Source organism: Cognatundibacterium luofuense (genome assembly GCF_018139685.1).
GTDB lineage: Bacteria > Pseudomonadota > Gammaproteobacteria > Burkholderiales > Burkholderiaceae_D > Undibacterium > Undibacterium luofuense.
Map to the genome: position 1 here is coordinate 57,672 of NZ_JAGSPN010000010.1, position 57,671 is coordinate 115,342.

Here is a 57,671-nt window from a genome sequence, read left to right on the forward strand (position 1 = left end):
GGCGTTATCGATGATGATTCCGGGCTTGTTCAGTGGCTGGCTGCAAACGCAACTCGGCTACACCGGATTTTTTCTCTGGATTTGTATTGCGGCGTTAGCCACGTTTATCGTGTGCGCGATGATCAGGATTGATCCGCAGTTCGGTAAAAAAGAAACGCCGCAGAATCCGGCATAATCAGCACGAGCAGGTATCACGATGACACGACAACAGGTTCAGAAATCTTATCCGGAGCAGGCATTGCATTTTGTCAGCCACCGCTATCAGGCGATGCGTCCGGGAACGGCGCTGATGATTACCGGTGCTGTGCATGGAAATGAAACTTGCGGTACTCAGGCAATTCGCCGCCTGATTGCCGCACTGGACAGCGGTGAGATTGTTTTGAGCAGCGGTTCACTGACACTGGTTCCGGTTTGCAATCCGCTGGCATACGCCCGCAAAGAACGGCATGGCGACCGTAATCTGAACCGTCGCCTGATTCCGACCGAGCAAGCGCAGGAATTTGAAGATCATGTTGCCAACTGGTTGTGCCCCTTGATGGCGCAGCACGATGTGTTGCTGGATTTGCATTCATTCCGAGGAGACGGGCAGCCATTTGTTCTGGTCGGTCCTGAAAACAATCTGGGAAAACTCGAACCTTTCCGGCATGCGACGCCGGAACTGGCATTGGCGATGCGGCTCGGTGTTCGCCGACTTGTCGATGGCTGGCTCAGTACTTATGACAAAGGCATGGCTCGCCGCCGTGCTGCGCTGCCGCCTGATGCCAGCGCTTTGCAAATTGCGGATGCGGATACCAGCTTTGGTATAGGCACGACAGAATACATGCGTTCTGTTGGTGGCTATGCGATGACGCTGGAGTGCGGCAGTCACGATGATCCTGCGGCACCGGAAGTGGCATGGAATGCGATACGCCGTACGCTTGACTGGCTCGGGCTGACATCAGGGGAACCTGTGCCTGCAGACACCGGGATGGAAGCACTGCATCTGGAAGAAGTCATTGATAAGCGAAATAAGGCAGACCGTTTTGTACGCACATGGGCCAGTTTTGACATGGTCAGCGCGGGCGAGCTGATTGGTATTCATGCCGATGGTACCGAGGTTCGCGCGCCTTTTGACGGGAGGATTGTATTTCCGGATCCCGGGGCAGAGGCTGGTGAAGAATGGTTTTATCTGGCGCGTTACTCATCGCGCCTGCAGGGAGTTTGCTGATGCCTATGCGCTCGTTTATAGCTGTGCTGTTGTTGTTTTCACTGATGCTCAGTACCGGTGCGCATGCAGCCAAAGTGCTCAATGTGCTGATCACTAACCCGGAAAGTAGTTTTGATCCAGCACTGGCGTCGGATATAGCCACCATGAGCATCAACGAAAATATGTTCGAACCGATGCTGCGCTATGACTATCTGGCACGTCCTGTCAGCCTGAGGCCCAATACGCTGAGTGCGATGCCCGATGTTTCTCCCGATGGCCTGACTTACACCTTCCGGTTGCAGAAGGGCATACGTTTTACCCCCGACCCCGCTTTTGCTGGCAAAGACCGTGAACTGACGGCCGACGATTACGCGTATTCGTTGCGCCGTTTATATGATCCTCTGCTGAAATCTCCGTGGCTGTTTTTGCTGGAAGGGAAATTGCAGGGTGATGAGCGCTTACTGACTGCTGTGCGCAGCAATCCGGATGCTGCATATCAGCTGGTGTTTCCGGGGATAGAGGTGACAGATCGTTATACGCTGAAGCTACGCCTGCGTCAGTCTGATCCCGGATTCTTGTTTGCACTGGCGACACCCGCAACAGCAGCAGTAGCGCGTGAAGTCATCGAAATGTATGGTAATCAGGCCGGAAATCATCCTGTCGGAACCGGCCCGTTCAAACTTGGTTCGTGGAAGCGCAGTTTCCGTATTGAGCTGGTGGCCAGCCCTTCTTTCCGCCGTCCGCAGTTTTCTGATTCAGGTGCAACAGATGATGATGGTCGTCGTGTGCAACAGATTCTGAAAGCGAAGTCTTATCCGCTGGTGGACGCGGTGAATGTTCTTGTTATGGAGGAACAGCAGGCCCGTGTGCTGGCGTTTCTGAACAAAGAACTGGATATTCTTGAGCAAGTCCCGCCACCATTGTCGGAAATGGTACTGGATCAGGGAAAACTGAAACCTGCTCTGGCGCAGCAAGGGATACGCCTTTACTGGTTCACACCTTTGCAGACGTATTACGTCTGGATGAATATGGAAGATCCGGTCATCGGCGGATATACCAAAGAAAAAATCGCGCTGCGCCGGGCGATTGCTCTCAGTTACGACGCGGACAGTGATATTCGTCTGATCGAAAAAGGTCTTGCGATTCCTGCGCAAACTCCTTTGCCACCGAATGTACTTGGATATGATCCGCAATGGAAAAGCCCGCTCAGACATCATCTTGCATTAGCCAATGCATTGCTGGATCGCTACGGCTACCGGCGCGGGCAGGATGGGTACCGCAGCCTGCCGGACGGGAATCCGCTAGAGTTAGTGATGCACAGTCTGGCGAATGCTACCGGTAAATTGCGTGAAGAAGTCTGGCGCAGGCATATGGAAACAATCGGTGTGCGTATCCGTTTTGTCTCAGACAAGCACGGCGAAATTCTGAAAGCAGCGCGGCTCGGCAAAGTGCAAATGACTGAAGCGAACTGGGTTGGTGATTTTCCGGACGGCGAGAATTTTTATCAGTTGCTGTACGGGCCAAATGCCGGTAAAGCCAATTATTCGCGCTTTAACCTGCCGGAATTTAATCAATTATTTGAGCAGTCCAGACGACTGGCAGACGGGCCGGAGCGCAAAAAGTTATACAGCCGTATGGTATTTCTGATGCATGCCTATAATCCGTGGATATTGCGTACACATCCCTTGTCTGCTGACCTTGTGCAGCCGCGTGTGCAGAACTATCTGCGTCATCCGGTTGAGTTCACGAACTGGCGCTATCTGGATGTTCAGGATCAGAGCGGGAATCGCTGATATGAAGGCAGATCAGTACACAGGCATTTGCCCGCATCCCGATTTTTTGCCGCTGTCCGGTTTGCGCGGCGTAGTCACCGATTTGCGCTATGCATGCGACGATAATTTCACCGGACGCAATTTGTATGCAGGGCGTGACTGCGTATGGCTGCATCGTGAGGCAGCCATTGCTTTACAAACTGCGGCCAACGCATTGCAGCGCTTGCAGCCGGGTTATCACATCATTGTTTACGATGCATTGCGCCCGCATCAGATACAGATTGCGCTTTGGGATTTTCTGGCCGGAACGCCGCTGCAAATGTATGTGGCTGATCCAGCCCGTGGCTCCATTCACTCATTCGGTATGGCGGTTGATGTCAGTATTCTGGATGAGTACGGAAGGGCGCTGGATATGGGTACCGCGTTTGATGCTTTTGATCCCCGTTCACAACCGCGTCTTGAACAGCAGTTTCTGGCAAGCGGCGAACTGACAACTCAGCAGGTGGCTAACCGTCAGTTATTGAACAGGCTCATGCAGGAAGCCGGATTTCACGGCATTCCTACAGAATGGTGGCATTTCAATATGGGTGATCCTGCGCAGGTACGTGCCACTTATCCGCGCATTGACTGAGCTTGTGCCGAAGCGCGTGCAATGTGATCATTCGCAGTCTGGCGCACAGCGTCCACAAATGCATGTGCGCTGCGGGACAAAGGCGTTGCCTTGCGTGACAGCAAATACAAATCAACACCGACCGCAGGAAAGACCGGACGGCAGGCTGTTTTACTGCGGTCTGCAATAGCAGCGGTAAAAGGATCAACTACCGCAGCGCCTGCGCCAAGCTCCACCAGCGTTTTTGCCTGCAGATAGGTTTGCACCATCGTGCTTGATTCAAACACGGTACCTTCATCTTCGCACGCGTCCAAAAGGCGGCTGACCAGATGATCATCCAGATCAATCCCGATCAGATTTTTCGGCAGGCCACACAGTTTCAGCGGTTGCCCGTGCAAATCTTCTGGCCAGGTATCAGCGGGTGCAATGACCGTCATATTGCCGCGGATAATCGCTTCACTGTGTATGCCCGGATGACAGGGGTCATATAAAGAAAATGCCAGATCGGTATCTCCAACCAGTAAGCTGTTGACCAGTCCGGCGGTATGAAAAGTTGCGAGCGTACAGTGGACTTTTTCAAAACGCCGGCGCCAGCGTGCCAGCGCTTCCGGAATGAGCGTGATGGACAGCGTCGGCGTAGACGCCAGACGCACCGCTTCGGCCGGATTGGTTTTCAGATTCGCCGCCAGTCGCCTCACTGCCTGCAGATCACGTTGCAATTTATCTACTTCTCCGAACAGACGGTGCGCTTCCGGCGTCGGATGCAGTTTGCCGCGTATACGTTCAAACAGTTTCAATCCCAGTTGCAGTTCGCAATGCTGCAACACTTTGGTTGCAGCAGGCTGGGAAATGTTTAATAACTGAGCAGCACCGCTGATGGTGCCGGTTTGCATCACAGCGTGAAAAATTTCTATATGGCGCAATCGCATGTCGTATTTGGCGGATATATCAGCGGTCGATTGTACTCTGTTAGCTGCGCTGGCTGCCTCCGTATTTCTACGGAGACACAAAAAGGCCTTTGCAGCACTTTTGAACATCTTTCACAGTTACGACTTTCTGTTTTGCTCAAAAATGATTATCTTGAAATACCACTTTTATTCATCATGCAAATAATTGCCGGTAAAGGATGAATCAGGAAAGTGATTTGCTAAACTGGCATCAGACCACTTGTTGGTGTCCGCTGTCACCAGTCGGATCGGATATACGGAAAAACGGTTATGACAGAACATCTGAATCTGAATGAAATGGCGGGCGAAGGCTTGCTGGAAAATCCGTATTTGCTGGTTTCGCTGTTTGATCAGCACGATATTCTGCGCGCTGCCAATCCGCCTTTTTGTGAAGCTTACGGTGCACGCACGGATGGCAGTATGAGCTGGGAGCAGCTTATTCGTGAGAATTACGAGCAACAGCGCGGCGTCCGGATTCGCGCAGATGATATCGAAGCATGGATACGGTCAGCCTATTCACGTCGTGGCAAGCAGCCATTTCGCGGTTTTGAAGCCGACTTAACCGATGGCCGCTGGGTCTGGATGACGGAAACTATTTTGCCTAACCGGTGGATGTTGTGTGTCGGTATGGATATCACGCATCAGCGACAGGAGGGAAGGGAGTTGCGCTATGCACGTGATCTTGCATTGCGCGAAGCCAGTACGGATGTTCTGACAGGTATCAGTAACCGCAGGGCGATGATGCGTAATTTACAGCAGCAGGTTCGCAGCGCTGCAGAGCAGAAGAGGCAGTTGCATATTGCTCTGATTGATATCGATCACTTCAAAGCAGTCAACGATACCTACGGACATGCAACCGGTGATCAGGTACTGATACATTTTGCCCGTACGCTGCAAGCTTGTATACGCCGTGAAGATGCGTGCGGACGGGTCGGTGGCGAGGAATTTTTACTGCTGCTGCCGGATGTCGGGCAGCAGCAGGCATTGCAAATCTGTGAGCGCTTGCTTGAGCGATTGCGCAAGTCTCATCCGCTGGCTCAACTGCCCGCATTTCGCTACAGCGCATCCGTCGGCATGACATCATTGCAGGACGATACCGACACTGCGCGACTGCTGGCGCTGGCTGATGGTGCTTTGTATGAAGCAAAACGCAGCGGACGCGATCGCATCGTGTTTCGTTCTGCTGCGGAAATCAGTAACTGACGCCGGTTCAGAAGTTCAGACTCGCCGGCAGACTCTCCTGGCCGGAACGGTTAACGGCGATAACAGTAATCTGACGCAGAGGACCAGGGCTGTAAAGGCTGACCTCGGTTTGCGTCGCGGGCTGATAACTGAACAGCCATTGCTGATCGGTTTTTTTCCAGACTGCTAACCAGCGTGTGTTGGCCGGATCAGGCAACTGAACGCGGATTTTGCCGGCAGGTGACAAACTAAGCTGCGGCGGCGCAATATTGGTATTTTCCAGCCACGGGGTCGCCGGAACCAGCGCCGGTGTCAGATACTTTTCCTGTTCCAGTCGCTGGCGGATCTGCTTACGATTCTGTGCCAGACTGACCATGCTGAAATGAATATGTCCGCCAGCCTGCATACTGCGCGCAGCATCTACCTGATTCAGAATTTCATCCGCTGGCCAGGACTTTTCGCTGTGATCGATTTTACTGGTGAATAAACCCGGCCAGATATGGCGCTGCTGAGTATTCTGACGCTGCCAGTAATCCAGCAATACCTTGAATGCCTGCGGGGTTTGCTGTATCGGCCAGTAAAGCTGTGGTGCCAGATAGTCCAGCCAGCCGTTAGCCAGCCATGTCTCAACATCAGCGTACAGCTTATCGTACTGACTGAAACCGGCAATGCCGGGTGGCAGCCGGTCAGGGCGACCAATCCCGAACGGACTGATACCAAACTTCACCCAGGATTTTTCCTGATGCACCATTTCTGCAATCGCACGCACCAGCTGGTTCACATTGTCCCGCCGCCAGTCGGCGCGGCTTAAGTTGCCGCCGGATTGCAGATAGCGGTTCCACGCAGCGTCATCCGGAAATTCCACTTCTGTGCCTTGCGCATTCTTTACCGGATACGGGTAAAAGTAATCATCGATATGCACGCCATCCACATCGTAACGACGCAGTACATCAGCGATCACATTCAGTGTGTGCTGACGTGCCAGTGGCTCACCGGGGTCCATCCATTGCTGATCGCCGTAATTACGTACAACCTGTGCTGCAGCGCGGCTGATGTGGTTGCGTGCCTGCGTTGCTTTCGGGGATGCGGTGCGCGCGCGGAAAGGGTTAAACCACGCATGTAATTCCATGCCGCGTTCATGCGCCTGCTCAATCCAGAATTGCAGCGGATCATAGGCAGGACTCGGTGCGCGCCCCTGTTCACCAGTCAGAAATTCAGACCACGGTTCCAGTGCTGAAGGATAGATCGCATCGGCAGCGGGACGGACTTGCAAAACGATAGCATTCATCCGCATTTGCGCGGCCTGATCCAGAATCTGCAGAATTTCCTGTTTCTGGCGTTCACTGCTCAGATCACGGCGGCTGGGCCAGTCGATGTTGGCAACGGTCGATACCCAGACCGCACGGAATTCACGTGGCAGCGGCGGAACTTGCTGACTGACAGCCTGACCCGGCAGTGGTGCATTGACAGGCTGTGCAGCCGGAACGGAGGTATCTGTTACAGGAGCAGGTGGTTTAACCGGCGTGCCGCAGGCACTCAGTAGCAATGCAATACATCCTGATCGCAGCAGGTTTTTAATACGTGCACGGGGTGAAAACGACGCTGAACTGAACATTCCGGCGCATCCAAATCGAAATTCAAAGTTCCGCATCGTACTGGATCATCGTCCGTATGCCAATGTCTATGCAAGTAATTGAAAAAGCGGATTCCGCTCGATGCAACATTTATGACAAAAAAATAATAAATGCAAAATGGCAATACGAAAGAGACTGTTTCCCTGCGTAAATTATTTGTCATTCGATTAAAGAAATCATTTTGTTACGATGCCGCTCCGGATGATGGTGAAAAGTGTTTTTACTGCATTCAAAAATTATTAAGGAGAAATTTGAGATGAAGAAATTGTTAATCAGCACGTACTTTTTTACGGGTTTGCTGACTTGTGCTGCGGCATCTGCACAGGTCTATATAGGTGGAAGTGTAGGGCGCTACAACTGGGATGCCGCCTGTGTCGGCATAAGTTGTAAAACGAGTGACACCGGATTCTCAGTTTTTGGCGGATATCAGATTAATTCCACAATCGCTGCTGAGCTTAGTTACAAAGACACAGGTACACTGCATACAACAGGGTCTTCGGCGGGTAACTTGCCGACCGATGTTAAAGGAAAGAGTCTGGCAATCAGTGCGTTAGCAAATGCACCGATTTATCAGGATCTGAGTGCTTTTGCGAAGTTCGGTATCGGCTATATGCGTGCAGAAATCCGTAACGGGGCACTCGGTAATTTCGATCACTCCTCATGGCAGCCGGTTTTAGGTGTCGGTTTGAACTATAAGCTGAACAAGAATTTGACACTGCGCGGCGAGGTGGAAAGTCAGAAATTTGATATGTCGTACAGCAAAAAATCGATGCTGGGTTACTCAGCTGGATTGCAGTACGCGTTCTGACCGGTGGCAGAGTCGCAAGTGTAAAGTACAGTCCTCACTGTTCTTTAGCGTTTTTGTGAGTGATGAAGGCTGTAAAAAAAACGGGCGCCAGGGCGCCCGTGAAAGTATCCTCACTATCTTGGGGGATAGCAGAGATGGGTCTGACCAATCCATCAGACTGCGGCATCATAGGCAAATTTCTGTGTGGCAACGAGTGATTTTTTGGACGCTGCCTATAATTGCAGGTTATGTACTTGCTTCAACGGAAATGTTTTTGCTGATATTACGTCCCGATACGCGGTGAATTTTTTTCACAGTATTAATGGCAAAAGTAGCGGGAAAAAATCAGCAGGGAAATGAGTGAGATGGCAGCAATGCTGCTACTGGTGATGAAGCTGCCATACTGAACCGGAATGCCGCGTTTTTTATTTTCTGCAAACCGGATTAATTCACCGACACTGACCAGCCCGCTGAGTGCGGTGATCAGCATATTCATCAGCATCACAAAGGCTTCTTTGTCAGTCAGGTTGCGGCAGGACTCCGAAGCCAGATGCGCGCCCTTAAACACGTGATCATAGCTGAGCAGATCCATCAGAATTGCGAGCATCAGCAGGCTCATCACAGCAAGTGGTATGAACCACAGCAGAAAAAACTTATCGGTGAATGCTTCGCGGATAATCCGCTTCCACTCGAGCACACCGCTGACATACTCTTTCCACATGATTGCCTGATCTCCCTGGTTGCTGCTGCGCTGCATCCGGTCACAAAGATGTGCCTGCAGTCTGCTTATGCCGCTATCCGCGGTTGTCCAAACAGTATGCCAAAGCGATACGTTTGACCAGTATCAAATGTATGGTGCAGGTGGAAAGTCAGTAGCGCGGGATTTTTTGATGACGGAAAGCAACAACTTTGTTTTTTTAAGCCGTTGGCATGCAGCTTTTTTAATCAATATTCATTCCGTCTTCGTTCAAACAGGTGCACCTAATCCTGAGAGCCTGTCCCATTCCGGTACCGGTGAAAATTCACTGACCAGCACATCGATCAGTGTGCGGACTGCGGGGGAAAGCCTGCGCGTGGCCGGGTACAGTGCGGTCAGATGGTTCAGTGGCACTTGCCAGTCAGGCAATACGACTTGCAGATGCCCCGCTGCAATATCGCGGGCGGCCAGAAAACTGGTGTGATACACAATGCCGGCGCCGGCCAGCGCCGCCTGATGTAATGCACGACCATTATTTGCGCTGAAGACCGGACTGACCGTGACTTCGCAGTGTTCGTCACCACGCTGAAACTGCCAGCGCGCACCCTGCGTCAGATGACTGAAATGCAGGCAGCGGTGCTGCGTCAATTCTGCAGGATGCGCAGGAATACCGGCACGGGCCAGATAAGCCGGGCTGGCGCACAGCAAGCCACGGCAGGGCGCCAGCGTCCGCATTTGCAGGCCGAACTGATCCGGAATGCCGCCGACCCGTATGCTCAGATCAAAACCGTGGCGCACCGGATCGAGCAAGGCATCGTCCGCATGTAATTCAATCTGCAGTTCCGGATGATCCAGTCCGAAACGGGCGAGAATGTCCGCCAGCCATTCAGAGGCAAAACTGGCCGGTGCCTGTAAGCGCAGAATGCCGCGCAACTGGTCGCTGCTGTGTGCTGCCAGCGCCAGTGCCGCGCGTGCCTGTTGTACTGCTTCCTCGCACGGCGTCAGAAAGGCCAGCCCCTGACCGGTCAGGCTGACTTCGCGGGTGGAGCGGTGCAGCAGTCGTATCTGCAGATGCTGTTCCAGTGCGGCGATATGTTTGCTGACCAGTGCGCGGCTGATGCCCAGCCTGCGTCCCGCTTCACTGAAGCTGCGCTGACGTGCTACCTCGCAAAAAACTTCCATCGCTTTCAGCGTATCCATAGCTTGACGGGTTCAGGGGATAAACGCTGATTGTCAAAGAAACGGAAACAAACTGTCAACCGTTGTAGCCATTGTCGGGCAGGTGCTGCGCTGATTACACTTGCGCTATCGCAAAACAAGGAGGCAGCAATGCTGAATCAGGAACAGTTAGACCGCTATCAGCAGGATGGCTTTATCGTTATCCCGGATTTCAAAACTCCGGCACAAATCGCCGCATTGCGTCAGCGCGCTGCCGAGATTGTGGATGCTTTCGATCCTGCACAGTCACGTTCGATTTTCACTACCCGCGAACAGGATAAACACATCGATCATTACTTTCTCGATTCGGCAACCCGTATGCATTGCTTCTTTGAAGAGGAAGCATTTGGTGAGGATGGTCAGTTGCGTCAGGCTAAAGCACTGTCGATCAATAAAATCGGTCATGCGATGCATGATCTGGATCCGGTGTTCAGTGCGTTTTCACGCGGACCGGAACTGGCTGCCGTGGCGCGTCAGTTAGGTTTGCAACAGCCGGAAATCTGGCAATCGATGTATATCTTTAAACAGCCGGGCATAGGCGGTGAAGTGCGCTGGCATCAGGACGCCACATACTTTGACACCGATCCGGTGACAGTCACCACGTTCTGGTTTGCGCTGGAAGATGCCAGTCTGGAAAACGGTTGTCTGTGGGCGGAGCCCGGTGGTCACCGCACGCCGCTGCGTGAACGCTTTGTGCGTGAAGGCGACCATGTACGTACTGAAAAATTGTCCGATTTGCCGTGGCCGGATGACAGTACCGCCGTGCCGCTGGAAGTGCGTGCAGGCAGTCTGGTGTGCTTCCACGGCTTGCTGCCACATTACAGCGCACCGAACCGGTCTCCGGTATCACGCCATGCTTACACACTGCACGTGACCGATGGCGCCAGCCGGTATTCGCCGGCAAACTGGATACAGCGCGGCGCGGAATTTCCGGTGCGGGGTTTTGAATGAGTCAGGCGGTGAAACTGCATGTTTTTGCGGCGCACTGGGGACATGCGGGTAAACCGGCGCAGCAGTTTATTGATGAAGTCAAAGCCGCTGGTTTTGATGGCATTGAAATGTCCTTGCCTGCGGATGAAGCCGAATGGGCGCACTGGCTGGAGCGCATCCGCGATGCCGGTTTGCTGCTGATTACCCAGCAGTGGGAAACCGTGTTTCATAGCGATTTCGCGCAGCATAAATCGGCGCTGGAAAATCTGTTGCGCCGTGCCTGCGCGGCACAGCCGCTGATGGTCAACAGCCACACCGGCAAAGACTGGTACAGCGTCGCGCAGAATCAGGAACTGATTGCGCTGACGACAGCGATCAGCCAGCAAACCGGTGTGCGTATCGTGCATGAAATTCACCGCAGCCGTTTCAGCGGCCATCCGGCGCTGATGGCACCGTATCTGGCACACAATCCGGACTTACCGCTGAATGCGGATTTGTCGCACTGGTGCTGTGCCTGCGAATCGCTGCTGCAGGATCAGCAAGCGATGCTGGAAGGAATTTTCCCGTTGGTGAAGCATATTCATGCGCGGGTTGGTCATGCGCAGGGGCCGCAGGTCAGCGATTTCCGTGCACCGGAATTTGCTGCAGAACTGCAGGCGCATTTGGCATGGTGGGATCAGATTCTGCAGGCACGTGTCGCTGCCGGTGAAACCTGCCTGACCATCACTCCGGAATTCGGCCCCGTGCCTTACACGGCCACGCTGCCGTACAGCCAGCAGGAAGTCAGCAATGCGTGGGAATTAAATGTCGCCATGATGCATTTGTTGCGTGCGCGCTATGCAGCGCATGGCTGGTGCTGAATCCTTCACCGTCACACCAATTCAGCAAGAATGGTCAGGTAAGATGGGCGCGCTGTCTGCATACTGTGCAGACAGGAGAGCAGGCGGGTAGGCAATATTGATATCCGCCGCTCAGGTTTTTTTCGCACACTTCTCTGACACTATGGATCCTCTTTCAGAAAACACGTCGTCTGCCGGTAGCCGTCAGCGCCGCCTGCAACCGGTGCTGGACTGGATTGATGCCCATCCGGATGGTGATTTGCGTCTGGAAACCCTGAGCGCGCTGGTTGCCGTTTCACCGTTTCATTTTCATCGCTTGTTTAAGGCATGGACCGGCATTGCGCTGCATCGTTACATCCGCTTAAGCCGTTTGCGGCGTGCTTCGTATCAGCTGGCATACCGCCCGCTGAGTGTGATGCAGGTGGCGCTGGATAACGGTTATCAGAGTCCGGAAGCGTTTGCACGCGAATTCCGGCGCGATACCGGACAAAGCCCGAGCGCATTCCGCCATGCACCGGACTGGCTCTCCTGGAACCGGAGTTTCCGTTTATTTTCTGAAAGGAGTCTGCATATGTCCGCTGTATTCGCTGAACCGCAACTAATCGCTTTTCCCGCCACCCGTATTGCCTGCATGTCGCATCTGGGCGATCCTGCGCTGATCGGGCAAACCATACAACGCTTTATTGCATGGCGCAAAAAACACCATCTGCATCCCTCACGCTATGCCACGCTGAATATTCTGTACAACGATCCTGATACGGTTGCTGCACAGGATTTCCGGCTTGATCTGGCGATCCCGCTGGATGCTGATCCGGGTGAGGGTGCTGACGGCATCCATCTGCAAACCATCCCTGCCGGACGCTGCGCGAAATTGCTGATTACCGGTCGGGAACAGGATTTATACGCCGGACTGGACTGGCTGTACCGCACATGGCTGCCTGCCAGCGGTCAGCAGCTACGGGATTTTCCGCTGTTTGTGGAACGTATCCGCTTCTTCCCCGATGTGCCTGAGCATCAGTCGGAATTCGCGGTGTATCTGCCTCTGCAGGACTGAGTTTTTCTTGTTTGTCGGAGCGCTGCACGGTCGCACGCTGTGCAGCTATCCGCATCACCCGTTTACGGAGAGCTGGACTTTCTGCCGACGACCGCCGGACCGCTATGCTGAACTCCGCATTTAGGTCAGTTTTGGGCAATTTCGGGTAGTTTCAAACCGTGCTGACCGGCTTCCGGCGGGTAGTGCAGCAGCATATTGCCGGCTTGTCACCGCAAAGTCCTGACATTTGTCACTGTTGCCGCCGCCGCGCCACGGGCACACTGTGAACACCTTAACGCGAACTTTCGGAGAAACAACATGGAACCAGCACAAATGATTCAGTGGGCAGTCGGCGCAGGTGTGGCATGGCTGATTTTCAGCAGCATGACCGGGTTGGGTAACCGCTGGATTAAGCATGCCGATGCGGACGATGTGGAACGTTTAGAGCGCCGCATCGCCAGTCTGGAACAGCAACTGGCGGCACTGCAGCGCGAACAGGCGGGACGTCAGGGCTGAGTTTCCGGCGCTGGTTCGTCCGGTGCCTGCCATTGTTCAGGATGTCCGGCCACCACCCACAAAATCAGCTGATCTAAAGCTTTGCGCGCTTTGGCGGCTTGTTCATCGTTGATGATGGCGACCACTATCCACTGCGTATCCTGCAGATCACGTACATAGCCTGCCAGCGCGGTGGCATTGCGCAGGGTGCCGGTTTTCAGACGGGCGCGGCCTTCGGCTACCGTGCCTTTCAGACGCTTGCGCAGAGTGCCATCCATGCCGCCTATCGGCAGGCTGCTGATAAATTCTGCATTCCACGGACTGCGCCAGCCTGCCTGCAATACACCAGCCAGTGTTTGTGCGCTGATGCGTTCGCTGCGCGATAAACCGGAGCCATTCTCGATCACCAGCCCCTGTTCATCGAGCTGATGGCGCAGCAGCCACTGGCGTATGCGCAGGTCACCGGCAGTCCGTGAACCGGTGCCACTGGCAGCATTATTCGGCGCTGTGCTGCCCAGCGTTTGCAGCAGGGCGCGCGCCATCGTGTTATCGGATTGTTTGTTAATCGTACGCAGCAAATCGGCCAGCGTTTCCGACTGATGTTCCAGTAACAGCGTCGCATCCGCCGGTGCTTTGCCTTCACGTACCTGACCGCGCCAGACACCGCCGAGTTCGCGCCAGATTTGCGCAAACATCGCTGCTACATACTGATTGCGGTCCATCAGATTTAAGCGCGTACTGATCTGACAGTTTTTCGGGAAGCTGCCGTTGAGGCGTATCTCAATATCTCCGTTATCATCCGTCAGCGCCACCGGCGGCGTTACGGATTTTTCCCAGCTGGCGCAGGCTGCATTATTCAGCTTCAGATTATTGCGGATCACGACATTCGCCAGCGGCGTCTGCAAACGGGTTTGTATGCGTTTGCCATCGGACTCTATCGCAAACTGCAGCAGATTATGATTCAGCAGCAGCGCATCGGGAATCACGTTGTAGGCGGCATCCGGATGTTCATCAAACGGGCTGGTCTGTAAGTCTTCGCGTTCCGGCTGAAAACTGCTGCGGTCCAGTATCAGATCGCCGCGCAGGGTTTTGATGCCGCTGTAACGCAGCCGGCGCAGAAAGCTGGTCCATTTTTCCAGTGACAAAGAAGGATCGCCGCCGCCGCGTAAATACAAATCGCCGTTCAGCACTTCTTTTTCCGGTGTGGCCGTACTCAGCAACTGGGTTTTCCAGCGGAATACCGGCCCCAGTTCTTCCAGCCCCGCCAGCGTGGTCAGCAGCTTCATGCTGGATGCCGGACTGACCGCTTGTGTTGCCTGTTGTTGCATAACGATTTGTCCGCTGTCAGCGCGCATCACCACTACCGATAAGGCTTGCGCCGGAATCCCTTGCTGCTGTAATTGCTGTCGTATGCTGTCCGGTAAGACGCCGGTTTCGCGGGTTTGCAACGGTGCGGCAAGCGCGGGCAAGGAAAATACAACAGACAACAGCAGGGCGGGCAGGCGGATAGGCATAAGCAGATTCTGAACGGAGTGTTGCACAGCGGCATCAGCCGCAACGGCAGAGATAGATTTGCTGCATAAGATACAACAAATTGCTGGCGCGCTGACGGATATTTGCTATGCTGGAATCACGCTTTTTTATTTCCATATATGCAAAAACTGATCCGTACTCTGGTTTTTTCCTGTTGTGCCCTGAGTTTGTCTGCTGCTGCGCAGGAGACTGAGGTGTCGCGCTGGCACTGGAATAGCTTCGGTACGCTGGGTCTGGCACACAGCAGTGAGGATCGTGCGGATTTTGTGTTTGATAATCTGCAACCGAAAGGCACAGGCTTCAACCGGCGCTGGAATCCTGATCTGGATTCCCGGCTGGGTGTGCAACTGAATGCTGATCTGCTGCCGGGCCTGGAAGCGGTTGTGCAAGTGGTGTCTGAACAGCGTCCGGATAATTCGTATACCCCGTTTCTGAACTGGGCCAACCTGCGTTATGAAATTCTGCCGGATTTGCGGATACGCGCCGGACGGGTGGCGATGGCGAGTTTTATGGCGTCGTCGTCACGTAAAGTCGGTTACAGCAATCCGTGGATACGCCCGTCAGCAGAAGTCTACCGCTTGCTGGCGCTGACCAACAGCGATGGCGTGGATATTGAATACCGGCTTCGTACCGGCGAGTTCACGCATACGCTGTCGGCGCTGTATGGCAAGAAAACGGTGATTAATACCCGCGATCAGCATGTACACAATACCGATGTCTGGGGTGTGTATGACACCAGTGAATTCGGGCCGTGGACAGTACACATTGCCCATCAGCAAAAACACACGGATAACCAGAATCCGCCGCTGGGTAAATTCTGGTCAGCCGGCGTCAGCTATGACAGCGGCTTATGGCTGCTGAACGCAGAATGGGTGCGCGCTGAAAATTATGACGGACGTCGTGTGCTGGCGGTGCGCGAAGCCTGGAATCTGGCAGCCGCTTACCGGATGGATTTGCTGACGCCGTTTATCAGCCTGTCGCAATTACGGCCGCTTACGGTGGTCAGTGGTACACCGGTGTCGCAAACCACGCTGGCGACGGGTGTGCGCTGGGATATTCGTAAAAACTGGGACCTGAAGCTGCAGTGGGATCATGTGCGGCCGGGAAATGATTCATTCGGCACGCTGCAGGCGATACAGCCGGGATTTCCGAAAGGAAAGCCGGTGAATGTGGTCGCCGTGGTGCTGGATTTCGCTTACTGAGGAGTCCTGCATGCGTCGCTTACTGATATCCGCCCTGATCTTCATATGCAGTCTGACAGCACATACTGCACGGGCTGATGTTGCGGTCATCGTGGCACCGGCCAATGCGTCGCCGGTACTGACGCAGACACAGGCGGCCCAGATTTTTATGCGCAAAATCGCGACTTTTCCCAATGGTACGGAAGCGACGCCGGTGGATCAGCCGGAAGAGCAGGGTGTGCGTGCGCAGTTTTATCAGTACGTGGTCGGAAAAACCAATTCGCAGATGAGCGCCTACTGGTCTAAGATGATTTTTACCGGTCAGGGACGGCCACCGGTGGAAATCGGCGATAACGAGCGCATCAAAAAGTTTGTCATCACCCACCCGAATGCGATTGGCTACATCGACAGAAAAGCGGTCGATCATTCTGTACGGGTCTTGCTGATCCTTCCTTAAGACACACCCTGAGCACCGCCGCTGGCCGCAATCTGAATGAAATAACATCATTGTCTGTGCTGCTGCTTTGATGCAGGACATAAGCCTTTGATTTCGTTATAATTTCGCCCTTTTCTTCCGCTTTCGGCACGCATCATGTCCCTGTTACCGCATCAGATTGAATTATTGTCACCGGCCAAGAATATTGAGATCGGGAAAGAAGCGATTTTGCACGGCGCGGATGCGGTGTATATCGGTGGGCCGTCGTTTGGTGCGCGTCACAATGCATCGAACGAAGTCAGTGAAATCGCGGAACTGGTGGCATACGCGCACCGTTACCATGCGCGGATTTTCGTGACCATGAATACCATCATGCACGAATCGGAACTGGAACCGGCGCGCAAACAAATTCATCAGTTATACGATGCCGGCGTAGATGCACTGATTATTCAGGACATGGGTTTGCTGGAACTGGATATTCCGCCGATTCAATTGCACGCGAGTACGCAATGCGATATCCGTGATGTGGAAAAAGCGCGTTTTCTGAGCCAGTGCGGTTTCTCGCAACTGGTGCTGGCGCGTGAACTGACGGTGGAGCAAATCCGTGCGATCAAAGCAGAAGTCAAAACGCCGCTGGAATATTTTGTACACGGCGCTTTGTGCGTCGCGTTTTCCGGTCAGTGCTATATCTCGCATGCCGATACCGGCCGCAGCGCCAACCGTGGTGACTGTTCGCAAGCCTGCCGTCTGCCGTACACGATGACGGATGCGCAAGGCCGCGTGGTTGCGTTTGAAAAGCATTTGCTGTCGATGAAAGACAACGACCAGAGTGCGAATCTGGAAGCGCTGCTGAATGCCGGTGTGCAGTCGCTGAAAATCGAAGGCCGCTACAAAGACATGAGTTACGTGAAAAACATCACAGCGCATTACCGTTTGCTGCTGGATGAAATCATGGAGCGCCGTCCTGAACTGCAGCGTGCGTCCAGTGGTGTCTCGCGCATTGCTTTCACGCCAAACGTGGATAAAACCTTCCATCGCGGTCATACCGATTATTTTGCGAATGGCCGTCAGGAAGATATCGGCGCATTTGATTCGCCGAAATTCGTTGGTCTGCATTTTGGTTATGTCACCCGCGTCGGTACCAACTGGGTGGAAATCGAAACGCAGGAGCCGATGGCCAACGGCGACGGCCTGAACTACATGCACAAGCGCGAAGTGGTTGGTGTGCAGGCAAATACTGTTGAGAAAACCGGCCAGTCGGAAAACGGCGAAATCTGGCGTATTTATCCGAACGAAACCATGGCAGAGTTGCCGGGTTTAAAAGCCGGTGTGGCGATGAACCGCAACCGCGATCAGCGCTGGGAACAGGCTTTGCACAAAAAGTCCGCAGAGCGCCGCGTGCCGGTATGGCTGCGTTTGCGTGACGATGCGCAAGGTTTGCTGCTGACTATCAGCGATGCTGACGGTGTGGAAACCACCACCCGCGCAGATGTCGTGCTGGAAGCAGCGCAGCAGGCTGATAAGGCCGAAGCCGCGCTGAAAGACGGTTTGCGTAAACTGGGTAACACCATGTTTGAAGCAGAAGATGTCAGCCTGCAATTAAGCCAGATGTGGTTTGTACCGACTTCGGTACTGAATGCGCTGCGCCGGGATGCTGTGGCTGCGCATGAAGCCGCACGTGTCAGTGCCTGGCCGCGTCCGCAACGCGAACCGGCTGTCGAACCACCGGCGCAATATCCGGAAACCACGCTCAGCTATCTGGCCAATGTGTACAACAGCAAAGCGCGCGAGTTTTACCAGAAGCATGGTGTGGAACTGATCGCTGCTGCGTACGAGTCACATGAAGAAGCCGGTGAAGTGCCGCTGATGATTACCAAACACTGCCTGCGCTTCTCATTCAACCTGTGTCCGAAACAAGCCAAAGGTGTGAAAGGCGTGCAGGGGCAGGTAAAAGCCGAGCCGATGACGCTGGTGTCCGGTGGTGAAAAATACACACTGCGCTTTGATTGCAAACCTTGTGAAATGCATGTGGTCGGTGCGATGAAAAAACATATTCTGCAATCGCCGCCACCATCCAGCGTGCCTTACAGCCCGATTACTTTCCACAAGCAGCGTCCGGCACGTCAGGAAAAAATTTAATCCTGCGTCAGCTGACGGAATTGCTGCAACACTTCCAGTACATTGCGGCTGGCTCCGTCCAGCTGCGGTAATGGCCGGTGTGCAATGCCGGTGTAGCGCGGTAATGGCGGGTCCAGAGGCCGGATTTGCATGGTTTTCACGCCATGCTGATCCGGATGCTCCGCCGGTAAAATCGCTGCGCCATACGAGGACGCGACCAGACTTTTCATCGCTTCGGTGTAATTCAGTTCAATCCGCGCACGCGGTGCAAAACCGGCTGCGGCAAACCATGCCATCGTCAGATGGTACATATGGGTACTGGGTTCATTGAAAATCAGCGGTTTGTCAGCCAGCCATGCCGGGGTGATCAGATCAGGACATTCCCAGCGCGGCGGAATGAAAGCCATCATCGGATCGGTACGCCAGTGCTGAATCACAATATCTTTGTGCTGAGGCTGCGGCATCGCCACAATACCGAGATCCAGACTGCCCTGCGTTAAACCCGCCAGCGTATCGGCCGATCCCAGAATCTGCACGTCAATATCAATGCCGTTGTAACGCTGTTCAAGGATTTCCATCACCGCCGGCAGGTTGTGCACGAGTATGCCGCTGGAGGCGCCCATGCGTACCCGTCCGCGTATGCCCAGCGTCTGGCGGCGTATCGCTTCGCTGATCTCATCCGCTTCCTTCAGCAATTTCCGTCCGCGCTCCGCCAGCAAGGCACCGGCTGCGGTAGCCGTCACCGGCTTCTTTGTACGTACCAGCAAGGGCGTGTTGAAGCGTTGTTCCAGTTCTGCGATATGCAGACTGATGGTCGGCTGGGACAAATGCAGCGCCTGCGCTGCCGCTGAAAATGTCCCCAGATCCAGAATGGCAATCAGCGTGCGTACCTGATCGAGGCTGAGTTCTCGCATGATAGATGATCAGTTTTTCTGATAGTGTCGATTATAAAATCTGGCTTCTCTGATAATCAGCAGCATAGCATGATGGCGGCTCTGAATCCTTAATTAAACAGGAGGCCGCACATGCTGAAATCCCTACGAAACTGGTGGCAACAGCGTCGCCGTACACAACAGCAACACGCAGAGCTGGCGGGAATGACAGACCGGGACTGGAGCGATCTGGGGGCCGGGCGTTCGGAAATGGATTACTGGCTGGCGCAGCAAAACCGCGCAGAGCAGAACACATCAGTACCGTCCTGCGCTGCCGGAATGGAGCAGATTAATATTCGCCCAGCAGGTAACCGCTGATATACGAAAAGTACTCACGCAGCCAGGATGGAAAGCGTGTGTACAGCGGCGTGACTGAAGCGGCGGTATACGTGTTCCGGAAACCGGCGCGGTGTGCAATGGCGGTAGCACGCTCCAGATGAAATTCGCTGCTGACGATAATCAGTGGTGTATCGTCGGCAAGTCCTTGCTGTTGCAATAATGGGCGTGAGAAACGCAGATTTTCATAGGTACTGGTGCTGGCGTTTTCCTGTATCAGCCTGTTTGCGGGAATGCCTTTTTTCATCAGATAAGCCGCCATGACTTCCGCTTCGGAACATGAACGGCCATATCCATATCCGCCGCTGACCACCATTTTCATCGCCGGAAATTGCATGGCGACCTCCGCACCGCGATCCAGCCGGGCTGCGAGTGTCGGTGAAGGGACGCATCCGCGTACGCTGGAACCCAGTACGATAATCGCACCGCGGTCAGTCGCCGCCAGCGGTATTGTTTGTTCGCTGAGCACGCTGATGTGCCGGAAAAACGCTACAACGCTGATTGCCCACAACACAAATCCGGTCAGCATCAACTGCCATACGATCTGGCGCCAGCGTTGCTGTTGTAACCAGCGCGCCAGTGACACACTGAACCAGCTGGATGCGGCCATGGCGACGCCGATACTGGCAATCAGCACCGTTCCTGCGTGGGTGATATGCATCAGACACAAATACAGTGCATAGACAATCAGTGCGCTACCGGTAACAAACGATAACAGCGCACGCCAATGAGTGAAGCGGGACAACATACAGACTCCGGTGAAGACAAGATCGCCGGATTATGACACGGATGTTATGTCTTTTATATGACATAACATCCGTGCAGAAGACAGCGGATTACGCCAGTACCTTGTGGGCAATCTGCATATACAGCGGAATACCGAACAGGATATTCAGCGGGAAGGTGATACCCAGTGACATGCCGAAGTACAGCGAAGGCTTGGCTTCCGGAATCGCGTAGCGCAGTACGGCAGGCACGGCGATATACGAAGCGGATGCCGCCAGCACCATCAGCAAACCAGCATCACCGGCCGGAATATGCAGCAGATAAGCGATACCCAGCGCCAGTGCTGCATGGCACAGCGGACCGGCAATCGCGTAGGCCATCATCCATACCGGTGTACCGCGTAATTGCGGCAGGCTGCGTGCTGCCAGCAAACCCATATCCAGCAGGAAGAAAGCCAGCATGCCTTTGAATAAATCCACCGAGAACGGTTGCATCACTGCTTTACCTGCGTCGCCGGTGATCAGCCCCACGACCATCGCACCTATCAGTAACAGTTGCGCACCATCGGTCAGCGATTCATGCAGGGTGTGACGGATAGACAAATTCTGTTGCGGCGTCTGTTCACTTTTCTTACGCAGCATATTCGCCAGCACCACGGCGACAATGATTGCAGGTGATTCCATCAGCGCCATTGCCGCTGCCATGTGGCCGCCGTATGCGAGCTGGTGCGAATCCAGATACTGCACCGCTGTGATAAAGGTGACTGCACTGACAGAGCCGTAAGTCGCCGCGACTGCCGCCGCGTCGAACGGACTGACCATGCGTTTCAGTACCTGATAACCGGCCACCGGAATCGCCACCGCCAGAAACATGGCTGCGCCGAGGCTGGCAGCAACCTGCCAGTTCATGCCGGAATGCGACAGGGCAAAACCGCCTTTCAGACCGAGCGCCATCAGCAGATACAGAGATAAAAAACGCGAAATCGGTTGCGGAATTTCGAGATTCGAGCGCACCGCGCCCGCAAACAAACCGAACACAAAAAATAAAATTGCCGGATCAACTAAGCTTGCCATATCAGACCTTTTCTGAAGTGTGGCGCAGTCGCCTTGTACGGGGCGCTGACCGAGGTGTTGCGTGAGAAGATGCCGGGATCCCAGAGCAGGCGAGATGTTAACGGAAGGCTGATATCAGGTAAAATCAATTTTTACGGCATCATCTATCGATAAAAATCTATGAATGTCACTTTCCGCCAGTTACGCTTGTTTGCTGCGCTGGCGCAGCACCGCAGTATCAGCGAAGTTGCGCGCCAGTTTCACGTGACTCAGCCCACGGTCTCGATGCAATTACGTGAACTGAGTGACAGTATCGGTCTGCCCCTGTATGAGATGACTGGCAAACGCCTGAGCCTGACGGCGGCCGGTGAAGAACTGGCGCAGACTGCACGTCATATCGGTCAGGAATGGGCAGACTTTGAACAGCGTATTGCGGCAATGAAAGGGCTGACGCAAGGTCGGCTGCAAGTGGCCGTGGTATCGACTGCCAAATACTTTGTGCCGCGTATGCTGGGAGCGTTTTGCCGTGACTATCCGGAAATCGATATCGCGCTCGAAGTGCAGAACCGCGACGGCGTGTTGCAAAGGCTGCGCGATAATCTCGATGATCTGGTCATCATGTCCACGCCGCCACGCGATATGGATATCGTGTCGCAAGTCTTCATGCCGAATCCGCTGGTAGTGACTGCACCGTTGTCGCATCCGCTGGCACAGCAAAAAGCCATTCCGCTGACACAACTCAGCGGCGAACGCTTCATCCTGCGTGAACGCGGTTCCGGTACGCGGCTGGCCTGCGATCAGCATTTTGAAAAAGCCGGTTTTGCCCCGCTGGTGCGGCTGGAACTGGGCAGTAACGAAGCGATCAAGCAGGCGGTTGCCGGCGGTATGGGGCTGGCGGTGTTATCCCGCCATGCGCTTGGCGAACATCTGGTCGATGAAGCACTGGCGGTGCTGGACGTGGACAGTTTTCCGATCCAGTCCAGCTGGTACATCGTGTATCTGCAAGGCAAACGCCTGTCTCCGCTGGCGCAGGCATTCCTGCAATACCTGAGCGCCCATGCCTCCGACTGGCGCCAGCGCCAGCGCGTGCTACCCGCCACCTGACAGCGTTCCGCGCGACCGCGTTGCTATCGCCAGTTGGTATCCGCCAGCCTTCCACGGCGCCAAAAATGCCCGAAAACACCCCAAATGCGGTGTTCAGCATAGCGACCCGGCGGTCGTCGGCAGAAAGTCAGGCTCTCCGAAAAAGTGAAATGCGGAGTTCTGCACAGTGGTGACCGGATGAGCGACGGATTGAATTGGAAATTGCTGCTTGTCTGTAGATACGCGGACAGTGGGGCGATGCTTTTCAGCATTGTTCGCGAGATCCGAGGCTGCAAAATAAAAAGTCCCGCACGTAGCGGGACTTCGGAATGGGGGAGCGGTATACCTTGCGCTGCAGACGGGGTCAGGCAGTGGTTTTAATACCCAGCGATTCACGGCGTTTTTCATTATTACGTGACAGCAATTGCTGCTGTTCCGCGTAATGCGCTGCATTGTTGGCCGCATTGGCTTCCTGACCGCTGTTTTTGACTTTGACCTGCGCCTGTTCAGAAAAAGAATCCTGAATTTTGATCGAAGGTTTCACCGGTTGGCCGGAAAACGGATCGATGCCATCTTTACGCAGATTTTCCTGTTTGTCAGCAGGCTTCACTTCTGCATTATTCACAGACTGTGGTTTGCTGACTGCCGATGCCGCATTACCACTGTCATTAGCAGCACTGGCCTGTGCCAGACCAGCCGGTTTATCCGCGGAATTTTCCGCTTTCAGGGCTTCGGTGTTTTGCTGATTCACTTCATTCAGACGCTGCGCGGCAGCCACGGCGGCTTCCTGCGCACGCTTGATTGATTCTTCGCTGAGACTGACTTCCGTTGACGACGGTGTTTTGCGGACAGGCGTTTGCTGCTGTTGCTCGCCGGTCAGCTTTTGCAGTGTTTGTTTCAGATCTTTTTCACGGGCCGTTTGCCCGACATCGGCCAGATTCGACAGGCTGGCGCTCACCGACATTTCCATCACATCACCTGCTGAGTGCTTAAATTTTCATCAGTTCAATATAGTAGCACCAAAACCGGCTTGCAAGTTGCTGAAGGGAAATTTTGCCTGAATTTTCATCAGTCAGCCCGCCATTTCTGAGGTGGCACAGAAGCTTGTGAACAGGCTTCCGTACTGTGCTTCTTAACTTCCGAAACGGAATGCAGATGTTCTGGAATCGGCCAGAAATTCAGAAAAAATCAGGTGTGCAGCATCGTCACCGGCCGCACCCGCAATCACCATCAGCGGCAATAAATGTTCCTCACGCGGATGAGCAAGTCTGGCGGCTGGCGCCTGCGCCCAGTCTGTCAGTGCCTGATGTCTTTGCGCTGTCTGCGGCAATGCCATCGCCTGTTGCAGCCACTGATCAAACACTTCCGATGCTTGCCGTGCCGCTGCGCCATGCAGGCGCAGATTATGAAAGCTTTGTCCACTGCCAATGATCAGCACGCCCTCATCACGCAAGGGTTGCAGCAGCTTGCCAAGCGCAATATGTTCTGCAGGATCCAGTCCGTGCTTCAGCGACATCTGCACGACCGGAACGCTGGCGTCAGGATAGATTTCCTGCATCATGCAAAACGTACCGTGGTCAAAACCGCGCTGATCATCCGTGGCAACCGGCCAGCCCGCATCTGACAACAAACCGGCAATACGTTGTCCGATTTCCGGCGAACCGGGAGCCGGATAGCGCACGCTGTAGGTGTGCGGCGGAAATCCGTAATAGTCATACAGCATGCCGGGCTTTGCCGCAGTGGATACCGTGAATACCGGCTCTTCCCAGTGCGCACTGATCACCAACACCGCGCGTGGTGCCTGCGGCAACTGATGCGGTACGGCGCGCAGCGCGGTTCCCAGTGGCGCAAACAGCGCATGAAATGCCCCTTCCATATATGGCCACGGCCCGCCGCCGTGCGACATAAAAAACACAGGCTGGCGTGCGCCGGATTCAAGAGAATCGTCGGGAGTGCTTAACGTAGTCTGAGCAAAGGTGTTCATGATCATTTCCTGCGAAGTCAGTCGGGAGTCATGATCTTAGTATCAAAAAATTCGAATGAGAATGTGATAAATTCGATTAAGTCTATCGAATATTTGAATATAGCGATGCATTACTCTCTCGATCAGTTTCAGACTTTTCTGGCGGTCGTGGACCATGGCGGGTTTGCCGCTGCGGCGCGCGAACTGGGGCGTTCACAGTCCACTATCACGTATGCAATCCGTGCGCTGGAAGAGCAAACCGGCCTGATTCTGTTTGACCGCGCGCATTACCGTCCGCAACTGACCAGTGCAGGGAAGGCACTGCTGCCGCGCGCCAGACGGCTGGTTGAAGATCTGCAGGATTTTCATGCGCAGGCCAGTGGCTTCGCGCAGGGTGTGGAGGCGGCACTGACACTGGTCGTGAATGAGTTTGCAGATATGGAACAGGTGATTGCAGCGCTGACAGTCATGCACAAAAGCTTTCCGGGGGTGGGCGTAAAACTGGTGCGCAAATCGTTTGGCGACGATCTGGAGATGGTTCGTCAGGGTCAGGCGCAACTGGGTGTTGTGGCCGGACTGGGGCCGATGGGCAATGAAATCGAAGCGCATTTTCTGGGGGAAGGGCCGCTGATTGCCGTGGCAGCGCCGGCGCATCCGCTGGCGCAAAAGCAGGGCGCACTGGCACTGGAAGATGTGCGCGGGCATATGCAGATCGTCTGGACGCGCGAGGGGGCACTGGCTGGCGATCCGGATTTCGGTGTCCACGCGCTGGACGCATGGCATGTTACGGAACTGGACACGAAACGCCGGCTGCTGCTGGCGGGCATAGGCTGGGGCAGCATGCCGCTGCATTTGGTGCAGCAGGAAATCGATCAGGGCAAACTGGTCCGGCTGACGATACAAAGTTGGGAGGGAAGTGACCGTATGCCAGTCTTTCCGGCATTTGTGATACGCCAGCGCAAAGCCGTACAAGGCCCGGCCGCACGCTGTCTGATGCAGGCACTGATGAACGCTACACAGGAAGCACAGCCCTGACGCATGGGTACACCACTTTGCACCGCACAGCCTCCGGTTCCCATTGCAGGAAAAACAAAAGCCTCCGTCGCTTGCGCAACGGAGGCTTTTTGAATCTGGTGGAGTCGGCGGGAATTGAACCCGCGTCCAGAAGCCCTCTACAGACAGTTCTACATACTTAGTGTTGTCATTTGATTTAACCTGAACGACGCGGACACACACGCTGCGGTCAGGCTAGTTACCTAAAGTTTAGTCACTAACCAGGTAACCCGGTGAATGACGATTTCCTATAAATTACCTTACTGCTGTTGCCAGCCCACCCTAGGAACAAAGTGGTGTAAGGAAAGCCGGATTTAAGCGGCTAATGCGTACGAAGAATCGTTTGCAGTTATATTTTTCAGACTGTATTTACGAGGTGATCTGGCCTCGGTATGCCCTGCACTGCTTTGCAACCCCTGTCGAAACCAGGTCGACCCCAAAGCAATTGCGAAGTATAACTGATTTAGCGTGTTTGTGTTAATTCTGCGCTACACGGGCTTGCAAATGTTTTGCGCGTATCAGCTCCAGTAATTCCAGTGGACTGTCCACAATCGCATCTGCCTTCCAGTGTTGCGGCTCAGTTGCGCCGCAATAACCCCAGGCGGCTGCGATGCTGGTCATGCCAGCCGCTTCGGCAGCCTGAATATCGCGTAAATCGTCACCGATATACCAGCATTCTTCCGAGCGCACACCAAGCTGTCTTGCTGCTTCGAGTAAAGGTGCCGGATGCGGTTTGGCGTGCGGCGTGGTGTCGCCGCAAACCACACAGCGGGCTTGTTCTAAATCGAGCAAGGGCACCAGCGGGCGGGTAAATCGCTTTGCTTTATTGGTGACGATGCCCCATGGTAATTTCAGGCTGTCCAGTCCGTGCAACAGTGCCGGAACGTGCTCAAATAACTTACTGTGAACCGCAATCGCTGATTCGTACTGATCAAGAAATTCAGTGCGCATTGCTTCAAACTCACTGTCTTCCGGCTTAATGCCGAATCCGGCACCGATCAGACCGCGTGCGCCAGCAGAAGCAAACGGACGTAAGCTGAGATAACTGGCTTCCGGCATGCTGCGACGGGTGCGCATTACATTAACTGCTGCGGCAAGATCAGGGGCGGTATCGGCGAGTGTGCCGTCAAGGTCAAACAGAACTGCGGTAGGTGTACGCATAGACAATCCGCTCCGGTTTGAGGCCGGAGCATTACAGACAAACGGTTAATCAGGCAGGACGGCGGCAAGCCACCATGTAGTTGACGCTGGTGTCCTCATTCAGTGAGTACATTTTGGTCAGCGGATTGTAGCCCAGGCCCTTCATGCCCAGCACTTCCAGACCAGCATTGCGGATATCCTGCGCGAGTTCAGAAGGTTTGATGAACTTGGCGTAATCGTGCGTGCCTTTTGGCAGCATTTGCAATACGTATTCCGCACCGATTATGGCAAACAGATACGATTTAGGATTGCGGTTCAGCGTGGAAAAGAATACGTGACCACCCGGCTTTACAAGGCGGGTGCAGGCCTGAATTACGGACGCCGGATCCGGTACGTGCTCCAGCATTTCCATGCATGTGACTACGTCGTACTGTCCGGCTTCTTCAGCCGCCATATCTTCAGCTGCGATATGGCGGTAGCGAACCTGCACGCCGGACTCCAGACTGTGCAGGTCAGCGACTTTCAATGCTTTTTCTGATAAATCGATACCGGTAACATCAGCACCTTTCCGGGCCATCGATTCGGCCAGGATGCCACCACCGCAACCTACATCAATCACCTTTTTACCAGTCAGCGAAGCGCGCTGGTGTATCCACTCAAGACGAAGAGGATTAATTTCATGGAGCGGGCGGAATTCCGAAGTCGGGTCCCACCAGCGGTGAGCGAGGTCGCTGAATTTCTGGATTTCTGCCGGATCGGCATTCAGATGAGTCGTAGTCATGGCAATGGAAAGTCAGGTCTGCGATAAAAGGCCATATTGTAGGCGAAAGCAGGTCCGGATGCTTGGTTGTGGATCAAGCCGCGCAAGGGCACGTTACTTTCAGATTGAACTTTGTGCGAATTGAAAAGTGGCAGCCGGTGCGCCGACGGGTGCTGCATCCCGCGACGTTTTAGTTTGCTTTATGGTGACGAATGGGCGTTACGGCGAAGCTCTGAGGCGAAAAGCGTTTCCTGTGCAACGAAAACGCAAAACTGAAAAGCAAAGCCTGAGGCTTGAGGATAAAGTCAAAAAAAACAAAACCCCGCCGTAGCGGGGTTTTTGTCAGAATAATCTCAGAAGAAATTATTTAACTGCGCGTGTACCAACAACTTCGATTTCAACGCGACGGTTTTTAGCGCGGCCATCAGCTGTTTTGTTGTCAGCTACTGGCTGTTTCTTGCCTTTGCCTTCAGTGTAAACACGGTTAGCTTCGATACCTTTGCTTACCAGGTAAGCTTTAACTGCTTCTGCACGGCGTACAGACAGTTTTTGGTTGTATTCATCGGAACCAACGGAGTCAGTGTGACCAACAGCGATCACAACTTCCAGGTTGATCGATTTCAGTTTTGCTGCCATTTCGTCCAGATGGGTTTTGCCTTCTGGTTTCAGAACAGCTTTGTCGAAGTCGAACAGTGCGCTGGCTGCGAAAGTCACTTTTTCAGAAGTTGGTGCTGGAGCTGGAGCTGGTTTTACAGGAGCTGGAGCAACAACCGGAGCCGGAGCCGGAGCTGGAGCTGCTTTTGGCTGTTCTACAACCAGCGGTGCATCGCAACCTGGCACCGCATCAGCTGGTGTCCAGTAGCCAGTGCGCCAGCACAGACCTGTGGAGTTACGTGCAACAGCGCCGCGACCGTCTTGAACGTATGCGCTGTTTGGTGTTGCAGCTTTAATATCTGTCACTTGAGCAGAAGCAGCAAAAGACGCAACTGCGGACGCTGCGATAACGAGCTTAACTAAATTTTTCATATTTCTCCTCTCGGGTGAGATTTAATTACCGCAGATAAACTGCGCAAAATACTGCATAAACCAGATGATACCACGTGGATGATGACATTACTATTTCAGCAAACCACGCAAGTGCTAACTACCTCATTGTGCCACAGGCACCGTATGCATGCCGTTAAACTTTGGCAGCGCGGCAACCGTGTTGTCGGTTTGTCGCTGCTTAGCAACGAATTCGCACCAAATTAACGTTAGAAAACCACTTTTGCAGATTTATTGGCAATTTTGGCAAGCAATTTATCTGTTGCTGCGGATTTTACCGCAAGCGCTTGCTGCATTGCGCAAAAAATGACATTCAATTGTGAAACATCGTGCAATTTTTGTGCATACGGGTTTATACGGAGTGAAATTTGCACAAATTTAGACAGGTCGCCTTAAACACAGGGTGTATGTTTCTCAGGTAACCGATTTTTTCACCACATTCAGCAACCCATCCGGCCTGGTAATTAGGGGCTCCCCCGAATTGCTGTCTATGCCGAGGGTTGGCATGTTAGAATCAAACGTTAAACGCTTGTAAAAGCGGTGTTACTAATTCATAAGTTCTTAACCGCGGTCTGCCAATGGATCAATTCGCAAAAGAAACACTCCCGATTTCCCTCGAAGAAGAAATGCGCAAAAGCTACCTCGATTACGCGATGAGCGTGATCGTCGGGCGTGCGTTGCCGGATGTGCGTGACGGCCTGAAGCCGGTGCATCGTCGTGTTCTGTACGCGATGCATGAAATGAACAATGTCTATAACCGTCCGTACGTAAAATGTGCACGTGTGGTCGGTGACGTCATGGGTAAGTATCACCCGCACGGTGATGCATCCATTTATGACACGCTGGTTCGTATGGCGCAGGACTTTTCTTTGCGCTACACACTGGTGGATGGTCAGGGTAACTTCGGTTCTATCGATGGCGATAATGCGGCGGCGATGCGTTATACCGAGTGCCGTCTCGACAAAATTGCCAACGAGCTGCTGGCAGATATTGAGAAGGAAACGGTTGATTTCGTACCGAACTATGACGGTAAAGAAAAAGAACCGTCTGTGTTGCCAACCCGTATTCCGAATCTGCTGATCAACGGTGCGTCCGGTATCGCGGTGGGTATGGCGACAAACATTCCGCCGCACAATATTACGGAAATCATCAACGGCTCTCTGCATTTGCTGCGTAATCCATCTTGTACGGTGGATGAACTGATAGAAATGATTCCGGCGCCGGACTTTCCGACCGGCGGCATTATTTACGGTGTTTCCGGTGTGCGCGAAGGTTATCGCACAGGTCGTGGTCGTGTTGTTATGCGCGCTAAAACGCATTTCGAAGAATTCGGCAAAGACGGTCGTACCGCACTGATCATCGATGAGCTGCCATACCAGGTAAACAAAAAGTCTCTGCTGGAACGTATCGCAGAGCTGGTTCGCGACAAAAAGCTGGAAGGTATTTCGGATATCCGTGACGAATCCGATAAGTCCGGTATGCGTGTTGTGATTGAACTCAAGCGTGGCGAAGTGCCGGATGTCGTACTGAATAACCTGTATAAGCAAACCCAGTTGCAGGACACTTTCGGCATGAACATGGTCGCGCTGGTGAACGGCCAGCCTAAGCTGCTGAATCTGCGCGAAATGCTGGATTGCTTCCTGTCCCATCGTCGTGAAGTCGTGACGCGCCGTACTGTATTCGAATTGCGTAAGGCGCGTGAGCGCGGGCACGTGCTTGAAGGTCTGGCTGTAGCGCTGGCGAATATTGATGACTTTATAGCCATCATCAAAGCAGCCCCAACACCGCCGATCGCTAAACAGGAGCTGATGACCCGTGCTTGGGACAGCTCTCTGGTGCGCGAAATGCTGACCCGTACAGCTGCGGATAACGCCGGTGGCATTAATGCTTTCCGTCCGGAAAATCTGCCAGCCCACTACGGCATTCAGCCCGACGGCTTGTACAAACTGTCCGAAGATCAGGCGCAGGAAATTCTGCAGATGCGTTTGCAGCGCCTGACTGGTCTGGAGCAGGATAAGATTGTTAATGAATATAAAGAAGTGATGGCGGAAATTGCCGACTTGCTGGATATTCTGTCTCGCCCGGAACGTGTGACTGCCATTATTGACACCGAGCTGACAGATGCGCGTAACGAATACGGTGAAGGTAATAAAGATCAGCGCCGCTCTGAGATCGTTCATAACGCGACCGACCTGGAAACCGAAGATCTGATTGCGCCGCAGGATATGGTGGTGACACTGTCGCATTCCGGATATATGAAGTCTCAGCCTTTGTCCGAATACCGTGCGCAAAAACGCGGTGGTCGCGGTAAGCAGGCGACAGCAACTAAAGACGATGACTGGATTGAGCAATTATTCGTCGCCAATACGCACGATTACATTCTGTGCTTCAGTAACCGTGGTCGTTTGTACTGGCTGAAAGTGTGGGAGGTACCGCAAGGTTCACGTGCATCACGTGGTAAGCCTATCGTGAATATGTTCCCGCTGCAGGATGGCGAGAAAATCACCGTTATTCTGCCGTTGTCCGGTGAGAACCGTACTTTCCCTGAAGATCGCTACGTGTTTATGTCGACCAGTCTCGGCACAGTGAAGAAGACGGCACTCAAGGAGTTCAGTAATCCTCGTAAAGCAGGCATTATTGCTGTGGATCTGGATGATGGTGACTTCCTGATCGGTGCAGCGCTGACGGACGGTGCGCACGATGTCATGCTGTTCTCGGATGCAGGTAAAGCGGTGCGCTTTGATGAAAACGATGTTCGCCCGATGGGACGTAATGCGCGTGGTGTGCGCGGAATGAATCTGGAAGAAGGGCAGCAGGTCATTGCATTACTGGTTGCTGAAAATGAGCAGCAATCGGTTCTGACCGCAACTGAAAACGGATTTGGCAAACGCACGCTGATTACTGAGTACACACGTCACGGTCGCGGCACGAAAGGTATGATCGCGATCCAGACTTCTGAGCGTAACGGTAAAGTGGTTGCTGCAACGCTGGTCAGCAGTACGGATGAAATCATGCTGATTACGACCGGCGGTGTGCTCATCCGCACCCGTGTTTCTGAGATTCGCGAAATGGGACGTGCAACACAAGGCGTTACTCTGATTTCTGTGGATGACGGTACAAAATTGTCTGGTTTGCAGCGTATTGTTGAATCGGATGCTGACGTTGATGCTGAGACCTTCTCTGAAGGCGATGCATCTGATGAAGCGGCAGACGGCACTCAGGCGGAGTAATTACATGACTGATATCTTCAATTTCTCTGCCGGCCCTGCGGTTTTGCCAAAAGAAGTTTTGCAGCAGGCCGCATCAGAAATGCTGGACTGGCACGGAAGCGGGATGTCAGTCATGGAAATGAGTCATCGCGGACCGGAGTTTATGTCCATTATGGACGCAGCTCAGCGCGATTTGCGTGACTTACTCAGTGTTCCTGAAAATTACCAGATACTGTTTTTGCAAGGTGGCGGTCTCGGTGAGAACGCCATTGTCCCGATGAATCTGATGGGAAGCCGCCCTGATGCAACGATTGATATGGTGCATACAGGTAGCTGGAGTGGTAAATCGATTCAGGAGGCTGCAAAATATGCAAAGGTGAATGTTGCCGCATCCGCCCAGGGCAATGGATTCAGCCGGATTCCGGATGTCAGTGAATGGAATCTGAGCGCATCCCCGGCTTATGTGCATTTGTGTACCAACGAAACGATTGATGGTGTGGAGTTTCACAGCGTACCCGACATCGCAGAACGCACCGCAGGCGCACCGATTGTCGCCGATATGTCTTCCCATATTTTGTCGCGTGAAATCGATGTTTCCGCATATGGCGTTATTTTTGGTGGTGCGCAGAAGAATATCGGTCCGGCAGGATTAACGATCGCTATCGTACGCGACGATTTAATTGGACATGCGTTGCCATGCTGCCCCTCAGCTTTTGACTGGAAAAAAATCGCTGATAACGGATCGATGTATAACACGCCGCCTACCTATGGAATTTATATCGCAGGGCTGGTATTTCAGTGGCTGAAACGTCAGGGTGGTGTTGCTGCATTGGAGCAGCGAAATATTGAAAAAGCACAATTGCTCTATCAGTGCCTTGATTCAACGGATTTTTATGAAAGCAGGGTGGAAGTACCGTTCCGCTCCCGAATGAATGTGCCCTTTTATCTGCGAGATGAACGTCTGAATGCCGCTTTCTTAGCTGAGGCGCGTGAGCATGGCTTGATTCAGTTGAAGGGGCATAAATCCGTTGGCGGTATGCGCGCTTCAATTTACAACGCGATGCCTTTAGAAGGCGTTCAAGCCCTGGTAGATTTTATGCAGGAATTTGCTTCGCAACATTCCTGATCAGATTTCGATTCTTTCGGCGGCACTGAAATCTCATGGTTCTCCCGATCACCTGAAAGCCGTGATGCTGCCGTACCGGTTCATAAGACCGGCTGAGTCAGTTTGCGCTGGTTAATGCCAGCGTATTAAGACGGTTTTTAGGTGAAATATGAGTGACGATAAACTCCTCCCTTTGCGTCAGAAAATTGATGCAATCGATGCGCAGATTCTGGATTTACTGAATCAGCGCGCACTTGTGGCCGAAGAAGTTGGTCACGTCAAAGCGGTAACCAATGCCCCTGTCTTTCGTCCGGAGCGTGAAGCGCAAGTCCTGCGCGGCGTTGCGGAGAGAAATCCCGGCCCTCTGCTGAGTGCCGATGTACAACTGATATTCCGCGAGATTATGTCTGCCTGCCGCGCGCTTGAGCGACGTGTAGTGGTCGCATTTCTGGGGCCGGTCGGTACTTTCTCGGAACAGGCGGTCTACAAACAATTCGGGCATGCAATTCAGGCCTTGCCGTGCGTTTCGATTGACGAAGTTTTTCGAGCGACAGAAGCTGGTACTGCGGATTTTGGTGTCGTGCCAATCGAAAATTCCACAGAAGGTGCAATTAACCGGACTCTGGATTTGTTACTGCAAACCAGTCTGGTGATCAGTGGTGAAGTCGCTATCCCGGTTCAGCATAGTCTGATGAGTCAGCGTGGAACAATGCAGGGTGTTACTCGTATTTGCGCGCATTCGCAGGCGCTGGCGCAGTGTCAGGCGTGGCTCAATCAACACTACCCTCATATTGAGCGCCATGCTGTCGCCTCCAATGCTGAAGCAGCCCGTATGGCAGGTGCTGACGCGTCCGTAGCTGCGATAGCAAGTGAAATCGCCGGACACCAGTACCAGCTGGGTATTATCAGTGCCCACATTCAAGATGATCCGCATAACCGCACACGCTTTGCAGTTGTCGGACGTCTTCATACCAATCCGAGTGGTAAAGATCAGACCTCAATGGTTCTGGCGACGCCTAATCGTGCCGGTGCGGTATACCAATTACTGGCACCTCTGTCCGGTCACGGTGTATCGATGACGCGTTTTGAGTCACGTCCGGCGCGTACAGGTAACTGGGAGTACTATTTTTATGTCGACGTTGAGGGGCATGTGAAAGATGAAAAAGTAGCTGCCGCGCTCCGCGAACTGGATGACAAGGCTGCGTTCTTCAAAATATTAGGTTCATATCCGTGCACGGAATAAGCGGGATATTCGGCATGGAACAGAAACTGAAGAAAATCGTCATTGCAGGCGTTGGCCTGATTGGCGGATCATTCGCGCTTGCAATCCGAAGTGCGGGGATAAAAGCGGAATTGGTAGGGATCGGTCGCGATCCGGAGTCGATGCAGCAGGCGCTTGCACTTGGCATCATCGATAGAGTTGCAGTTGAGGCGGAGGATGCTTACGGTGGCGCTGATCTGATTCTGATCGCTGCTCCCGTGGCCCAGACAGGGGGTATTCTTCGTCAAATTCTGCCTTTTCTGGGGCGTGATACAGTCGTGACTGATGTTGGTAGCACTAAAGCAGATGCTGTAGCGGCTGCCCGGCAGGTGCTGGGAGACCGCATCGCTCAGTTTGTGCCTGCACATCCGATTGCTGGCCGCGAATTGAATGGGCCATCTGCAGCAATCAGTGATTTGTATGTTGGTAAAAAACTGGTAATCACCGCTTTGCCGGAAAATCAGGATGCATCCGTCAGGTTAGTAGAAAGCCTGTGGAAAATGTGTGGCGCACAAATTCACTTTTTGTCTCCGGAAGTGCACGATGCTGTGTTTGCAAGCGTAAGTCACTTACCGCATTTGCTGGCTTATGCACTGGTTCATGAGGTGTCTCAGCGCGAAAACGCTGATACTTTATTCCAGTATGCTGCCAGCGGATTTCGTGACTTTACCCGAATTGCAGGGTCATCACCTGAAATGTGGCGTGATATAGCGATGGCGAATCGCGACGCATTGTTACATGAGCTGGATGCGTATATTGCAAAGATTGTATCTATGAGATCGGATCTTGAATCGGGTGATGCTGAAAGTTTGTATAAGACTTTCTCGACGGCTCAGTATGCCAGGCAGCGTTGGGTTGATGCTATAGAAGCGGCTGAAAAAGATGGGTGCGCAGCTGCCTTAACAAAAAAGAATATTTTTTAATATGAAGACAGCAATAAAAAGTTATCCTCCATTTATCGACTTGCAACCGGTGATGAAAGTAGGGGGCACAATTCGACTGCCTGGTTCAAAAAGTATTTCAAACCGTACTTTATTGTTGGCAGCGTTGTCGCACGGCACGACAGAAATTCATGACTTACTGGCATCCGACGATACCTTAGTCATGCTGAATGCTTTGCAAAAACTGGGAGTGCATTGGCACCAGTGCCAGAATACACAAAAGTACACAGTGGAAGGTGTCGGTGGTAAGTTTCCTGTTCGTCAGGCAGATCTGTTTATGGGCAATGCCGGAACGGCAATCAGACCGTTAGTCGCAGCTCTGGCTGTTCTTGGCGGGGACTATACCGTTCATGGCGTTCCGCGCATGCATGAGCGCCCGATCGGTGATCTGGTTGATGCGCTGAACCAGGCGGGAGCTTCGATTGATTACACTGGCAATGACGGCTTTCCACCATTGCACATTCATCAAGGGGCTTTTCATGCGCATCGATTGCAGGTCAAAGGTAATGTTTCCAGCCAGTTTCTGACGGCTTTGCTGATGGCTGCGCCTTTGATTGCGCAACACCATGATGTGCTGATTGAAGTTGTCGGTGAACTGATTTCTAAGCCGTATATTGAAATTACACTGAATTTGATGGCTCGCTTTGGCGTTCAGGTGGAACGAAACGCCTGGCATTCGTTCACCATTCGGCACGGACAGCAATATCAGTCTCCTGGAAGTATCTACGTTGAAGGCGATGCGTCATCGGCGTCCTATTTTCTTGCTGCAGCTGCTATTGGCGGCGGGCCGGTCAGAGTGGAAGGTATTGGCTTAAATTCTATTCAGGGTGATGTCCGTTTTGCTGATGCACTGGCGCAGATGGGTGTGGAAATCAGGAAAGGCGATAACTGGATTGAGGCTGAATGCCACACTCCATTGAGATCAATTGATCTTGATTGCAATCATATTCCGGATGCGGCGATGACCCTTGCAGTAGCCGCGCTTTATGCAGACGGAACAACAACGCTGCGAAATATCGCCAGTTGGAGGGTGAAGGAGACTGATCGTCTCAGTGCGATGGCGACCGAGTTACGAAAGCTCGGTGCATCAATCGAGGAGGGGCAAGACTATATGCGTATTTCGCCACCTTCAGAAATTCAGGCAGCAGAAATTGCAACATATGATGATCACCGGATGGCGATGTGCTTCTCGCTGGCCAGTCTGGATGGAAAGCTCCGGCGCGGTGCAACAATGCGTATCCTTGAGCCACAGTGTGTTGCCAAGACTTTCCCAGATTATTTTGAAGCATTCGGCAGTCTCAGAAATGAGGATTTGTTCTAAGTCCGGCTGTATGTAAACAGTCCGGATAATATTGGGCAGGAATAGAAATATGGAAAAAAGTTGTGCAGTAATTACGATAGATGGCCCTACCGCGTCGGGAAAAGGGACGGTTGCTCACCGAGTGGCAAAACATCTCGGATTTCAATATTTAGATTCAGGCGCCTTGTACAGGCTGACTGCGTTAAACGCTATCGGTAATGGTGTTGCACTGGATGACGAAGCTTCCATCGCTTCATTAGCAAAAGTGCTGCCTTGTCGCTTTGATCATGGGCATGTTTACCTTTCTGCTAGTGACGTTACAGATGATGTGCGGGCAGAGCAGATTGGTGTCGCTGCGTCCAGAATTGCAGTTTTGCCCCTGGTGCGCCAGGCGCTGGTTGAGCTGCAGCTTTCATTTCGCACGGGTAACGGATTGGTGGCTGACGGCCGTGATATGGGGACTGTGATTTTTCCTGATGCTGCTCTCAAGGTATTCCTGACCGCATCTGCGGAAGCGAGGGCTTCGCGCCGTTATAAGCAATTGAAGGAAAAAGGAATTGCTGCTAATATGGAAGACTTGGTAAAAGATTTGATCGAACGTGATGCACGGGATAGTTCCCGGACAACAGCGCCCCTCAAACCCGCACCAGATGCATACATTCTGGATACGTCTGACATGACTGCAGAGCAGGCTGTGCAGCAAGTTCTCGACTGGTATGCGCAAGCCGCGACAAATGTTGCTGGCTGAAATTGTTTGGCCCCTGTGCAGAGGCAAGCTCGCGCAGGGTTGTTTAACTTAACCCCGTCTGACGCTCCGTGTTAGTCGGCTTACTCTCTATTATTATGTCTACTGTATTCATGTCCCAAGATTTCGCAACCGGTCCAGACAGCTTCGCAGCATTGTTCGAAGAGTCCCTGTCCCGTCAGGATATGCGTTCCGGTGAAGTGATTTCTGCTGAAGTCGTTCGCATCGATCATAACTTTGTTATCGTAAATGCTGGTCTGAAATCTGAAGCATTTATCCCTGTTGAAGAATTCCGTAACGACCAGGGCGAACTCGAAGTGCAAATCGGTGATTTCGTTTCCGTTGCAATCGATTCCCTGGAAAATGGTTTCGGCGACACTATCCTGTCCCGTGACAAAGCAAAGCGCCTGGCTTCCTGGCTGGCACTGGAAAAAGCACTGGAATCCGGCGAACTGGTTACCGGTACTGTTAACGGTAAAGTTAAAGGCGGTCTGACCGTTCTGACTAACGGTATCCGCGCATTCCTGCCAGGTTCCCTGGTTGATACACGTCCAGTTAAAGATACAACTCCATACGAAGGTAAAACAATGGAGTTCAAAGTTATCAAGCTGGATCGTAAGCGTAACAACGTTGTTCTGTCCCGTCGTGCAGTTGTTGAAGCATCTATGGGTGAAGAACGCGCTAAACTGATGGAAACCCTGAAAGAAGGTACAGTGGTTACTGGTGTCGTTAAAAACATCACTGACTACGGTGCATTCGTTGATCTGGGTGGTATCGATGGTCTGCTGCACATCACCGACCTGGCATGGCGCCGTGTACGTCACCCATCCGAGGTGCTGACAGTTGGTCAAGAGATCACTGCAAAAGTTCTGAAATTCGATCAAGAGAAAAACCGTGTTTCTCTGGGTGTAAAACAACTGGGCGACGATCCATGGACAGGCCTGTCCCGTCGTTATCCAGCGAACACACGTCTGTTCGGTAAAGTAACTAACCTGACTGACTACGGTGCATTCGTTGAAATCGAACAAGGCATCGAAGGCCTGGTTCACGTTTCCGAAATGGACTGGACAAACAAAAACGTTGCTCCGAACAAAGTTGTTCAACTGGGTGATGAAGTTGAAGTTATGGTTCTGGAAATCGACGAAGAGCGTCGTCGTATCAGCCTGGGTATGAAACAGTGCAAAGCAAATCCATGGGATGACTTTGCAATGAATCACAAAAAAGGCGATAAAGTTAAAGGCGCGATCAAATCGATCACCGACTTCGGCGTATTCATCGGTCTGACAGGCAACATCGATGGTCTGGTTCACTTGTCCGATTTGTCCTGGAACGAAGCTGGCGAAGAAGCTGTTCGCAAGTTCAAAAAAGGTGATGAGCTGGAAGCTGTTGTTCTGGCAATCGACGTTGAGCGTGAGCGTGTTTCTCTGGGTGTAAAACAACTGGAAGGTGATCCATTCACCAACTTCACTGCAATGAACGACAAAGGTGCAGTTGTTACAGGTACAGTGAAATCTGTTGAAGCTAAAGGTGCAGTTGTTCAACTGGCAGACGACGTAGAAGGCTATCTGCGTGCATCTGAAATCTCCCGTGACCGCGTGGAAGATGCTGGTTCTCACCTGAAAGCAGGCGACACCGTTGAAGCGATGATTCTGAACATTGATCGTAAAGCACGTTCTATCCAGCTGTCGATCAAAGCAAAAGATTCTGCTGAAACTCAGGAAGCAATGCAAAAAATGTCTGCTGACGCGAGTGCATCTGCTGGTACAACCAGCCTGGGCGCACTGCTGAAAGCAAAACTGGACAACAAAAACTAATCGTTACTGATTAAGGTTTTGTTGATATGACGAAGTCTGAGCTGATTGCTCGTCTGGCAGAACGATATCCTCAACTTGTTGCTAAAGATGTGGATGTCGCTGTCAAGACCATACTTGACGCGATGACCGATGCTCTTGCAACCGGTCAGCGTATTGAAATTCGTGGTTTTGGCAGTTTTGCCTTAAATTGTCGTCCGCCTCGTATCGGACGTAACCCCAAGTCCGGGGATAAAGTAATGGTGCCTGAAAAAAGGGTTCCACACTTTAAGCCCGGAAAGGAGTTGCGTGAGCGTGTGGACGCGATGGTCGGGCAGCCTATTCGAGACGATTGAATCAGTGCAGTTCGTTATGCCAAAATTAAAAAACGGTATACCGGTTCGCGGTATACCGTTTTTTTTCAGTACAATGCTTTCTATTGTGCAGAAACTAATGTGCGGATCTTTTTCTTCCGGGAAAATCTCATGAAATACATATCAAGGTTGCTAACCCTGCTGCTGTTTGTTGGTTTTTTTGGTTTTGCGCTGAAGAATGATGAGATTGTTACATTGAAATATTTTTTTGGTTTTCAGCAATCTGCGCCGCTGGTTATTTTGCTGCTGATTTTTTTTATCGCGGGGGCTGTGATTGGTGCCATGGCTATGGTGCCTATGATTTACAGACATCGACGTGACTTGACGCATCACAGAAAAACGCTTGCGGAGGTAGAAAAAGAGCGCGATGCTGCTCAGCAGGCTGCAACGCAAGCACCGCAACCGGATAGTGTGCGCAACACATGATTTTATTCGTCTGATAAAGATGATCTTATTTTAAACAGATAAAAATATGGAATTTGAAGTCTGGTGGTTGCTGGGTATTCCGCTTTTTTTCAGTCTGGGCTGGATTGCGGCTCGTGTTGATATCCGGCAACTGATTTCGGATACGGGTACATTGCCCAGAGGATATTTTAAAGGATTGAATTTTCTTCTGAATGACCAGCATGACAAAGCAATTGATGCATTTGTTGAGATTGTTCAGCTGGATCCTGAGGCGATTGAATTACATTTTGCGCTCGGAAATCTTTTTCGTCGCAGAGGGGAAACCGAACGGGCTATTCGTGTGCATCAAAGCTTGCTAGCAAGAGCGGATTTGCCTGATGCTCAGAAGGTTCAGGCATGTTACGAATTGGGGCAGGATTTTTTTAAGGCCGGCCTTCTGGACCGAGCTGAAGAGACATTCCAACAGTTGATTGGTGGGATTTACGAAGCTCAGGCGCGCCGGTCCTTACTTGAAATCTATCAGCGCGAAAAAGAGTGGGCGCGCGCGATTGATGCAGCTGGCTCTTTGCAAGAGTCCGGTGCAGGAAGCCGGCAAAAAGAGATTGCACAGTTTTACTGTGAACTTGCGCAGGATGAATTGGTGCAAAACCGGTTTGAGAGTGCTTTGGCAATGCTTGAAAAAGCGATTGCAACCGATCGCAGTAATGTTCGCGCAACTATTTTAACCGGTGATGTATTTCTGAAGCAGGGACAGCCTGACAAAGCAATTACGGCCTGGATAAAAGTTGAGCAGCAAAGCGTACCTCATGTCGCCTTGGTTGCCCAGCGCCTTATGGATGCCTACAGGCAGTTAGGTAAGCTGGCAGACGGACTTGATTTGTTGAGATCGTATTTGGAGCAGGCTCCATCCGTTGATTTGCTGGAGGTTGCTTACAAAGCTGCGCTTGAGATTGGGCTTACCCACGAAGCCAATCAAATGGTTAAGGACGAGCTGAAGCGAACACCAACGCTGCTTGGGTTAGATAAATTGTTAGATGTGCGAATGATGGAGGCTCCTCCAGAGCTGCGCCCAGAGCTGGCAGTGGTGAAAAATCTGGTCAGTGGGTATGCGCACAAATTTGCACGTTATCAGTGCGCACATTGTGGCTTTAAGGCACGTCAGTATTACTGGCATTGCCCAGGGTGTAATGGCTGGGATACGTATCCACCACGCCGTACAGAAGAATTAAGTGTTATGAATTAAACCTGTGAGCAGATACATAACAGTTTGTACCTGTCATCACTATTTTAGATTGTGGTTGCCAAATGAAAATTACAATTATCGGAACCGGTTACGTCGGTTTAGTTACGGGTGCTTGCCTTGCTGAGTTGGGTAATGATGTATTTTGCCTTGATGTTGATCAGCGCAAAATCGATATTCTGAACAGTGGCGGTATCCCTATTCATGAGCCCGGACTGGAAGAGGTTGTGCGCCGGAACAGTGCAGCCGGACGGTTGAAATTTTCTACCGATATCGAGGCAAGTGTTGCTCACGGTGATATCCAGTTTATCGCAGTTGGAACGCCGCCTGATGAGGATGGATCAGCAGATTTGCAGTATGTACTCGCCGCTGCGCGAAATATTGGTAAATACATGACCGGGTTTAAGGTTGTCGTTGATAAGTCAACGGTACCAGTAGGAACAGCGGATAAAGTCCGCGCGGTCATTGCTCAGGAGTTGTCTTCGCGTAAAGATGGGTTACCTTTTTCTGTTGTTTCCAATCCGGAGTTTTTGAAAGAGGGCGCTGCAGTTGAAGATTTTATGCGACCAGATCGTATTGTGATTGGATGTGACAATACAACTGATGGTGAACGCGCTCGTGACTTGATGAAAAAACTGTATGCACCGTTTAACCGGAATCATGAGCGTACTTACTGGATGGATGTCAGGTCTGCAGAATTTACTAAGTATGCTGCAAATGCCATGCTGGCGACGCGTATTTCTTTCATGAATGAACTTGCAAATCTTGCTGATCATGTCGGTGCTGACATTGATGCGGTTCGTCACGGTATTGGCTCTGATCCCCGCATCGGACACAGCTTTTTGTATGCCGGATGCGGATATGGTGGCTCGTGTTTCCCTAAAGATGTACAAGCTCTCGAAAGAACAGCGCAGGAATACAGCCTGAATCTGCAAATCCTGCAGGCAGTGGAAGCGGTTAATAATCAGCAAAAACAGGTGCTGGGCAACAAAATTATTCACCGTTTCGGTAAAAATCTGACCGGTCGCCATTTCGCAGTATGGGGGCTGGCATTTAAACCGAACACTGACGATATGCGTGCAGCTCCTTCCCGTGTGTTGCTTGGTGAATTATTGCGGGCGGGCGCATCTGTCGCTGTCTATGATCCTGTCGCAATTGAAGAGGCAAAACGGGTGCTTGAGCTCGATTTTTATGATGCACCTGAGCTATTGGCGTCAATTCGTTACGCAGAAAATCCTATGGATGCGCTTTCCGGCGCAGATGCATTAGCAATCGTGACGGAGTGGAAAGCATTCCGCAGTCCGGATTTTGATAAAGTAAAAAGCAGTCTGAAGCAACCAGTCATTTTTGATGGCCGTAACTTGTATGACCCTTCTGTGATGAGAGAAATCGGTGTTGAATATTACGGAATTGGCCGGTCTGTCCTGGCTAAGGCGTGACGACGATGCTGGCAACTGAAAAACGTTTGCTGGTCGCTGGTGACATCATGCTGGATCGTTACTGGTTCGGTGATGTCAATCGGATTTCCCCAGAGGCTCCCGTGCCAGTCGTTCGCATTACCAGAAAAGAGGATCGGTTGGGTGGGGCGGCAAATGTTGCCGTTAACGCTGCTGCACTTGGCGCAAGAGTTGGTTTAATTGGTGTGGTTGGTGATGATGAGGCAGCAGGTACGATTGATGAATTGCTGACTCAAAAGCAAATAGATGCAAAGCTTAGCCGTGACCCGTCAATTTCAACAATTATTAAGCTTCGGGTAATCGGACGACAACAACAATTGGTTCGGATCGATTTTGAGGAGCCGCCCAGCGAAAGCGTTCTGCAGACGAAACTGTCAGCATTTAATGCTGAAGTTGCAAATGCAGACCTGATTATCTTATCGGATTATGCAAAGGGAGGTCTGACAAATGTCCGCGATATGATTTCCGTTGCGCGTGAAGCTGGTAAGCCTGTACTGGTTGATCCTAAAGGGTTGGATTTTGCACGGTACACAGGAGCTACGATGCTGACACCCAACAAATCTGAGTTGCGGCAGGTTATAGGTGACTGGCGGTCTGAAGCCGAGTTGACTGAAAAAGCGCAGAATCTGAGAACTTCCCTGAATCTGGGGGGGATTCTGCTTACGCGTTCAGAGGAAGGAATGAGCCTTTTTACAGAGGATGTAATTTTGCATATCCCGGCGATGGCCAGAGAGGTCTACGACGTTTCCGGGGCTGGTGATACGGTCATTGCGACTCTGGCGGTTATGCTGATGAATGGCAAATCTCTCCCGGAATCCGTTATGATCGCAAATCGGGCAGGCGGTATTGTCGTTGGTAAGCTTGGAACGGCAACCGTTTCGCGGGAAGAGTTGTTTGCCGGTCACACCTAATAAAATCGATAGCTTTTCCATGATTGCAATTTTGATATTCTAATGATTCCCTTTTGTTTGGGAATGCGGTTCTTATCTAATCAGATATTCTTCAGGAGAATGGATATGTGGAAAAAATGGATTGTTGCAATTGTCGGATTTGTGGCATTGATGGGCACAGCACTTGCGGATGTCGATGTAAATAAGGCGGATCAGGTAGCTCTGGATGGCTTGCGAGGACTGGGACCAGCAAAATCTAAGGCAATTATTGAAGAGCGTACCAAGAATGGTCCGTTTAAAGACTGGCCTGATTTTCAGAAGCGAGTCAAAGGAATTGGCGATGTAATTTCGACGCGATTGTCTGAAGCTGGTCTGACGGTCAATGGTCAAGCGAAGCCTGGCGCAGAGAAGACCACGGATACACCAAAAAAATCGTCCGAGAAACCGGAAAAATCCAAAATGGATGTAAAAGAGAAATCTAAGGCTGAACCCGCTAAAGAACAGAAGTAAGTGAAATGAAATTAGGAAAACCCGGTCAGAAATGGCCGGGTTTTTTGTTATTAGCTTATTCGAAAAATATATGTATTGCTGAAAAATTGTAAGGGCTTGATTTTAAAGGTGCAATTTCCGCGTGGAGATTTGAAATACGTGCATCAGATCAAAACAGCGTGAATTAACGGGTATTTTGAATGCAGCATTTCTATCGTGGGATTAGAATACAGCGACCTCCATCTTTGATATAACCATATGAAATTTCTGACCATAGAAGATACGATCGGCAACACGCCGCTGGTACGTTTGCAGCGAATTCCAGGTCCGGAAAACGAGCGCCGCAATAATATTATTCTCGGTAAGCTGGAGGGTAACAACCCTGCAGGGTCAGTAAAAGACCGGCCTGCAATCTCTATGATTAAGCGTGCGGAAGCGAGAGGTCTGATTAAGCCTGGTGATACCCTGATCGAGGCTACGAGTGGCAATACAGGTATTGCTCTGGCAATGGCTGCTGCGATGCGTGGCTATAAAATGGTGTTGATCATGCCGGAAAACCTCAGCATTGAACGTCGTCAGAGTATGGCGGCTTACGGCGCACAAATTATCCTGACACCAAAATCCGGTGGAATGGAGTATGCACGCGACCTTGCGGAAGCGATGCAAAAAGAGGGTAAGGGCTTGATTCTTGATCAGTTTGCGAATCAGGATAATCCGTTGGCGCATTATGAAGGTACAGGTCCGGAAATATGGCGTGATACCGATGGCAAAGTCACTCATTTCGTCAGTGCAATGGGCACTACCGGAACAATTATGGGAGTTTCTTCGTTTCTGAAGGAGCAGAATTCTGCTGTCCAGATTATCGGTGCCCAGCCTGAAGACGGCTCGTCAATTCCGGGAATTCGTAAGTGGCCGGAAGCATATCTGCCAAAGATTTTTGATCGTAGCCGTATTGATCAGGTTCTGTCAGTCAGTCAGTCTGATGCAGAGCATATGGCGCGCAGAATGGCTGTAGAGGAGGGTATTTTCTGCGGTATTTCAGCTGCCGGGGCTTGTGAAGTGGCATTGCGTGTTGCTGAAACTGTCGAGAATGCAGTAATTGTATTTGTGGTTTGTGATCGTGGTGATCGTTACCTTTCGACGGGTGTATTTCCGGCTTGAGTTTGATAAAAAACACAAAAGCACATCAGTAGCGATGCTGATGTGTTTTTTATTTTGTACGGATAAATAAAACAGTTCAGAAAATAAAAATACCGAAAGTGCATAGATTGCAATTTCGGTATTTTATCTTTGCCCCTCAGATTGCGGGCAGAGACCTAAGATTAAGCTGCTTTATCTTTTGGTTTAAACTGTTTATCGCTGATGCGGAATTTCGCACGACGATCACCCATCAGTTCACGCAGTTCCTTGATGCTGATGTCGCTGATTTCATGCATGCGAATCAGTAAAGATGCACCCACCGGCAGGCGGCGATGACGAATTTTACTGATGACAGGTGGTGCAACTTCCAGTGCGCGGGAAAGTGCCGCGTCATTTTTTAAATGCAGATGTTTAATCAATGTATCCAAAAGATTATTTGGATCGTAGTCGATTTCATCCGATTCAAGCTGAGTCAGATTTGCCATAATTACCTCGCTATTGTCTATTGATGCTGGTCTTAGCGCTTCAATGAGAATTAACCAATCGGTAATATTGTAGCTTTAAAATCTAATTCACTTTGCATAAAAAGAGCAAAACATTGTTAAATGTATTGACACAATTTCGCAAAAATTATGACATTGTGATAATGCTTAAATATTACCATTTATTACGTAAATCCGCAAAGAAGCTCCTGGTTGTGTGACGAAAAGAACATAGAGATTCATTTGTTTCTTGCAGGGAACTCATTTCCCGCATGACTAGTATTGGATAAAAAGTGCCTAAGATCAATTAGTAAGAACGAAAGATATTGTTAAAAGAAATTTGGAAAACGTAAAAAATAATCACTTTTCTTTTGTTATCTTGATGATTCTTCCTAATTCATACACAGACATTGCGTAGAAGTAACTACGGTTGTACTGAGTGATCGCATAAAAATTCTCTGTGCCTACCCAGAATTCGTCGGGCGCGGAGCCATTCTGAAGATCTATCAGCCCATAAGAAATCTGTACAGGAATATCGCGTGTGGATATGCCTGCGATAGCGCTGATCTGATCGTAGCTGAAGGTGGCCTTTAAACCCCGGTCGATCGCTTCTTTGATCGAGGGATGGTCCTGCGGTAAAAGCAGGGCGGCCGGGAATGCAACCGGGATAGATTTTTTCCAGCCATGTTTCGCAAGATAATTTGCGACGCTGCCGATCGCATCAGCAGGCGAGTTCGCCAGATCAATTTTTCCGTCCCGGTCGTAATCCACGGCGTATCGCAGAATGCTTCCCGGCATGAACTGAGGTAATCCGATCGCTCCGGCGTAAGAACCTTTATACGCAAACGGATCGCTTTGCGATTGCTGTGCCATCACCAGCAATGCCTCCAGTTCATCACGGAAAAAACGTTGTCTTGCTTCTTTATTTGGCGTTTCAGGATAATCGAAAGCCAGTGTGGCCAGTGCATCAGCGACCCTGAAATTTCCGGTGTTACGTCCGTACAGGGTTTCAATGCCAATCAGGCCAACAATAATTTCCTGCGGAATACCGAACTCGGCTTCCGCACGTGCCAGCGTGGCTTCATTTTCCTCCCAGAATCGCAGGCCTTTTTCAATGCGTATGGATTCAATAAAGCGACTCCGGTACGCTTGCCAGTTCTTGGGTTTGCCTGCCGGTGCCGGTTTAATCAGCTGCTTCACTTTTTCCAGGTGTACTGCTTCAGAAAAAAATCGGTTTGCCGCCGCCTCATCCAGAATATGTTTAGCCTGTAATTCCTGAATAAATACTTTCACATCATTGAAATCACTGAAGCGAACACTGCTGGCAACAGGTGTGGCAGGTGCTTGTTGTGGCACTGTTTTTTTTGTCTTTGTTTTCGCTGCTGCAGCTGGAGCATGAATTGCGGTGGCGCCTGCCACCAGCAACATACCTGCGGCAAACAGTTTTGCGGAATATCGGGAGCACGTCCTGAATTTATTGTTCATGTTGAATCCGGTAGAGAATATTTTTTAAACGTGTAAAGCTGGCTTGTTCATTGTCGTTGTGCCCGGCATAACAGTAACGGCTGTAGTAATGCAAGAATTCTTCAATGTTATGGAGTTCTTCTTTTGGCAGTGTTTGCTTAATGCGCTCCAGAAAAATCGTGGGACTTTCGTGTGCGGCTTTTGCAACTCCGCGTGCAGCCATATGCTCGCAGAAAGCTTTGTATAACGATTCTGCGTTAAGTTGTTTGCGTCGCCGCAGAACGGATATCAATGCTGCAGCAACAAATAAGGCAGACGCTGCTGATGCTGCAGCGATACCGGTTTTTTGAAGATCCAGTTGGTCAAAGTCAAATGAGCGCAACAGATTTTCCTGTTTTTGCTGCCCATACCCGAGTATCCACTGATTCCATTCGTTATTGGTGGCATCCCAGTACATTTGCACATACTGTGGCCAGCTCTGGTTTTGAAAGACGGAAGAAACAACGGCCGCAAAACCACGCGCACTGTTCGCCTGATAAAAGCTCTGATGAATACGTTCCGGTGCAATTGTCGCCGTGGGATCAATACGTGTCCAGCCAGTGGCTGGCAGCCATACTTCTGTCCATGCATGTGCATCCGATTGCCGGACTTCAAAATAGTCATCAATCGGGTTTTGCATACCGCCCTGATATCCGGTCACAATGCGGGCTGGGATGCCTGCCTCACGCATCAGAAACGTGAATGCACTGGCGTAGTGTTCACAGAATCCTTTTTTATTCACAAACAAAAACTCATCAATCGCATGCAGGCCAGCTTTACCCGGATGCAGCGTGTATTCAAATTGCTGATTGGTGAAGTAGGCCAGGATCGCCTGAATATATTGCACGTCGCTGGTTGATTGCTTGCGTAACTGTTGCGCAAATAATCTGGTTTTTGGATTTGTACTGTGCGGAAGTAACGTGTTCAGTTGTCTTTCCGCAGGATCGATATTTTTTGAAAAATGATACGCCGTATACGACCGCAGACTGTAATGCTGGCGACTGATGACAGGGGTATTTGCCCTTAACTCCATATTTGGTGTGATCAGTGCCGGATTTCCGGGAATTGCCGGTGCAGATTCCGGCATGTCCAGACCAAACAGCCATTTTTTCTGATGTGGTTCCAGTGTAATGTCGTAACTGATGATTCCGCTTTTGGATGTGAGCGATGGTGGTGTTTGTCCGGTTGATGCCTTGCTCTGTGCAGAAGCCTTCCAACTGCGGCCATCGTAATCATCAAGCACGATACCGCGCCAGTACAGAACGGATTTATCTTTCGGATAATTATGAAATTTGACGCGGAAAGCAATATCTTCGTTCAGTGCCAGATCACTGATGTTGCCGGGATTTAAGCTGTCGGATAAGCCGGATTTGCCATGTCCTTCATCACTTGGCAGCCCCCATAACGGGCCGGGAATACGCGGAAAAAGGAAGAAGCCAATCAGCATCACCGGAATGGCGGTCAGCAGCATTCTGACGCTGGCAGACAGACGTTCAGACAGCGGCGGAATGACTGACGTGTACTGAAAGGTGCTGAGTGAGGTTGTCAGTAGTAACACTGAAAGAATACTCAGCGTGCCGGAGAAAATCGTCTGATTATATAAATAACTGGTTAACAGCAAAAAGTATGCAAGAAATACTGCAACGTACAAATCGCGCTTCGCATGCATTTCCAGTAATTTGCAGCTGATCAGCAGAATCAGCATTGTGACACCTGCTTCTTTTCCCAGAAAGGTATGAAACGATATCCACACGCCTGCCATCATCAGACATACATAGGGGAGCAGAAGCAGCGTAGCCGGCAATTTGCGTCCGGTCATGACCAGCCATAAGCGCCAGATCAGCGCGAAACTGCTGCCGCCAATGACCCATGCTGTCGTATGAAAAAAGTGCGGGAAGACGGCGGTAAAGCAGGAAATCGTCAGCAGGACAGAATTGCTTTTGTCCTGTGTCAGCGGGTTAGTGAAGCGGCTCATGAGCGTTCACCGTACAGTGCCAGAATTTCCAGGCAGCGTCGCGCATGCTCCTCTCCTGCTGAAGCCGGAATATGCAGATCACCAGTATGTAATCCGTAAGCCATATTGTGTTTTTCGAGTTGCAATATCCATGCCGCGACGCGGGATAAGGCTTGTTCGGTTGCCAGTGCGTGCAGCAGACTTTGTAAGTCGAGTACGGTTTCGCCACCGGTGTGCTGCACATATTCTTTGGTGAGCAAAGCATTGCTGCTGTCCGGATTCAGTCTGGCAATTTGCTTCCATGCCAGTTGCTTCAGTGAGTCGCCGGGGCGGTACGGGCGGATGCCGGAAAAATCACCGCCGCTTGCCACTGTCGTACTTTCATTCTCGCCGTCGCCGGAAAGCGGTATCTGAGGCGTGACTGCCTCCGGTGCCGGATACACAATCGCCTGCATGCCGGGATACCAGTAGCTCCAGGCGCGAAGTAAGCCCAGCGGGAACCATGTATTTAACGTGACGATCGGTATCTGACAACGGCCGCGCGCAGTGGTCAGCAATTCCAGCTCGACAATAATGTCGCTTTCCGGTGGAATATCGTAAGCCTGCTTTTGCTCAGGTGCATGGCGCCAGCCAATCCAGATAGCGTAACGCGCCCGCTTTCCGGGATTACGGATACGCAGACGTACAGTGCTGGAATCTCCGGCAAACGTGTTTTCAGCAGATACCGGTTCCAGTTCAAGCGACGCGAGATTGGCAAAACCCTGAAAGACACTGACAAAGGCGATCCCGGCGATGGTGAACGTCAGGATGAAGCCCAGATTCAGGTTGTAGTTGGTCGATGTGACAAACAGAATTAATAACACCAGTACCAGCATCCATCCGCTTTTGGATGGCACGGTATAAATACGCTTCTGATTCAGTATGACCGTGCCGGGTTCCGGTGCGCGCTTGATCCAGAATAATTTTGCAGGCAGATCACTGATCCAGTGTTGCAGCTTGCTGAGCAAAGGAAATTCCATATCAGACGGCGGTTTCCTGCAGAATTTTTCGCAGCAGAGTGGCGCTGGTTTCGGTTCTTCCCTGCGAAGTGGTTGCGGTTCTTAAGCGATGTGCAATCACAGGAATAAACACTGCCTGTACATCTTCGGGCAGGGCATGATCGCGGCCTTCGGTCAGCGCCCATGCGCGTGCTGCCTGCACCAGTGCCAGCGATGCCCGCGGACTCATACCTTCTGCAAATAATCCGGAGTGTCGGGTTGCGGCTGCAAGCGTCAGAATATAGTCGACCAGCTTATCGGAGACAAAAATCGTGCGCACTTGTTGCTGCAGACTGAGAAATGCGTCGAGCGACATTGCCGTGCCGAGCGTGTTCATCAGTGTTCTGCGGTCATCGCCTTTCAGCAAAGCGCGTTCTGCCTGCTTATCAGGATAGCCGAGCGAAATACGCATCAGAAAACGATCAAGCTGCGACTCTGGCAGCGGATGCGTGCCCAACTGATGAGACGGATTCTGGGTGGCAATCACAAAGAAGGGTACGGGCAGACGATGCGTCACACCATCGGCAGAAATCTGACCTTCTTCCATCGCTTCCAGCAATGCGGACTGGGATTTCGGCGTGGCGCGGTTAATTTCATCGGCCAGTAAAACCTGACTGAACACCGGGCCGGGATGGAATTCGAATTGCTGGCGCTCACGATTAAAAACAGAAATGCCGGTGATATCTGCCGGTAGTAAATCGCTGGTGAATTGCACGCGGGTGAATTTCAGTCCGAGCGACATCGCCAGTGCATGTGAAAGCGTTGTTTTACCGACGCCGGGCAAATCTTCAATCAGCAGGTGTCCGCCTGCGATCAGGCAGACAACCGCCAGCTTCACCTGGGGCTCTTTGCCGATAATGATGGAATTTAACTGCTCGGAAAGGCGTTGAATGTTCCTGTGCATGGGGGATGGAATTGAAATACGGCAAAGTTGATCGGTGAATTGCTGCGACAATTGTATCTTTTAATTCCCGGCTTTTAGTATCGCCAGCCGCTGACTGGTTTAAACTGATTTTTTCTGCCCTAACCGGCAGCAAAGCGGCACAGCGCGATATGCGGACACCCCCGTGGCAGCATGTCATTCAGGCGAGCAGGAAAGCAGCATTTTGTAAGATAGTATTCGACATGAAGAGCGCATTTTTCAGCCACGACGATTGTAAATTACACGAAATGGGTGCGTGGCATCCTGAGGCGCCATCGCGTTTGCAGGCGATTGAAGATGCCGTCAGGCAGAGCCCGGTGGCCGCCGTTCTGGACTGGCGCTCCGGCCCGCTGGCAACGGAAGCGGATCTGGCGCGTGTACACACGACCGATGCCATTTACCGTATCCGGGAAAACTGTCCCTCACAGCGATCTGAGTATGCGCATTTTCCGCTGGATGCAGATACCGGGCTGAATGCGCACAGTTGGCAGGCCGCTTTGCGCGCAGCAGGCTTATCGATGGCTGCAGTCGATGCGGTAATGCATGGTGAGGCTGATAATGCCTTTTGCGCGATTCGTCCGCCTGGCCATCATGCCAGTGCATCTCAGTCCATGGGTTTTTGCCTGTTCAATAATGTGGCAATCGCCGCGCGCTATGCGCAGGCACGTTACGGACTGAAACGTATCGCAATTGTGGATTTTGATGTGCACCACGGTAATGGTACTGAGGATATTTTCAGCGGCGACAACAGTATTCTGATGGCGGGTTTTTTTCAGCATCCTTTCTATCCGTATTGCGGCACCGAGTTTCCCGCCGAAAATATGCTGAACACACCGGTGGATGCCAGTACGGACGGCGAAGTGATACGCCGTATCGTGAATCAGAGCTGGTTGCCTGCGATGCAGCGTTTCCGGCCTGAACTGATACTGATTTCCGCCGGCTTCGATGCCCATCGTGATGATGAAATGGCGCAAATGTGCCTGACTGAAACGGATTATGCGTGGATGACGCAGCAAATTCTGCAGGTGGCACAAAAGTATGCATCAGGCCGCATCGTCAGTTGTCTGGAAGGCGGCTATAACCTGAATGCCCTGAGTAAGAGTGTGATTGCGCATTTATCTGTTCTGACCGGACTTTCCTGAATTAACTGAGCTGCTTCTCTTTGAAGGAATCTGACATTATGAAAAAAACACCTCTGATGATCTTGCTGAGTGCGGCAGGTATCAGCTTGTCCCCGTTTGTGCTGGCAGACGGCGGCAAACCCGATGCACCGCTCACAGCGACTGCAAATGTGAAAGCAGATAAAGCAGAAAAAGCAGAAAAAGCCATTCATGCGATGCTCGATCAGTGGCACAACGATGCTGCCCGTGCTGACCGCGCTTACTTCGATAAACTGACAGAAAACGCCGTGTTTATCGGCACCGATCCGGATGAGCGCTGGACACGCGCAGAATTTATCAAATGGTCGGAACCGTTTTTCCAACGAGGCAAAGCATGGACTTTTCATGTGCGCCAGCGGCATCTGAAGCCGGATTTTTCCGGCAAATGGGCGTGGTTTGATGAGCAGCTGGATACCGATCTGGGCTTGTGTCAGGCGAGCGGCGTGGTCGTGCTGACTGCAAAAGGATGGAAAATCGATCATTACCAGTTATCCATCAGCGTCAAAAATGAACTGATTGAACCGCTGAAAAAACTGACTGCGGAGTTACCGGCGGCGAAAAAAACGCCTTAAACGCTGCCTGATATCCATTTCAGAACGGATTTTTGTTGTTCGCAGCTCTAAGGCCGTCCTGTCTCAGCGGCCCGTGTCAGGGCTGATTTCGGGCATTTTGAGGCCAAAATGCGGTGTTCTGCATAGCGATTCCCTTGTCGTCGGCAGAAAGTCCGGGCCTCAGAGAATGTGAAATGACGATACTTGCATAATGACTGCTTGTCCGGTGGTCGTAATTGCCGGATGAATTCTCCGTTTAAGCGAGTGATGTACCGGGCGCGGAGGTTGGATGTCCGGCAGGCAGATAGCTGAAATGCTGACGGAATCCACAAGGAATGGTGATTTTATATATCCATACCGCTCACAATCAGCGGATTTCACGGTTTTTATCCATTGCCGCCTCCCGTCCGGTTCGTCATTCCGCCTGACTCTCCCGTACAATAGCGGTTTGAATAAGTTTGACGAACACTATGTCGATACAATGGTTTCCCGGGCATATGAATGCCGCCCGGAAGAAAGCTGCTGAGGCGATGGAAAGCACCGATCTGGTGATCGAAGTGCTGGATTCCCGCATCCCTCAGGCCAGCTGCAATCCTATGGTGGAACAAATCCGGGCAGCGCGCCAACGTCCTTGTCTGAAGATTCTGAATAAAGCAGATTTGTCCGATCCGGCCGCGACCAAAGCCTGGCTCGATTTTTACAATGCGCAGAAAAATGTGCATGCGGTAGCGCTGAGCTGCAAAAAACCGGCGGATGTCGCAAGAATTCCTTTGCTGGCGCAGAAAATCTGCCCGCATCGCGCAGTGCCGACCAAGCCTTTACGCATGATGATCATGGGGATTCCGAACGTCGGTAAATCCACGCTGATGAATGCTTTGCTGAAAAAGCGGGTTGCCAATGTCGGCGATGAACCGGCAGTCACCAAAACCCAGCAGCGCCTGTATCTGGGTAAAAACATGATTCTGACCGATACACCGGGGATGTTGTGGCCTAAGATCGAGCATCCGACCGATGGTCTGATGCTGGCCGCTTGCCACGCCGTTGGTGTGAATGCCGTTATCGAAGAGGAAGTGGCCGTGTTTCTGGCAGGGCAGTTACTGGAAAAATACCCGGCTGCTATCAGCGCACGTTATAAGTTTCAACTGGACGGACTGGATGCGGTTGGTGTGGTCGAAAGTATCGCGAAACAACGCGGTTTCCGTATCAAAGGTGGCGATCTGGATTTCGAAAAAGCATCGCATACTTTGCTGCTGGACTTCCGCAGCGGGGCACTGGGCCGTATGAGTCTGGAAACGCCGCAAAGCCGCGCAAATCTGCTGGCAAGCTATGTTGAAGAACCTTCACTGGGCTTGAGCCGCAGTGTGCAGGAATTCCTGAAAACAGAAGAAGGCGGCGAGCCACAGGAGGACGACGAAGACTGATCGTCGATACCGCATCGTTCTGTGTTATGGCAGAACGCAGATGAGGTAACTGACCGGACTGACTAGGCAATTCAGCGGGATCAAATAAAAACGGGGCAATCAATTGCCCCGTTTTATTTCCGGATCGCGATCCGGCCTGACGGCAAACGCGAAGCGCTCAGCCGATCACTTTGCGGGCGAACGATTCCAGATAATCCATCAGACCATCGGACGCTTTCATCGCCAGATCTTCATTACCTTTGGAAATCGCTTTCGCGACCAGCATATGGTTGCGCGCACCTTCTTCGACATCGCCTTCGTGCTGGAATGCATACCAGAAGCGGCGGCATTTGATAATCATCGGAATCACTGCCTGCACCGCAGACGGGTTGCGGCAGGCTTCGTGGACAACGTAATCAAATTCCTGATCCGCTGCCATGTATTCATTCAGATCGTGGCGTTTCGCCGCAATCAGCATTTTTTCTGCACACTCGACCATCGCTTTGCGCTGCTGCGGATTCGCGCGGCGCGCCGCACTTTGTGCAATCAGTCGTTCCACGACACGCCGTGTTTCCACCAGTGTCATATGTTCAGCAGGTTCGATATCGCTGATGATCAGGCCGCGGCGCGGCATCTGGATAATCAGGCCATTGGAGGACATACGCATCAGCGCTTCGCGCAGCGGTGTACGGCCCAGTCCGGTACGTTCAACCAGTTCAGATTCAACAATTGGTGCGCCCGGTTTTAGATCCAGGCTGACGATCATGCTTTCAATCGCATCATAGGCGATATCTGCAGCACGCTTTTTGGGCGCGCTAGGTGTGGTCGCTTCGACTTTGGTAAGCATCTTTATTCCCTGAATATTTCAATATTTTTTGTATATATTACTGCTTTTTCTTGAATTTTTCGCTGAATAAGTTCGAACATTCAGCATATTATGCATTTTGAAAGTAACTTGAAAGCTTTGACCTGAACCTGCACTGAAGGTTCACCCCAGTAATAAAAATTAGAAAAGCACGGTTATGAGGTAATTTAATTTCACAAAATCTCGTAAATACTATTCTTATTTCACGATTTCTGCAGACTCAATGTAGATTTCTGCATAGTGCGGGCAGCATTTAGGCTATGATCAGTGTTTTAAAATGCAGTTAGTATATTTAAAAACGCTGATTTTTTTCCTTGTGGCAAATACTTATTGACGAGAAATCGTTTGCGCCAACTTTTGTAGGTTTGTAAGCACATTTCACGCACGTTTGTGACGAAAAGTTAAGCCTTTTTGTCCGGAATCAGGTATGCTCTCATCCTTAATATATTAGATAAATATATTAAGCTCATCTTGTGAAAGTGATCCGATGGAAAAACATGCAATTTTCTCAGCTGTAGAGAAGCGTCATAATCTCGCAAACCAGCTTAGTGATGTATTTTTTGCTGAACAATTGTTCGACACCATGTCTGATATCGTCTTTTTCGTAAAAGATACGGAAGGGCGTTATGTTGTTGTGAACCAAACCCTGGTGCGCCGCTGCGGTTTGCGTGAAAAAAATGCATTGATTGGTCGTAAGGCAGAAGATGTATTCCCCAGCTCGCTGGCAATCAGCTATGCCGCGCAGGACGCCATAGTGCTGCGCGGTTCGCGTGAGTTGCGCGATCAGCTGGAATTGCATCTGTATCCGAATCGCTCTCCGGGCTGGTGTCTGACACAAAAGAACCCGCTGCGTGATGAACGCGGTCATATTGTCGGTATGTGCGGTATTTCGCGTGATCTGGCAACGCCGGATCAGCATCATCCGGTGTATGCAAAAATCGCTGCGGCCGTGAAGTATCTGCATCAGAATTATGCGCAAACTGTCACGATGGCAGAGCTGGTGAAACTGACCGGCTTATCGATTGCGCAGCTGGAACGGAATTTCCACAAAATCTTTTCGCTGACCCCGCGTCAGATGATGGTCAAGATTCGTCTGGATGCAGCTTCCATCATGCTGGCAGAAACCAATACCAGTATTACTGAAATTGCACTGGCTTGCGGTTATCAGGATCACAGCGCATTTTCGCGTGTGTTCAAAGCGACTGTGGGTATGACGCCAAGTGAATACCGTGAAGTGATTCGCAAAAAAGTCTGATCCTGTTGTCTGGGCAGAGATGTGCAGTATGTGAAAAGCACCGCAGATGCGGTGCTTTTTCTTTTTCTGATACGGCTTTCAGCCTGCGTTTTTTGCTTTTCAGGGTTACTGCCGATTGCCGGAGGATACGATTTGCTGCGTTTATTTATCAGTCAGTGTGACTTTAAACTAACACTGCAATTGAGTCTGAATCAGGTACGGAGGAGTGGGATTTTAAACAGGTTTGGATGCGTGTCGCCGTCTGTGCTTGGGATGGCTGAACCAGCCGGGGGATGCAAAAAAACCTGCTGCGCGCGCGAGGGGGATGGGGTGCGGGGCAGCAGGGCGGAAAGGATATCGCCGGTTAGCGAATACCCCAGATGAAAGGGTCACGTTCATTCAGAATCAACTGGCTGTTGGCATTGACGAAAGCGGTGCCGCGCAGCGTTGGCAGAATTTTGTGTTTTTCAGCATCGGTAAAGCGATACGATGCGTGGAATACGCTGCCGAGTATGCTTTCCTGATGCCAGATGCTGTCTTCCTGCAGTTTGCCATCGGCTGCCAGACAAGCCAGCTTGGCGCTGGTGCCGGTGCCGCAAGGCGAGCGGTCATAGGCTTTGCCCGGACACAAAACAAAACTCTTACTGTGATTTTCGGTGGACTGTGGCTGACCGAATAATTCAATATGATCAATCAGGCCGCCGTTTTCGCCGGTGATGCCTTGTGCTTCGAGTGCTTGTCTGACTTTCCATGCGTACTCGGTCAGACGTTCAGTATTTTTCAGCGATAAGTCCTGGCCGTGATCGTTGATCAGGAAGAACCAGTTGCCGCCCCACGCGATATCGCCGGTCACCACGCCTTCGCCCGGCACTTCAACACGTACAGCGGCCTGATAGCGGTAAGACGGTACGTTGCGCACCGTCACGCTGAAATCTTCATTCAGTTCAGCTTCAACAATGCCAACCGGCGTTTCTACTTTATGAATACCCGGCTGAATTTTGCCCAGGTAAGCCAGTGTGACGATGTAGCCGATCATGCCGTGGCCGCACATGCCCAGATAACCGACATTGTTGAAAAAAATCACGCCGGAAATGCATTCCGGATGGCTGCTTTCACAATGCAGTGCGCCGACAATCACGTCTGATCCGCGTGGTTCGCAGACGGTGGCGCTGCGGTAGTGATCGAACTGTTCGCGGAATATTTGCAGGCGTTGTTCCATGCTGCCGTTACCGAGTTCTGGTCCGCCGCCAATGATGACGCGGGTAGGTTCTCCGCCAGTGTGGGAGTCGATAATGTGAATCTTCTTCATCTGCGACCTCGTTATAGTTTGATACGGAGAGAGAATACTGAGCCGTTTGCACAGCGTCTTGATATGAAATTTGCGTATGACGCCTTAAATATGCATAGCAATTTTTGCATTACTGTGGCTGTTTTGGTAGTTTCAATGCAGCAAATCTGTCGGTCAGCCGGAAATATGGCAGACTCCTGCACTGCGTACCCGTGCAGCAGTGTCAGATTGTGGTCGACAGG

At 51.7% G+C, this 57,671-nt stretch carries 54 protein-coding genes and 1 other RNA gene (1 of these 55 only partly in view); 34 read left to right on the plus strand and 21 right to left on the minus strand.

What is annotated here, in order from left to right:
* The 4 genes in view from KDM89_RS13525 to KDM89_RS13540 are tightly spaced (at most 21 nt apart) and all read left to right on the plus strand, a layout consistent with a single transcriptional unit that may run on beyond the window.
* Positions 1-175 carry the 3' end of an MFS transporter gene (locus KDM89_RS13525; RefSeq protein WP_212688464.1) on the plus strand. Its footprint begins 1,115 nt before the window's first position, so only the last 175 of its 1,290 coding nucleotides appear in the window; the start codon falls outside the window, past its left edge; the stop codon is at positions 173-175.
* A 21-nt stretch (positions 176-196) separates the two neighbouring features.
* Complete coding sequence (locus KDM89_RS13530) at positions 197-1,207, plus strand: succinylglutamate desuccinylase/aspartoacylase family protein (protein WP_212688465.1); 1,011 nt, start codon at positions 197-199, stop codon at positions 1,205-1,207.
* Positions 1,159-2,979, plus strand: coding sequence for an ABC transporter substrate-binding protein (locus tag KDM89_RS13535; protein WP_230427865.1), 1,821 nt, complete (start codon positions 1,159-1,161; stop codon positions 2,977-2,979). Before KDM89_RS13530 ends, KDM89_RS13535 begins: the two co-directional genes overlap by 49 nt.
* A 1-nt stretch (position 2,980) precedes the next feature.
* On the plus strand, positions 2,981-3,589 hold the full coding sequence (locus KDM89_RS13540) for a M15 family metallopeptidase (protein WP_212688466.1): 609 nt from the start codon (positions 2,981-2,983) through the stop codon (positions 3,587-3,589).
* On the opposite strand, the gene KDM89_RS13545 is transcribed toward KDM89_RS13540, so the two are convergent.
* Entirely contained in the window at positions 3,571-4,497 is a 927-nt protein-coding gene (locus tag KDM89_RS13545) for a LysR family transcriptional regulator (RefSeq protein WP_212688467.1), read from the minus strand. The genes KDM89_RS13540 and KDM89_RS13545 overlap by 19 nt on opposite strands.
* A 288-nt stretch (positions 4,498-4,785) precedes the next feature.
* On the opposite strand from KDM89_RS13545, the gene KDM89_RS13550 reads away from it, so the two are divergent.
* Positions 4,786-5,718, plus strand: a complete 933-nt coding sequence (locus KDM89_RS13550) for a GGDEF domain-containing protein (protein ID WP_212688468.1) — start codon at positions 4,786-4,788, stop codon at positions 5,716-5,718.
* A gap of 7 nt (positions 5,719-5,725) precedes the next feature.
* Here the strand turns inward: KDM89_RS13550 and KDM89_RS13555 are convergent, their stop codons facing one another.
* Positions 5,726-7,243: a glycoside hydrolase family 10-like protein gene (locus KDM89_RS13555; protein WP_230427866.1), complete on the minus strand. Its 1,518-nt coding sequence runs from the start codon at positions 7,241-7,243 to the stop codon at positions 5,726-5,728.
* A 344-nt stretch (positions 7,244-7,587) separates the two neighbouring features.
* Here KDM89_RS13555 and KDM89_RS13560 point away from each other — a divergent pair, with 344 nt between their 5' ends.
* The gene (locus tag KDM89_RS13560; protein ID WP_212688470.1) at positions 7,588-8,139 is read left to right on the plus strand and encodes an outer membrane beta-barrel protein; all 552 of its coding nucleotides are present in this window, start codon (positions 7,588-7,590) and stop codon (positions 8,137-8,139) included.
* A 298-nt stretch (positions 8,140-8,437) separates the two neighbouring features.
* Here KDM89_RS13560 and KDM89_RS13565 read toward each other — a convergent pair whose 3' ends face one another.
* Together KDM89_RS13565 and KDM89_RS13570 are read right to left on the minus strand one after the other, a co-directional pair.
* Complete coding sequence (locus KDM89_RS13565; protein WP_212688471.1) at positions 8,438-8,839, minus strand: hypothetical protein; 402 nt, start codon at positions 8,837-8,839, stop codon at positions 8,438-8,440.
* A 246-nt stretch (positions 8,840-9,085) separates the two neighbouring features.
* Positions 9,086-10,015 carry a LysR family transcriptional regulator gene (locus KDM89_RS13570; RefSeq protein ID WP_230427867.1) on the minus strand — a complete coding sequence of 310 codons (930 nt, stop codon included), beginning with the start codon at positions 10,013-10,015 and terminating at the stop codon, positions 9,086-9,088.
* A gap of 129 nt (positions 10,016-10,144) precedes the next feature.
* On the opposite strand from KDM89_RS13570, the gene KDM89_RS13575 reads away from it, so the two are divergent.
* From KDM89_RS13575 to KDM89_RS13590, 4 genes are all read left to right on the plus strand, one after another.
* The gene (locus tag KDM89_RS13575; RefSeq protein ID WP_212688472.1) at positions 10,145-10,984 is read left to right on the plus strand and encodes a phytanoyl-CoA dioxygenase family protein; all 840 of its coding nucleotides are present in this window, start codon (positions 10,145-10,147) and stop codon (positions 10,982-10,984) included.
* A gap of 8 nt (positions 10,985-10,992) precedes the next feature.
* Positions 10,993-11,823 carry a sugar phosphate isomerase/epimerase family protein gene (locus tag KDM89_RS13580; RefSeq protein WP_212688473.1) on the plus strand — a complete coding sequence of 277 codons (831 nt, stop codon included), beginning with the start codon at positions 10,993-10,995 and terminating at the stop codon, positions 11,821-11,823.
* A gap of 142 nt (positions 11,824-11,965) precedes the next feature.
* Positions 11,966-12,856 carry an AraC family transcriptional regulator gene (locus KDM89_RS13585; RefSeq protein WP_212688474.1) on the plus strand — a complete coding sequence of 297 codons (891 nt, stop codon included), beginning with the start codon at positions 11,966-11,968 and terminating at the stop codon, positions 12,854-12,856.
* A 297-nt stretch (positions 12,857-13,153) separates the two neighbouring features.
* Positions 13,154-13,351, plus strand: coding sequence for a hypothetical protein (locus KDM89_RS13590; RefSeq protein WP_212688475.1), 198 nt, complete (start codon positions 13,154-13,156; stop codon positions 13,349-13,351).
* On the opposite strand, the gene dacB is transcribed toward KDM89_RS13590, so the two are convergent.
* Positions 13,342-14,844, minus strand: a complete 1,503-nt coding sequence (gene dacB, locus KDM89_RS13595; protein WP_212688476.1) for a D-alanyl-D-alanine carboxypeptidase/D-alanyl-D-alanine endopeptidase — start codon at positions 14,842-14,844, stop codon at positions 13,342-13,344. The two genes, KDM89_RS13590 and dacB, sit on opposite strands and share 10 nt — an antisense overlap.
* Positions 14,845-14,982: 138 nt before the next feature.
* Between dacB and KDM89_RS13600 the strand changes: the two genes are divergently transcribed.
* The 3 genes from KDM89_RS13600 (at position 14,983) to KDM89_RS13610 (ending at position 18,619) form a co-directional block, all read left to right on the plus strand.
* Entirely contained in the window at positions 14,983-16,065 is a 1,083-nt protein-coding gene (locus KDM89_RS13600) for a porin (RefSeq protein WP_230427868.1), read from the plus strand.
* A gap of 10 nt (positions 16,066-16,075) precedes the next feature.
* Positions 16,076-16,501 (plus strand): type 2 periplasmic-binding domain-containing protein, encoded by a 426-nt coding sequence (locus KDM89_RS13605; RefSeq protein WP_212688478.1) that lies wholly within the window; start codon positions 16,076-16,078, stop codon positions 16,499-16,501.
* A 135-nt stretch (positions 16,502-16,636) separates the two neighbouring features.
* Positions 16,637-18,619, plus strand: a complete 1,983-nt coding sequence (locus tag KDM89_RS13610) for a peptidase U32 family protein (RefSeq protein WP_212688479.1) — start codon at positions 16,637-16,639, stop codon at positions 18,617-18,619.
* Here KDM89_RS13610 and KDM89_RS13615 read toward each other — a convergent pair.
* Entirely contained in the window at positions 18,616-19,512 is an 897-nt protein-coding gene (locus tag KDM89_RS13615) for a LysR family transcriptional regulator (protein ID WP_212688480.1), read from the minus strand. The genes KDM89_RS13610 and KDM89_RS13615 overlap by 4 nt on opposite strands.
* 111 nt (positions 19,513-19,623) lie before the next feature.
* Here KDM89_RS13615 and KDM89_RS13620 point away from each other — a divergent pair, with 111 nt between their 5' ends.
* Entirely contained in the window at positions 19,624-19,848 is a 225-nt protein-coding gene (locus KDM89_RS13620; RefSeq protein WP_212688481.1) for a YjiS-like domain-containing protein, read from the plus strand.
* On the opposite strand, the gene KDM89_RS13625 is transcribed toward KDM89_RS13620, so the two are convergent.
* Complete coding sequence (locus tag KDM89_RS13625) at positions 19,820-20,614, minus strand: YdcF family protein (RefSeq protein WP_212688482.1); 795 nt, start codon at positions 20,612-20,614, stop codon at positions 19,820-19,822. The genes KDM89_RS13620 and KDM89_RS13625 overlap by 29 nt on opposite strands.
* Positions 20,615-20,702: 88 nt before the next feature.
* Positions 20,703-21,665 (minus strand): sodium-dependent bicarbonate transport family permease, encoded by a 963-nt coding sequence (locus KDM89_RS13630; protein WP_189358827.1) that lies wholly within the window; start codon positions 21,663-21,665, stop codon positions 20,703-20,705.
* A gap of 159 nt (positions 21,666-21,824) precedes the next feature.
* On the opposite strand from KDM89_RS13630, the gene KDM89_RS13635 reads away from it, so the two are divergent.
* The gene (locus tag KDM89_RS13635; RefSeq protein WP_212688483.1) at positions 21,825-22,748 is read left to right on the plus strand and encodes a LysR family transcriptional regulator; all 924 of its coding nucleotides are present in this window, start codon (positions 21,825-21,827) and stop codon (positions 22,746-22,748) included.
* A 343-nt stretch (positions 22,749-23,091) separates the two neighbouring features.
* Here the strand turns inward: KDM89_RS13635 and KDM89_RS13640 are convergent, their stop codons facing one another.
* Positions 23,092-23,697, minus strand: coding sequence for a hypothetical protein (locus tag KDM89_RS13640; protein WP_212688484.1), 606 nt, complete (start codon positions 23,695-23,697; stop codon positions 23,092-23,094).
* Between the two features lie 162 nt (positions 23,698-23,859).
* Positions 23,860-24,711 (minus strand): DODA-type extradiol aromatic ring-opening family dioxygenase, encoded by an 852-nt coding sequence (locus tag KDM89_RS13645; RefSeq protein WP_212688485.1) that lies wholly within the window; start codon positions 24,709-24,711, stop codon positions 23,860-23,862.
* Positions 24,712-24,816: 105 nt separating this feature from the next.
* On the opposite strand from KDM89_RS13645, the gene KDM89_RS13650 reads away from it, so the two are divergent.
* Positions 24,817-25,725, plus strand: a complete 909-nt coding sequence (locus KDM89_RS13650) for a LysR family transcriptional regulator (RefSeq protein WP_212688486.1) — start codon at positions 24,817-24,819, stop codon at positions 25,723-25,725.
* A gap of 96 nt (positions 25,726-25,821) precedes the next feature.
* Here KDM89_RS13650 and ssrA read toward each other — a convergent pair.
* From ssrA to ompA, 4 genes are all read right to left on the minus strand, one after another.
* Positions 25,822-26,181, minus strand: a transfer-messenger RNA (tmRNA) gene (gene ssrA / locus KDM89_RS13655).
* A gap of 39 nt (positions 26,182-26,220) precedes the next feature.
* Positions 26,221-26,910: an HAD family hydrolase gene (locus KDM89_RS13660; RefSeq protein WP_212688487.1), complete on the minus strand. Its 690-nt coding sequence runs from the start codon at positions 26,908-26,910 to the stop codon at positions 26,221-26,223.
* Between the two features lie 43 nt (positions 26,911-26,953).
* On the minus strand, positions 26,954-27,664 hold the full coding sequence (ubiG, locus tag KDM89_RS13665) for a bifunctional 2-polyprenyl-6-hydroxyphenol methylase/3-demethylubiquinol 3-O-methyltransferase UbiG (protein ID WP_212688488.1): 711 nt from the start codon (positions 27,662-27,664) through the stop codon (positions 26,954-26,956).
* A gap of 342 nt (positions 27,665-28,006) precedes the next feature.
* Entirely contained in the window at positions 28,007-28,669 is a 663-nt protein-coding gene (ompA, locus tag KDM89_RS13670; RefSeq protein ID WP_212688489.1) for an outer membrane protein OmpA, read from the minus strand.
* 596 nt (positions 28,670-29,265) lie between these two features.
* Between ompA and gyrA the strand changes: the two genes are divergently transcribed.
* The 14 genes from gyrA to cysM all read left to right on the plus strand — a co-directional run bounded on the left by gyrA (position 29,266) and on the right by cysM (position 45,054).
* Positions 29,266-31,917 carry a DNA gyrase subunit A gene (gene gyrA, locus KDM89_RS13675; RefSeq protein ID WP_212688490.1) on the plus strand — a complete coding sequence of 884 codons (2,652 nt, stop codon included), beginning with the start codon at positions 29,266-29,268 and terminating at the stop codon, positions 31,915-31,917.
* A 4-nt stretch (positions 31,918-31,921) separates the two neighbouring features.
* On the plus strand, positions 31,922-33,022 hold the full coding sequence (gene serC / locus KDM89_RS13680; RefSeq protein WP_212688491.1) for a 3-phosphoserine/phosphohydroxythreonine transaminase: 1,101 nt from the start codon (positions 31,922-31,924) through the stop codon (positions 33,020-33,022).
* A gap of 148 nt (positions 33,023-33,170) precedes the next feature.
* Complete coding sequence (gene pheA / locus KDM89_RS13685) at positions 33,171-34,244, plus strand: prephenate dehydratase (protein WP_212688492.1); 1,074 nt, start codon at positions 33,171-33,173, stop codon at positions 34,242-34,244.
* 14 nt (positions 34,245-34,258) lie between these two features.
* Positions 34,259-35,185, plus strand: a complete 927-nt coding sequence (locus tag KDM89_RS13690; protein WP_212688493.1) for a prephenate dehydrogenase — start codon at positions 34,259-34,261, stop codon at positions 35,183-35,185.
* Position 35,186: 1 nt separating this feature from the next.
* On the plus strand, positions 35,187-36,524 hold the full coding sequence (gene aroA / locus KDM89_RS13695; RefSeq protein WP_230427869.1) for a 3-phosphoshikimate 1-carboxyvinyltransferase: 1,338 nt from the start codon (positions 35,187-35,189) through the stop codon (positions 36,522-36,524).
* A 49-nt stretch (positions 36,525-36,573) separates the two neighbouring features.
* Positions 36,574-37,251 (plus strand): (d)CMP kinase, encoded by a 678-nt coding sequence (cmk, locus tag KDM89_RS13700; RefSeq protein WP_212688494.1) that lies wholly within the window; start codon positions 36,574-36,576, stop codon positions 37,249-37,251.
* Between the two features lie 110 nt (positions 37,252-37,361).
* On the plus strand, positions 37,362-39,062 hold the full coding sequence (gene rpsA / locus KDM89_RS13705; protein WP_212688495.1) for a 30S ribosomal protein S1: 1,701 nt from the start codon (positions 37,362-37,364) through the stop codon (positions 39,060-39,062).
* A 26-nt stretch (positions 39,063-39,088) separates the two neighbouring features.
* The gene (locus KDM89_RS13710; RefSeq protein WP_189357253.1) at positions 39,089-39,394 is read left to right on the plus strand and encodes an integration host factor subunit beta; all 306 of its coding nucleotides are present in this window, start codon (positions 39,089-39,091) and stop codon (positions 39,392-39,394) included.
* A 129-nt stretch (positions 39,395-39,523) separates the two neighbouring features.
* On the plus strand, positions 39,524-39,838 hold the full coding sequence (locus tag KDM89_RS13715; RefSeq protein ID WP_212688496.1) for a LapA family protein: 315 nt from the start codon (positions 39,524-39,526) through the stop codon (positions 39,836-39,838).
* A 46-nt stretch (positions 39,839-39,884) separates the two neighbouring features.
* Entirely contained in the window at positions 39,885-41,060 is a 1,176-nt protein-coding gene (gene lapB / locus KDM89_RS13720; protein ID WP_212688497.1) for a lipopolysaccharide assembly protein LapB, read from the plus strand.
* Between the two features lie 62 nt (positions 41,061-41,122).
* Positions 41,123-42,496: a UDP-glucose dehydrogenase family protein gene (locus KDM89_RS13725; protein ID WP_212688498.1), complete on the plus strand. Its 1,374-nt coding sequence runs from the start codon at positions 41,123-41,125 to the stop codon at positions 42,494-42,496.
* Positions 42,497-42,501: 5 nt separating this feature from the next.
* A complete protein-coding gene (rfaE1, locus tag KDM89_RS13730) occupies positions 42,502-43,425 on the plus strand; it encodes a D-glycero-beta-D-manno-heptose-7-phosphate kinase (RefSeq protein WP_212688499.1) in 924 nt (307 codons plus the stop codon).
* Between the two features lie 105 nt (positions 43,426-43,530).
* Entirely contained in the window at positions 43,531-43,914 is a 384-nt protein-coding gene (locus KDM89_RS13735) for a ComEA family DNA-binding protein (RefSeq protein WP_212688500.1), read from the plus strand.
* 237 nt (positions 43,915-44,151) lie between these two features.
* Positions 44,152-45,054: a cysteine synthase CysM gene (gene cysM, locus KDM89_RS13740; protein WP_212688501.1), complete on the plus strand. Its 903-nt coding sequence runs from the start codon at positions 44,152-44,154 to the stop codon at positions 45,052-45,054.
* 161 nt (positions 45,055-45,215) lie between these two features.
* Here cysM and KDM89_RS13745 read toward each other — a convergent pair whose 3' ends face one another.
* From KDM89_RS13745 to KDM89_RS13765, 5 genes are all read right to left on the minus strand, one after another.
* Positions 45,216-45,518: a hypothetical protein gene (locus KDM89_RS13745; protein WP_189357258.1), complete on the minus strand. Its 303-nt coding sequence runs from the start codon at positions 45,516-45,518 to the stop codon at positions 45,216-45,218.
* A 357-nt stretch (positions 45,519-45,875) separates the two neighbouring features.
* Entirely contained in the window at positions 45,876-47,000 is a 1,125-nt protein-coding gene (gene mltB, locus KDM89_RS13750; protein WP_230427870.1) for a lytic murein transglycosylase B, read from the minus strand.
* On the minus strand, positions 46,990-48,993 hold the full coding sequence (locus KDM89_RS13755; protein WP_212688502.1) for a transglutaminase TgpA family protein: 2,004 nt from the start codon (positions 48,991-48,993) through the stop codon (positions 46,990-46,992). The genes mltB and KDM89_RS13755 overlap by 11 nt, the downstream gene beginning before the upstream one ends.
* Complete coding sequence (locus KDM89_RS13760) at positions 48,990-49,991, minus strand: DUF58 domain-containing protein (RefSeq protein WP_212688503.1); 1,002 nt, start codon at positions 49,989-49,991, stop codon at positions 48,990-48,992. The genes KDM89_RS13755 and KDM89_RS13760 overlap by 4 nt, the downstream gene beginning before the upstream one ends.
* A gap of 1 nt (position 49,992) precedes the next feature.
* Positions 49,993-50,913 carry an AAA family ATPase gene (locus tag KDM89_RS13765; protein ID WP_212688504.1) on the minus strand — a complete coding sequence of 307 codons (921 nt, stop codon included), beginning with the start codon at positions 50,911-50,913 and terminating at the stop codon, positions 49,993-49,995.
* Positions 50,914-51,134: 221 nt separating this feature from the next.
* Between KDM89_RS13765 and KDM89_RS13770 the strand changes: the two genes are divergently transcribed.
* The 3 genes from KDM89_RS13770 (at position 51,135) to ylqF (ending at position 54,063) form a co-directional block, all read left to right on the plus strand.
* Positions 51,135-52,073 carry a histone deacetylase family protein gene (locus KDM89_RS13770; RefSeq protein WP_212688505.1) on the plus strand — a complete coding sequence of 313 codons (939 nt, stop codon included), beginning with the start codon at positions 51,135-51,137 and terminating at the stop codon, positions 52,071-52,073.
* Between the two features lie 38 nt (positions 52,074-52,111).
* The gene (locus tag KDM89_RS13775) at positions 52,112-52,663 is read left to right on the plus strand and encodes a nuclear transport factor 2 family protein (RefSeq protein WP_212688506.1); all 552 of its coding nucleotides are present in this window, start codon (positions 52,112-52,114) and stop codon (positions 52,661-52,663) included.
* 449 nt (positions 52,664-53,112) lie between these two features.
* Positions 53,113-54,063 (plus strand): ribosome biogenesis GTPase YlqF, encoded by a 951-nt coding sequence (ylqF, locus tag KDM89_RS13780; RefSeq protein ID WP_212688507.1) that lies wholly within the window; start codon positions 53,113-53,115, stop codon positions 54,061-54,063.
* A gap of 157 nt (positions 54,064-54,220) precedes the next feature.
* On the opposite strand, the gene KDM89_RS13785 is transcribed toward ylqF, so the two are convergent.
* Positions 54,221-54,889: a GntR family transcriptional regulator gene (locus KDM89_RS13785; protein ID WP_189357266.1), complete on the minus strand. Its 669-nt coding sequence runs from the start codon at positions 54,887-54,889 to the stop codon at positions 54,221-54,223.
* Positions 54,890-55,394: 505 nt separating this feature from the next.
* Here KDM89_RS13785 and KDM89_RS13790 point away from each other — a divergent pair.
* A complete protein-coding gene (locus KDM89_RS13790) occupies positions 55,395-56,162 on the plus strand; it encodes an AraC family transcriptional regulator (protein ID WP_189357267.1) in 768 nt (255 codons plus the stop codon).
* Positions 56,163-56,505: 343 nt separating this feature from the next.
* On the opposite strand, the gene KDM89_RS13795 is transcribed toward KDM89_RS13790, so the two are convergent.
* Positions 56,506-57,450, minus strand: coding sequence for a 4-hydroxyproline epimerase (locus KDM89_RS13795; RefSeq protein ID WP_212688508.1), 945 nt, complete (start codon positions 57,448-57,450; stop codon positions 56,506-56,508).
* Positions 57,451-57,671: the final 221 nt, after the last annotated feature.

Coding starts and splice junctions, on each gene's coding strand:
- KDM89_RS13530 (WP_212688465.1), top strand. CDS start 197: ATGACACGACAACAGGTTCAGAAATCTTATCCGGAGCAGGCATTGCAT.
- KDM89_RS13535 (WP_230427865.1), top strand. CDS start 1,159: ATGGTTTTATCTGGCGCGTTACTCATCGCGCCTGCAGGGAGTTTGCTG.
- KDM89_RS13540 (WP_212688466.1), top strand. CDS start 2,981: ATGAAGGCAGATCAGTACACAGGCATTTGCCCGCATCCCGATTTTTTG.
- KDM89_RS13545 (WP_212688467.1), bottom strand. CDS start 4,497: ATGCGATTGCGCCATATAGAAATTTTTCACGCTGTGATGCAAACCGGC.
- KDM89_RS13550 (WP_212688468.1), top strand. CDS start 4,786: ATGACAGAACATCTGAATCTGAATGAAATGGCGGGCGAAGGCTTGCTG.
- KDM89_RS13560 (WP_212688470.1), top strand. CDS start 7,588: ATGAAGAAATTGTTAATCAGCACGTACTTTTTTACGGGTTTGCTGACT.
- KDM89_RS13565 (WP_212688471.1), bottom strand. CDS start 8,839: ATGTGGAAAGAGTATGTCAGCGGTGTGCTCGAGTGGAAGCGGATTATC.
- KDM89_RS13570 (WP_230427867.1), bottom strand. CDS start 10,015: ATGGATACGCTGAAAGCGATGGAAGTTTTTTGCGAGGTAGCACGTCAG.
- KDM89_RS13575 (WP_212688472.1), top strand. CDS start 10,145: ATGCTGAATCAGGAACAGTTAGACCGCTATCAGCAGGATGGCTTTATC.
- KDM89_RS13585 (WP_212688474.1), top strand. CDS start 11,966: ATGGATCCTCTTTCAGAAAACACGTCGTCTGCCGGTAGCCGTCAGCGC.
- KDM89_RS13590 (WP_212688475.1), top strand. CDS start 13,154: ATGGAACCAGCACAAATGATTCAGTGGGCAGTCGGCGCAGGTGTGGCA.
- dacB (WP_212688476.1), bottom strand. CDS start 14,844: ATGCCTATCCGCCTGCCCGCCCTGCTGTTGTCTGTTGTATTTTCCTTG.
- KDM89_RS13600 (WP_230427868.1), top strand. CDS start 14,983: ATGCAAAAACTGATCCGTACTCTGGTTTTTTCCTGTTGTGCCCTGAGT.
- KDM89_RS13605 (WP_212688478.1), top strand. CDS start 16,076: ATGCGTCGCTTACTGATATCCGCCCTGATCTTCATATGCAGTCTGACA.
- KDM89_RS13610 (WP_212688479.1), top strand. CDS start 16,637: ATGTCCCTGTTACCGCATCAGATTGAATTATTGTCACCGGCCAAGAAT.
- KDM89_RS13615 (WP_212688480.1), bottom strand. CDS start 19,512: ATGCGAGAACTCAGCCTCGATCAGGTACGCACGCTGATTGCCATTCTG.
- KDM89_RS13620 (WP_212688481.1), top strand. CDS start 19,624: ATGCTGAAATCCCTACGAAACTGGTGGCAACAGCGTCGCCGTACACAA.
- KDM89_RS13625 (WP_212688482.1), bottom strand. CDS start 20,614: ATGTTGTCCCGCTTCACTCATTGGCGTGCGCTGTTATCGTTTGTTACC.
- KDM89_RS13630 (WP_189358827.1), bottom strand. CDS start 21,665: ATGGCAAGCTTAGTTGATCCGGCAATTTTATTTTTTGTGTTCGGTTTG.
- KDM89_RS13635 (WP_212688483.1), top strand. CDS start 21,825: ATGAATGTCACTTTCCGCCAGTTACGCTTGTTTGCTGCGCTGGCGCAG.
- KDM89_RS13640 (WP_212688484.1), bottom strand. CDS start 23,697: ATGGAAATGTCGGTGAGCGCCAGCCTGTCGAATCTGGCCGATGTCGGG.
- KDM89_RS13645 (WP_212688485.1), bottom strand. CDS start 24,711: ATGAACACCTTTGCTCAGACTACGTTAAGCACTCCCGACGATTCTCTT.
- KDM89_RS13650 (WP_212688486.1), top strand. CDS start 24,817: ATGCATTACTCTCTCGATCAGTTTCAGACTTTTCTGGCGGTCGTGGAC.
- ubiG (WP_212688488.1), bottom strand. CDS start 27,664: ATGACTACGACTCATCTGAATGCCGATCCGGCAGAAATCCAGAAATTC.
- ompA (WP_212688489.1), bottom strand. CDS start 28,669: ATGAAAAATTTAGTTAAGCTCGTTATCGCAGCGTCCGCAGTTGCGTCT.
- gyrA (WP_212688490.1), top strand. CDS start 29,266: ATGGATCAATTCGCAAAAGAAACACTCCCGATTTCCCTCGAAGAAGAA.
- serC (WP_212688491.1), top strand. CDS start 31,922: ATGACTGATATCTTCAATTTCTCTGCCGGCCCTGCGGTTTTGCCAAAA.
- pheA (WP_212688492.1), top strand. CDS start 33,171: ATGAGTGACGATAAACTCCTCCCTTTGCGTCAGAAAATTGATGCAATC.
- KDM89_RS13690 (WP_212688493.1), top strand. CDS start 34,259: ATGGAACAGAAACTGAAGAAAATCGTCATTGCAGGCGTTGGCCTGATT.
- aroA (WP_230427869.1), top strand. CDS start 35,187: ATGAAGACAGCAATAAAAAGTTATCCTCCATTTATCGACTTGCAACCG.
- cmk (WP_212688494.1), top strand. CDS start 36,574: ATGGAAAAAAGTTGTGCAGTAATTACGATAGATGGCCCTACCGCGTCG.
- rpsA (WP_212688495.1), top strand. CDS start 37,362: ATGTCCCAAGATTTCGCAACCGGTCCAGACAGCTTCGCAGCATTGTTC.
- KDM89_RS13710 (WP_189357253.1), top strand. CDS start 39,089: ATGACGAAGTCTGAGCTGATTGCTCGTCTGGCAGAACGATATCCTCAA.
- KDM89_RS13715 (WP_212688496.1), top strand. CDS start 39,524: ATGAAATACATATCAAGGTTGCTAACCCTGCTGCTGTTTGTTGGTTTT.
- lapB (WP_212688497.1), top strand. CDS start 39,885: ATGGAATTTGAAGTCTGGTGGTTGCTGGGTATTCCGCTTTTTTTCAGT.
- KDM89_RS13725 (WP_212688498.1), top strand. CDS start 41,123: ATGAAAATTACAATTATCGGAACCGGTTACGTCGGTTTAGTTACGGGT.
- rfaE1 (WP_212688499.1), top strand. CDS start 42,502: ATGCTGGCAACTGAAAAACGTTTGCTGGTCGCTGGTGACATCATGCTG.
- KDM89_RS13735 (WP_212688500.1), top strand. CDS start 43,531: ATGTGGAAAAAATGGATTGTTGCAATTGTCGGATTTGTGGCATTGATG.
- cysM (WP_212688501.1), top strand. CDS start 44,152: ATGAAATTTCTGACCATAGAAGATACGATCGGCAACACGCCGCTGGTA.
- KDM89_RS13745 (WP_189357258.1), bottom strand. CDS start 45,518: ATGGCAAATCTGACTCAGCTTGAATCGGATGAAATCGACTACGATCCA.
- mltB (WP_230427870.1), bottom strand. CDS start 47,000: ATGAACAATAAATTCAGGACGTGCTCCCGATATTCCGCAAAACTGTTT.
- KDM89_RS13755 (WP_212688502.1), bottom strand. CDS start 48,993: ATGAGCCGCTTCACTAACCCGCTGACACAGGACAAAAGCAATTCTGTC.
- KDM89_RS13760 (WP_212688503.1), bottom strand. CDS start 49,991: ATGGAATTTCCTTTGCTCAGCAAGCTGCAACACTGGATCAGTGATCTG.
- KDM89_RS13765 (WP_212688504.1), bottom strand. CDS start 50,913: ATGCACAGGAACATTCAACGCCTTTCCGAGCAGTTAAATTCCATCATT.
- KDM89_RS13770 (WP_212688505.1), top strand. CDS start 51,135: ATGAAGAGCGCATTTTTCAGCCACGACGATTGTAAATTACACGAAATG.
- KDM89_RS13775 (WP_212688506.1), top strand. CDS start 52,112: ATGAAAAAAACACCTCTGATGATCTTGCTGAGTGCGGCAGGTATCAGC.
- ylqF (WP_212688507.1), top strand. CDS start 53,113: ATGTCGATACAATGGTTTCCCGGGCATATGAATGCCGCCCGGAAGAAA.
- KDM89_RS13785 (WP_189357266.1), bottom strand. CDS start 54,889: ATGCTTACCAAAGTCGAAGCGACCACACCTAGCGCGCCCAAAAAGCGT.
- KDM89_RS13790 (WP_189357267.1), top strand. CDS start 55,395: ATGGAAAAACATGCAATTTTCTCAGCTGTAGAGAAGCGTCATAATCTC.
- KDM89_RS13795 (WP_212688508.1), bottom strand. CDS start 57,450: ATGAAGAAGATTCACATTATCGACTCCCACACTGGCGGAGAACCTACC.